Annotated in this window: 53 protein-coding genes and 2 riboswitches (2 of these 55 cut by a window edge); of the genes, 10 read left to right on the forward strand and 43 right to left on the reverse strand. The window is 38.5% G+C overall.

Annotation, left to right across the window (positions count from 1 at the left end; translation table 11 throughout):
- The 11 genes from ACQKMV_RS18070 to ACQKMV_RS18120 form a co-directional block, all read right to left on the reverse strand.
- Positions 1-312, reverse strand: the 5' end (the start) of a protein-coding gene (locus ACQKMV_RS18070; protein ID WP_427505681.1) for a MerR family transcriptional regulator. The gene continues 537 nt to the left of window position 1, outside the view; 312 of the gene's 849 nt are visible here — the first part of the coding sequence; its start codon is at positions 310-312; its stop codon lies beyond the left edge, outside the window.
- A gap of 601 nt (positions 313-913) precedes the next feature.
- Positions 914-1,228: a DUF3784 domain-containing protein gene (locus ACQKMV_RS18075; RefSeq protein ID WP_427505599.1), complete on the reverse strand. Its 315-nt coding sequence runs from the start codon at positions 1,226-1,228 to the stop codon at positions 914-916.
- A 5-nt stretch (positions 1,229-1,233) separates the two neighbouring features.
- Positions 1,234-2,532, reverse strand: a complete 1,299-nt coding sequence (locus ACQKMV_RS18080) for an alpha/beta hydrolase (RefSeq protein ID WP_427505601.1) — start codon at positions 2,530-2,532, stop codon at positions 1,234-1,236.
- A 13-nt stretch (positions 2,533-2,545) separates the two neighbouring features.
- Positions 2,546-3,625, reverse strand: coding sequence for a DUF1648 domain-containing protein (locus tag ACQKMV_RS18085; protein ID WP_427505603.1), 1,080 nt, complete (start codon positions 3,623-3,625; stop codon positions 2,546-2,548).
- Positions 3,626-3,632: 7 nt separating this feature from the next.
- The gene (locus ACQKMV_RS18090; RefSeq protein ID WP_427505604.1) at positions 3,633-4,010 is read right to left on the reverse strand and encodes a GntR family transcriptional regulator; all 378 of its coding nucleotides are present in this window, start codon (positions 4,008-4,010) and stop codon (positions 3,633-3,635) included.
- A gap of 490 nt (positions 4,011-4,500) precedes the next feature.
- Positions 4,501-4,878 carry a carboxymuconolactone decarboxylase family protein gene (locus tag ACQKMV_RS18095; RefSeq protein WP_400906307.1) on the reverse strand — a complete coding sequence of 126 codons (378 nt, stop codon included), beginning with the start codon at positions 4,876-4,878 and terminating at the stop codon, positions 4,501-4,503.
- 499 nt (positions 4,879-5,377) lie between these two features.
- Positions 5,378-6,751, reverse strand: a complete 1,374-nt coding sequence (gene argH / locus ACQKMV_RS18100; RefSeq protein WP_427505605.1) for an argininosuccinate lyase — start codon at positions 6,749-6,751, stop codon at positions 5,378-5,380.
- A gap of 86 nt (positions 6,752-6,837) precedes the next feature.
- On the reverse strand, positions 6,838-8,028 hold the full coding sequence (locus ACQKMV_RS18105; protein ID WP_427505606.1) for an argininosuccinate synthase: 1,191 nt from the start codon (positions 8,026-8,028) through the stop codon (positions 6,838-6,840).
- Positions 8,029-8,453: 425 nt separating this feature from the next.
- Positions 8,454-9,653 carry a hypothetical protein gene (locus tag ACQKMV_RS18110; protein ID WP_427505608.1) on the reverse strand — a complete coding sequence of 400 codons (1,200 nt, stop codon included), beginning with the start codon at positions 9,651-9,653 and terminating at the stop codon, positions 8,454-8,456.
- 188 nt (positions 9,654-9,841) lie between these two features.
- On the reverse strand, positions 9,842-10,597 hold the full coding sequence (locus ACQKMV_RS18115) for an SDR family NAD(P)-dependent oxidoreductase (RefSeq protein ID WP_427505610.1): 756 nt from the start codon (positions 10,595-10,597) through the stop codon (positions 9,842-9,844).
- 8 nt (positions 10,598-10,605) lie between these two features.
- Positions 10,606-11,553 (reverse strand): MBL fold metallo-hydrolase, encoded by a 948-nt coding sequence (locus ACQKMV_RS18120; protein WP_427505612.1) that lies wholly within the window; start codon positions 11,551-11,553, stop codon positions 10,606-10,608.
- A gap of 643 nt (positions 11,554-12,196) precedes the next feature.
- Here ACQKMV_RS18120 and proC point away from each other — a divergent pair.
- From proC to ACQKMV_RS18135, 3 genes are all read left to right on the forward strand, one after another.
- Positions 12,197-13,003 carry a pyrroline-5-carboxylate reductase gene (gene proC / locus ACQKMV_RS18125; protein ID WP_427505613.1) on the forward strand — a complete coding sequence of 269 codons (807 nt, stop codon included), beginning with the start codon at positions 12,197-12,199 and terminating at the stop codon, positions 13,001-13,003.
- Positions 13,004-13,198: 195 nt separating this feature from the next.
- Positions 13,199-14,209, forward strand: a complete 1,011-nt coding sequence (gene namA, locus ACQKMV_RS18130) for an NADPH dehydrogenase NamA (RefSeq protein ID WP_427505614.1) — start codon at positions 13,199-13,201, stop codon at positions 14,207-14,209.
- Positions 14,210-14,260: 51 nt separating this feature from the next.
- The gene (locus ACQKMV_RS18135) at positions 14,261-14,704 is read left to right on the forward strand and encodes a DUF2332 family protein (protein ID WP_427505615.1); all 444 of its coding nucleotides are present in this window, start codon (positions 14,261-14,263) and stop codon (positions 14,702-14,704) included.
- Between the two features lie 255 nt (positions 14,705-14,959).
- On the opposite strand, the gene gcvPB is transcribed toward ACQKMV_RS18135, so the two are convergent.
- Genes gcvPB through ACQKMV_RS18150 form a run of 3 tightly spaced genes read right to left on the reverse strand, consistent with a single transcriptional unit; the run spans position 14,960 to position 18,748 of the window.
- On the reverse strand, positions 14,960-16,534 hold the full coding sequence (gcvPB, locus tag ACQKMV_RS18140; protein WP_427505617.1) for an aminomethyl-transferring glycine dehydrogenase subunit GcvPB: 1,575 nt from the start codon (positions 16,532-16,534) through the stop codon (positions 14,960-14,962).
- A 21-nt stretch (positions 16,535-16,555) separates the two neighbouring features.
- Positions 16,556-17,947 (reverse strand): aminomethyl-transferring glycine dehydrogenase subunit GcvPA, encoded by a 1,392-nt coding sequence (gene gcvPA, locus ACQKMV_RS18145; protein ID WP_427505618.1) that lies wholly within the window; start codon positions 17,945-17,947, stop codon positions 16,556-16,558.
- Positions 17,948-17,971: 24 nt separating this feature from the next.
- Entirely contained in the window at positions 17,972-18,748 is a 777-nt protein-coding gene (locus tag ACQKMV_RS18150) for an SDR family NAD(P)-dependent oxidoreductase (RefSeq protein ID WP_427505619.1), read from the reverse strand.
- A gap of 183 nt (positions 18,749-18,931) precedes the next feature.
- Here ACQKMV_RS18150 and ACQKMV_RS18155 point away from each other — a divergent pair, with 183 nt between their 5' ends.
- Complete coding sequence (locus tag ACQKMV_RS18155) at positions 18,932-20,314, forward strand: sigma-54 interaction domain-containing protein (RefSeq protein ID WP_427505621.1); 1,383 nt, start codon at positions 18,932-18,934, stop codon at positions 20,312-20,314.
- Positions 20,315-21,021: 707 nt separating this feature from the next.
- Here the strand turns inward: ACQKMV_RS18155 and ACQKMV_RS18160 are convergent.
- The 4 genes from ACQKMV_RS18160 to cdaS form a co-directional block, all read right to left on the reverse strand.
- Positions 21,022-22,077: an LLM class flavin-dependent oxidoreductase gene (locus ACQKMV_RS18160; RefSeq protein WP_427505622.1), complete on the reverse strand. Its 1,056-nt coding sequence runs from the start codon at positions 22,075-22,077 to the stop codon at positions 21,022-21,024.
- A 15-nt stretch (positions 22,078-22,092) separates the two neighbouring features.
- Positions 22,093-23,034 (reverse strand): ring-cleaving dioxygenase, encoded by a 942-nt coding sequence (locus tag ACQKMV_RS18165; protein WP_427505624.1) that lies wholly within the window; start codon positions 23,032-23,034, stop codon positions 22,093-22,095.
- Positions 23,035-23,087: 53 nt separating this feature from the next.
- Complete coding sequence (locus ACQKMV_RS18170; RefSeq protein WP_427505625.1) at positions 23,088-23,531, reverse strand: MarR family winged helix-turn-helix transcriptional regulator; 444 nt, start codon at positions 23,529-23,531, stop codon at positions 23,088-23,090.
- Between the two features lie 99 nt (positions 23,532-23,630).
- Entirely contained in the window at positions 23,631-24,251 is a 621-nt protein-coding gene (cdaS, locus tag ACQKMV_RS18175) for a sporulation-specific diadenylate cyclase CdaS (RefSeq protein ID WP_427505627.1), read from the reverse strand.
- Positions 24,252-24,519: 268 nt separating this feature from the next.
- Here cdaS and ACQKMV_RS18180 point away from each other — a divergent pair, with 268 nt between their 5' ends.
- A complete protein-coding gene (locus tag ACQKMV_RS18180) occupies positions 24,520-24,954 on the forward strand; it encodes a hypothetical protein (protein ID WP_427505628.1) in 435 nt (144 codons plus the stop codon).
- A 31-nt stretch (positions 24,955-24,985) separates the two neighbouring features.
- Here the strand turns inward: ACQKMV_RS18180 and ACQKMV_RS18185 are convergent, their stop codons facing one another.
- The 20 genes from ACQKMV_RS18185 to ACQKMV_RS18280 all read right to left on the reverse strand — a co-directional run bounded on the left by ACQKMV_RS18185 (position 24,986) and on the right by ACQKMV_RS18280 (position 44,785).
- Complete coding sequence (locus ACQKMV_RS18185) at positions 24,986-25,216, reverse strand: acyl-phosphate glycerol 3-phosphate acyltransferase (protein ID WP_427422985.1); 231 nt, start codon at positions 25,214-25,216, stop codon at positions 24,986-24,988.
- A gap of 100 nt (positions 25,217-25,316) precedes the next feature.
- A complete protein-coding gene (locus tag ACQKMV_RS18190) occupies positions 25,317-27,311 on the reverse strand; it encodes a methyl-accepting chemotaxis protein (RefSeq protein WP_427505630.1) in 1,995 nt (664 codons plus the stop codon).
- Positions 27,312-27,665: 354 nt separating this feature from the next.
- The gene (gene rnz, locus ACQKMV_RS18195) at positions 27,666-28,598 is read right to left on the reverse strand and encodes a ribonuclease Z (protein WP_427505631.1); all 933 of its coding nucleotides are present in this window, start codon (positions 28,596-28,598) and stop codon (positions 27,666-27,668) included.
- A 99-nt stretch (positions 28,599-28,697) separates the two neighbouring features.
- On the reverse strand, positions 28,698-29,534 hold the full coding sequence (locus tag ACQKMV_RS18200) for a class I SAM-dependent methyltransferase (RefSeq protein WP_427505632.1): 837 nt from the start codon (positions 29,532-29,534) through the stop codon (positions 28,698-28,700).
- Positions 29,531-31,030, reverse strand: a complete 1,500-nt coding sequence (locus ACQKMV_RS18205; protein ID WP_427505634.1) for a cobyric acid synthase — start codon at positions 31,028-31,030, stop codon at positions 29,531-29,533. Before ACQKMV_RS18205 ends, ACQKMV_RS18200 begins: the two co-directional genes overlap by 4 nt.
- A 516-nt stretch (positions 31,031-31,546) precedes the next feature.
- Positions 31,547-32,083 carry a cob(I)yrinic acid a,c-diamide adenosyltransferase gene (locus tag ACQKMV_RS18210; RefSeq protein WP_368636722.1) on the reverse strand — a complete coding sequence of 179 codons (537 nt, stop codon included), beginning with the start codon at positions 32,081-32,083 and terminating at the stop codon, positions 31,547-31,549.
- A 14-nt stretch (positions 32,084-32,097) separates the two neighbouring features.
- Complete coding sequence (locus tag ACQKMV_RS18215) at positions 32,098-32,658, reverse strand: nitroreductase family protein (RefSeq protein WP_427505635.1); 561 nt, start codon at positions 32,656-32,658, stop codon at positions 32,098-32,100.
- Positions 32,659-32,690: 32 nt separating this feature from the next.
- Positions 32,691-33,464, reverse strand: a complete 774-nt coding sequence (gene cobA, locus ACQKMV_RS18220) for a uroporphyrinogen-III C-methyltransferase (RefSeq protein WP_427505637.1) — start codon at positions 33,462-33,464, stop codon at positions 32,691-32,693.
- Complete coding sequence (locus ACQKMV_RS18225; RefSeq protein WP_427505638.1) at positions 33,461-34,099, reverse strand: precorrin-2 dehydrogenase/sirohydrochlorin ferrochelatase family protein; 639 nt, start codon at positions 34,097-34,099, stop codon at positions 33,461-33,463. Before ACQKMV_RS18225 ends, cobA begins: the two co-directional genes overlap by 4 nt.
- Complete coding sequence (locus ACQKMV_RS18230; RefSeq protein ID WP_427505639.1) at positions 34,092-35,459, reverse strand: cobyrinate a,c-diamide synthase; 1,368 nt, start codon at positions 35,457-35,459, stop codon at positions 34,092-34,094. Before ACQKMV_RS18230 ends, ACQKMV_RS18225 begins: the two co-directional genes overlap by 8 nt.
- A gap of 11 nt (positions 35,460-35,470) precedes the next feature.
- The gene (locus ACQKMV_RS18235; protein WP_427505641.1) at positions 35,471-36,592 is read right to left on the reverse strand and encodes a cobalt-precorrin 5A hydrolase; all 1,122 of its coding nucleotides are present in this window, start codon (positions 36,590-36,592) and stop codon (positions 35,471-35,473) included.
- Positions 36,585-37,370, reverse strand: a complete 786-nt coding sequence (gene cobM / locus ACQKMV_RS18240; RefSeq protein ID WP_337989697.1) for a precorrin-4 C(11)-methyltransferase — start codon at positions 37,368-37,370, stop codon at positions 36,585-36,587. Before cobM ends, ACQKMV_RS18235 begins: the two co-directional genes overlap by 8 nt.
- Complete coding sequence (gene cobI / locus ACQKMV_RS18245) at positions 37,370-38,077, reverse strand: precorrin-2 C(20)-methyltransferase (protein ID WP_427505642.1); 708 nt, start codon at positions 38,075-38,077, stop codon at positions 37,370-37,372. Before cobI ends, cobM begins: the two co-directional genes overlap by 1 nt.
- Positions 38,070-39,290 (reverse strand): precorrin-6y C5,15-methyltransferase (decarboxylating) subunit CbiE, encoded by a 1,221-nt coding sequence (gene cbiE / locus ACQKMV_RS18250; RefSeq protein ID WP_427505644.1) that lies wholly within the window; start codon positions 39,288-39,290, stop codon positions 38,070-38,072. The genes cobI and cbiE overlap by 8 nt, the downstream gene beginning before the upstream one ends.
- Positions 39,247-40,380, reverse strand: a complete 1,134-nt coding sequence (locus ACQKMV_RS18255; RefSeq protein ID WP_427505645.1) for a cobalt-precorrin-5B (C(1))-methyltransferase — start codon at positions 40,378-40,380, stop codon at positions 39,247-39,249. Before ACQKMV_RS18255 ends, cbiE begins: the two co-directional genes overlap by 44 nt.
- The gene (locus tag ACQKMV_RS18260; protein ID WP_053483787.1) at positions 40,380-41,039 is read right to left on the reverse strand and encodes a precorrin-8X methylmutase; all 660 of its coding nucleotides are present in this window, start codon (positions 41,037-41,039) and stop codon (positions 40,380-40,382) included. The genes ACQKMV_RS18255 and ACQKMV_RS18260 overlap by 1 nt, the downstream gene beginning before the upstream one ends.
- A 12-nt stretch (positions 41,040-41,051) precedes the next feature.
- Positions 41,052-41,813, reverse strand: a complete 762-nt coding sequence (gene cobK / locus ACQKMV_RS18265; protein WP_427505647.1) for a precorrin-6A reductase — start codon at positions 41,811-41,813, stop codon at positions 41,052-41,054.
- Positions 41,810-42,724 (reverse strand): sirohydrochlorin chelatase, encoded by a 915-nt coding sequence (locus tag ACQKMV_RS18270; protein ID WP_427505648.1) that lies wholly within the window; start codon positions 42,722-42,724, stop codon positions 41,810-41,812. The genes cobK and ACQKMV_RS18270 overlap by 4 nt, the downstream gene beginning before the upstream one ends.
- Positions 42,725-42,738: 14 nt before the next feature.
- A complete protein-coding gene (gene cobJ, locus ACQKMV_RS18275) occupies positions 42,739-44,409 on the reverse strand; it encodes a precorrin-3B C(17)-methyltransferase (RefSeq protein WP_427505650.1) in 1,671 nt (556 codons plus the stop codon).
- Between the two features lie 4 nt (positions 44,410-44,413).
- Positions 44,414-44,785, reverse strand: a complete 372-nt coding sequence (locus ACQKMV_RS18280; protein WP_427505652.1) for a (2Fe-2S) ferredoxin domain-containing protein — start codon at positions 44,783-44,785, stop codon at positions 44,414-44,416.
- A gap of 138 nt (positions 44,786-44,923) precedes the next feature.
- Positions 44,924-45,110, reverse strand: a riboswitch (cobalamin riboswitch).
- Between the two features lie 355 nt (positions 45,111-45,465).
- Positions 45,466-45,650: riboswitch (cobalamin riboswitch) on the forward strand.
- Positions 45,651-45,969: 319 nt separating this feature from the next.
- Here ACQKMV_RS18280 and ACQKMV_RS18285 point away from each other — a divergent pair.
- The 5 genes from ACQKMV_RS18285 to ACQKMV_RS18305 all read left to right on the forward strand — a co-directional run bounded on the left by ACQKMV_RS18285 (position 45,970) and on the right by ACQKMV_RS18305 (position 52,356).
- Positions 45,970-46,716, forward strand: a complete 747-nt coding sequence (locus tag ACQKMV_RS18285) for an energy-coupling factor ABC transporter permease (RefSeq protein ID WP_427505653.1) — start codon at positions 45,970-45,972, stop codon at positions 46,714-46,716.
- A 1-nt stretch (position 46,717) separates the two neighbouring features.
- Positions 46,718-46,990 carry an energy-coupling factor ABC transporter substrate-binding protein gene (locus ACQKMV_RS18290; protein ID WP_427505655.1) on the forward strand — a complete coding sequence of 91 codons (273 nt, stop codon included), beginning with the start codon at positions 46,718-46,720 and terminating at the stop codon, positions 46,988-46,990.
- A gap of 5 nt (positions 46,991-46,995) precedes the next feature.
- Complete coding sequence (gene cbiQ, locus ACQKMV_RS18295) at positions 46,996-47,766, forward strand: cobalt ECF transporter T component CbiQ (RefSeq protein WP_427505656.1); 771 nt, start codon at positions 46,996-46,998, stop codon at positions 47,764-47,766.
- On the forward strand, positions 47,766-48,602 hold the full coding sequence (locus ACQKMV_RS18300; protein WP_427505658.1) for an energy-coupling factor ABC transporter ATP-binding protein: 837 nt from the start codon (positions 47,766-47,768) through the stop codon (positions 48,600-48,602). The genes cbiQ and ACQKMV_RS18300 overlap by 1 nt, the downstream gene beginning before the upstream one ends.
- Before the next feature lie 256 nt (positions 48,603-48,858).
- Positions 48,859-52,356, forward strand: a complete 3,498-nt coding sequence (locus ACQKMV_RS18305) for a S8 family peptidase (protein ID WP_427505659.1) — start codon at positions 48,859-48,861, stop codon at positions 52,354-52,356.
- A 388-nt stretch (positions 52,357-52,744) separates the two neighbouring features.
- On the opposite strand, the gene ACQKMV_RS18310 is transcribed toward ACQKMV_RS18305, so the two are convergent.
- The 5 genes from ACQKMV_RS18310 to ACQKMV_RS18330 form a co-directional block, all read right to left on the reverse strand.
- Positions 52,745-53,872, reverse strand: a complete 1,128-nt coding sequence (locus tag ACQKMV_RS18310; protein WP_427505660.1) for a DUF4261 domain-containing protein — start codon at positions 53,870-53,872, stop codon at positions 52,745-52,747.
- A gap of 200 nt (positions 53,873-54,072) precedes the next feature.
- Positions 54,073-54,519: a YfmQ family protein gene (locus ACQKMV_RS18315; protein ID WP_427505662.1), complete on the reverse strand. Its 447-nt coding sequence runs from the start codon at positions 54,517-54,519 to the stop codon at positions 54,073-54,075.
- A gap of 254 nt (positions 54,520-54,773) precedes the next feature.
- Positions 54,774-56,204 carry a PLP-dependent aminotransferase family protein gene (locus ACQKMV_RS18320; RefSeq protein WP_427505664.1) on the reverse strand — a complete coding sequence of 477 codons (1,431 nt, stop codon included), beginning with the start codon at positions 56,202-56,204 and terminating at the stop codon, positions 54,774-54,776.
- Between the two features lie 261 nt (positions 56,205-56,465).
- Positions 56,466-57,257, reverse strand: coding sequence for a putative hydro-lyase (locus ACQKMV_RS18325; protein ID WP_427505666.1), 792 nt, complete (start codon positions 57,255-57,257; stop codon positions 56,466-56,468).
- Positions 57,258-57,322: 65 nt separating this feature from the next.
- A protein-coding gene (locus ACQKMV_RS18330) for an NRAMP family divalent metal transporter (RefSeq protein WP_427505668.1) crosses the window boundary here: on the reverse strand, positions 57,323-57,671 show its end. 905 nt of this gene lie beyond the right edge of the window; only the last 349 of its 1,254 coding nucleotides appear in the window; its start codon lies beyond the right edge, outside the window — the gene reads right to left on this strand; it ends in the stop codon at positions 57,323-57,325.

A 57,671-nucleotide genomic window follows, 5' to 3' on the forward strand; every position in this document is an offset into this window, starting at 1 on the left:
GACAATATTTTGAATTTGTTCAGCGATTATTTCTTGTTGATGCTCTAATTCCAGAACTTTTTTATGTAATCTTAGCTCTAAATCTTGCCAATCATTTTTTCCTTTCATAATCTGTTCAATCTCTTTTAATGAAAAATGACAATTTTTTAGTACCTGAATCGTATTCAGTTCTTTCATTTTATCGTAATCAAAATAACGATAGCCGGTCACTTCATCTATAAAAGATGGTTCGAGTAACCCAATGTCACTATAATAACGAATGGTTTTTATAGGAACATTGCACAGACTCGAAAATTTTCCAATGCTATATATAAGAACACCTTCTTTTTAATTTAGTTGATTTCGATTTCATCGTGCTAAGTCCTTCATTTCGATGAATTAAAATCTTAGTTATTGTACGATAAAGTTGTAGTAATTGTTTCAATATAATGCGCTTCACCATAACGTGAGGTAGATTTAGGCGCCCGTTTAATCGCGTTGCTCTATGTCTCAACAATCTGATTTCGCTCTAATCAACGTATTGACAAATATCAGCGACAGCTTGCCCAAATACATAAAGTGAAAAGATACCTAAAAACCAAAAGAGTATGCTCATCATTTTTTGATTTGAGCATACTTCTTCTGGTTATATACTAATTTGTTTCGTATGTGCATTAACTTGTTCCCGTGGGTATTGCCCTCTTCACTCGAGATTTATCTTGCTTCCGCGGGTATTTACCTCGCTTCCGCGGGTATTCGCCCTGCTTCCGCGGGTATTTACCCTGCTTCCGCAGGTATTTACCCCGCTTCCGCGGGTATTCGCCCTCTTCGTGGGTATTTACCTTGCTTCCGCGAGTATTTACCTTGCTTTCGCGAGTATTTACCTTGCTTCCGCGGGTCTACCTATTTCGCTCGACTCACCTTATATAGAACCTTACTTTTTAAAGCGATTACGTGTATTAGCATAGACAACTACGAAAATTGTAAGGCCAATAAAGAGAACGAGCCCAATGATAAATAGCCATTCCGTTTTGAATAGGTCGTTCAGTCCCCATAATAGTAAACAAAAACAATAGCCGTACATCACTTTGCCCACAAATTTAGCGAGTGCTTTTTCGTTATATTTCTCTTTCTCACTGTCAGACATCGTATTGTAGCCCGCTATTAAAAATGCACCTTTGCCTTGTGATAAAACTATCGCAAAGATTAGGAAAGGAATCATAATGATAAACCATACAATGGCATCCATGATGCTTAGTCTCTATTTTCATTCTTAATAAACTGCTGTATGGCTGGTAGCAATTCTTTTTGAAGTGGTAATGATGGGTCTGAATAAGTTGCTAAATTCTTCGTACGATCTGCCGGAGCATTTTTTAATACATGATTCATCCCTTCCATATATACAAGCTTGGCATCTGGTTTACCTTTCTTTAACGCTTCCGCATCCGTTGCAACTACTTGTAAATCAGTTGTTCCTTGAAGAATTAAAACTCGGCTATTCAATTTTGCTAACTCACTTGCAGGGTTATATTTTAACCATGAAATCATATACGGTTGAACAGAAGAACGGAATAGTGATTGTAACTCTGGAGAAACGTTCTTCACTAGCTCGCCTTTTTTCAAGGATGCAAGAGCATCTGTTGATTCCTTTAAAAGCTCTGGCGATAATTGACCTTTTAATTGCTCTAACAAAATTTCATCTGCTGGTCTTCCAGCACCTGCTATGGAAACAAAGGACTCTACTTTTGTTTTTTGTGCTGCTAGCAAACCGATCAGTGAGCCTTCGCTATGTCCAATAATATGAATGCTTGAATAAGCTTTATCGGCTAAGAGGGTATTAATTACTTGTATTGCGTCGTTTACGTATTGGTCAATCGTAATATCCTCTTCCTTTGTTAGAAGGGACTTGTTATCGCCAAGCCCACGTTTATCATAGCGGACAGAAGCAATACCGTCTTTTGCTAATCCTTCCGCAATCATTTTTAAGCTGTCATTTTTACCAGCTATTGCTGAATTTCCATCCTTATCAGTTGGTCCAGAGCCTGCTATGATAAGTGCAACTGGAGATGGCTCCTTGCTAGCTTTTTGAAGAGCCACTGTTAACTCACCATCTTTAACGGGAATCTTTAATGTTTCATACGTAACTGGTTGTTCTGGTTGTTCTTTGAATGGTTTTAAGACAAGTGGAAGTTTGCCACCATTTTGTTGAAACGTTGCTTCAATTTGCCCATCTTTTAATGTTCCGTTAATTTCAATAGCCGAGCCATTTAAGTTGATCGAAACACTCACTTGATCACCATTGTATTTAATGCTTTTAAATGGATAATTGGATAATCCTTGTACAGGTACTGATAAATTCCCGCTATCTTTCTGCAAATCAACGATAATTGGAAGTGCTCCGTTTGGTGTCTCAATGTTCCCTTCCCATTTACCTACTAGCTGTTCATTCATTTTATTGTCCCCTTTCGTCTCTTTTCCCTTTGTGTTGTCTTCCTTTTGTGTGCATGCTGCTAATAATAAGAGTGCACAACATAAAAATAATAGTTTCTTCATAAAATCTCTCCCTCTATTTAAAGATGGTCAATAATATTGGTAATAATATGACGAATAAAATGATATAGCTCCATTTATTCGCCAGATTCACGGTCCAACCAACACCGAATTTTTTTTGTACTAATAATGAAGGGTCATTTTTATTGATGTATAAAATACCCCATTTCCAGTATCGATCATCGGTGGCAGCTGTTTCGTTTGTATGTAAATCGTCAAAGCGTTCATTACTCTTAGTTAACTTCCAAATTAAGAGGGTAAGCCCTCCTAAAGAGACTACAATAAAACCGATAAAAAGCGGGAAAAAGTAAGGAATTGTTTGATCTTTTAATATCACTGTCTTGTAATGTGAAACTACAAAAAGTATGGTTAAACTATAATTAATTGCAGCGAAGTACCAGCTACCATATTTCCGTTGTTGAAGCTCTCTATTGGCGGAAGCTTCTTTCTCTTGTGCACTCAATTGTAATTTTGCACTTTTCATACCTTTACTCATGATGAAAAAGCTAATTTGTAGACCTAGTAAAATAAGCGGCATTTCAATAACTGATAGCCATGTTTTTTCTGTCCAGCCGTCTACCTCACCTGTAGCATTCCAATGGGTTGCAAATACATCCGGAATGGCATTGTAATTCATATAGGTAAAGGTAATTAATGCTAAAGTGATAATAATTGGTAGTACAAAAAATGTAGGTGAGAGTACTTCATCTTTTTCTCGTATAGATAAATCCATCACATAGACAGTTTTTACATGTGCTTCCCAATTCTCTTGTGTTTTTAGTTTTTTTGTTTTTATATGATAAAACATATAAAGTCCAGCTGATATGAGAAGCAAGACATATAGCAAGATAAAGGATAATAAAACAAAACTCTCTTCCTGAATGGACGTAAATAGTAGTAAAACTTGGCCTAAAAGAAATGCAACTGCTATACTCCCTACCAACATGCTGTAGTGCTTTTTAAATATTTGTAATTGTTGATGTTGCACATAGGGCTCTGGAATTGAAACGCCAAACACTGTTGTTTTTCTCGTCAAATAGGGTGTTACTATTTCCAGTATCCCTACAAAGATAAAAATGCTTAATATAAAAAGCATATTTCCCCTACTTCCATTGTTTTAAAATTCGATGAAACAAACTTGTCATCTGATCTTTTTCGAGACCACGTGCAAAGGCCTCTGCCATAATTGGTTTTAATGCATTTTCTACTTTTTCAACGTCCGTCTCTTCCAGCTCTTTTTTTTGACCACCGATAATGATGGCCTTTGCTTTCGGTTTTAATTCGATTAACCCCTTTTCTTCAAGTTCATGATAGCTCTTACTTACCGTACTTACATTAATACCCAAATCCGAAGCCATTGAACGAACTGAAGGTAATGTGTCACCATTTTTTAGCTTTCCCTTAGCAATTAACTCAATTAACTGATTCGCTAACTGTTTATAGAGCTGTAATTCACTGCTTGGATCTAAATGAATATGCATCTTATCCCTCCTATCTGTATCGCTCATCACCAAACAGAAATCTGTCATACTTAGAGTAAAACAGTTTTCTAAAAATGTCAAATTCTATATAAAGAGGAAATTACCTTCCCACTGAGGTTTTTAGAGGAACTAATGCGAGATAAAAAAAGGACCCAGAAAAATTCTGGATCCCAAGAACACTTATTTCTATTTGATCTGATCTGTATCGGTTTTTGCTTCTTCTTAAGCTACAGCAAAACAGAAAATCCTCTGCCTCACCAATTCCTTAAGATTTTAGAAGCTCACCCTATACAACTGTGGCGGACTTTCCTGAGATTCCTGGTCTTTGGGTGTTTGACTACTCATTCTACATCCTCCTCATCACATTAGATTAATAAGTGATTCCTCTCTTAATATGAACCTTTTCACAAATGTTTATTCATGTGAAGAGCATTTTTAACAACAGTGGCTTCTTCAAGAATAAAACTTCACGAAAATGCAGAGTTTTATTTTAGGCGTCTTCTTTAAAAACCTGTTGCGCAATGGTTAAAGCATTTTGGACACGTGGAAAACCAATGTATGGTACTAATTGTAATAATGCTTCCACAATTTCTGTCTGTGTCAAACCTGCATGTAGACCTCGTTTAATATGTGTTTTTGTTTGTGGGGCAGCACCTTGAGTTACTACTGCTGTAATGACAACAAGTGCACGGCTTTTTGCATCTAGCCCTGGTCGTGAATAAACATCCCCATAAGCAAATTCAATAATCATTTTGCGTAAATCTGGTGCGATGTCAGCTAGTGCATCTGCCTCAAGCATTCTCGCCGCTTCTTCCTTTGTTACATACTGTTTAATTGTTTCGTACCCCTTTGAAAAACGCTCATTCATTGAAATCCCTCCCTTTGTTATTTCTTTACACAAAAACCCCAATTCCGCGTCTCCAGAATTGGGGATTGTCCTTCACCTATGTAAGGGGCTCTTTTTCGTTTCGCCCTCTAGCTCTAACGAAAAAGGAAAATGGTTTTCATAGTGCCTCACTGGACAGCTTTAATGAATATCTATGCAAAAGTCACAAGGACATGCACGCCAAATGATCAATTATGCCCCGGCATAATTGCGTCCGGATTCGGCTTTGTGCTTAGGCCTGCAGATGTTTTTTGCGCGAAAGCGTAGCGGCAGCAGCACCGACGCAGGTCAGTTAGCCGTTATCGCATGGATGCGATGATTTTAGGCTAACATCCCCTAAGAACTCCTTTCCGAATTCGTGACATCCGCCGGAGGCTTTAGGCCAACACGAAGTTGGTCACTCAGTCGTTGCCACAGGACGTGGTGCTCTTAGACTGAGTTCCTCTATTTCAGCGGATGTTTGGACACCCGCTGAAAGAAGTTAAGCAAGACAAGCTTTTGCCTTTTCGATTTGGATTTTTACTTGATCAAACCCTGTTCCACCTAAAGAATGACGACGACGAACAGCTGCTTCAGGTGCTAATACATCATAAATATCCGCTTCGATAAGCTCACTTTCTTGTTTCATATCTTCAAGCGGTAAATCTAATAAATAGATGCCCTTTTGAATACATGTGAATACAAGTTTTCCTGTCACTTCATGTGCTTCACGGAAAGGCATACCTTTTGTTGCTAGATAATCAGCAAGCTCCGTAGCATTGGAGAAGTCAGAGTGTACTGCCTGGTGCAAACGCTCTGTGTTGACTGTCATTGTGCGAATCATACCTTCAAAGATTTTTAGAGAACCAAGAATGGTATGGACTGTATCGAACATACCTTCTTTATCTTCCTGCATATCTTTGTTGTACGTTAATGGTGTTCCTTTAAGAACGGTTAATAAGCCCATTAAGTTACCGTAAACGCGTCCCGTTTTTCCACGGATTAACTCTGCCATATCAGGATTTTTCTTTTGTGGCATAATAGAAGAACCTGTTGAGAAGGCATCATCTAATTCGATAAATTTGAATTCATCTGTCGACCACAAAATAATTTCCTCTGCAAAACGAGATAAATGCGCCATTAGTAATGATGAATTGCTTAAAAATTCAACGATAAAATCACGGTCACTTACTGCATCCATCGAGTTTGCATAAACTTCGCTGAAGCCTAAAAGCTCCGCGGATTTTAAGCGGTCGATTGGGAAAGTTGTCCCCGCCATGGCACCTGCACCTAAAGGCAAAATATCGATACGTTTAAGCGACTCCGTAAAACGTTGTTTATCACGTTCTAACATCCAGAAATAGGCCATTAAGTGATGCGCAAATGAGATTGGTTGGGCACGTTGTAAATGTGTATAGCCTGGAGCAATTGTTTCTACATGCTCCTCAGCTTTTTCTAGCAAGGTCTTTTGGAATGTCTCAATTAAACCGATTGCTTCCTTCACACGTTTTTTCAAGAAAATATGCATATCCGTTGCTACTTGGTCATTTCGGCTACGGCCTGTGTGAAGCTTACCACCTACAGGACCAATTAAATCAATGAGCATTTTTTCCAGATTCAAGTGAATATCTTCATTGGCAACTGTAAATTCAAGCGCACCTGCGATTGCTTTTTCTTGTAATTGTGCAAGGCCACCGAGAATGGCCTCTACGTCAGCTGCTGGTAAAATTCCTGTTGCGCCAAGCATCGTTACATGCGCTACGCTACCTTCAAGGTCTTCTAGAACAAGCTGTTGGTCAAAGCCAATCGATGCGCCGAACTCGTCCACCCATGCTTCTGCCGATTTTTGGAAACGTCCGCCCCAAAGTTTTGTCATAACAGCTCACCTTTTCCTTAAAAATTCTTTTTAAAAGGTGCAGTACAGCGTTTAATGCTACACTACACCCTGCTGTCAAAAGATTATTATTTATTTACTGAAGAGTTAACTACTGTTGGCAGACCCCATAATTCGATGAAGCCTACTGCTGAAGCATGGTTGAATTGGTCTTCTTTAGAATATGTTGCTAGCTTTTCACTATAAAGTGAATTTGGAGATTTACGTCCTTCCACAATTGCATGACCTTTGTAAAGCTTCACGCGCACAGTTCCGTTCACAAACTTTTGTGATTCAGCAAGGAATGATTCAAGTGCAACTCGTAATGGAGAGAACCATAAACCATCATAAATTAATTCAGATAATTTTTTCTCGATGACTGGCTTGAAGTGCGCTAACTCTTTTACAAGCGTTAAGTCTTCAAGCTCTTTATGAGCCGTTAATAGCACTTTTGCTCCTGGAATTTCATATACTTCACGAGATTTAATACCAACTAATCGGTTTTCTACGTGATCGATACGACCAACACCGTGTGCGCCAGCTACTGCATTTAATTCTTGGATTAAATCGGCAAGCTTCATTTCTTTACCGTTTAACGATACTGGCTTACCAGCAACAAATTCAATTTCGACGTATTCCGCTTCATCGGGAGCGTTTTCCACAGAAACTGTTAAACCATAAGCTTCTTCTGGTGGTGATACCCATGGATCTTCCATTACGCCCGCTTCATTTGCACGGCCCCATAAGTTTTGGTCGATAGAGAATGGTGAATCTAACGTTGCAGGAATCGGAACATCATGTTTCATTGCATATTCGATTTCCTCATCACGGCTCCAGCCCCACTCACGTACAGGTGCTAATACCTCTAAATCTGGATTTAAAGCTTTGATTGAAACTTCGAAACGAACTTGGTCATTACCTTTACCTGTGCAACCATGAGCTACTGCGTTCGCACCTACTTGGTTTGCAATTTCCACTAATTTTTTAGAAATTAATGGACGAGAAAGTGCCGATACTAGAGGATATTTTTGCTCGTACCAAGTATGTGCTTGTAATGAGATTAATGCATATTCTTCAGCAAATTCATCCTTCGCATCTACCATATATGATTCAATTGCTCCTACTTGAAGAGCTTTATTTTTTACGAATTCAAGATCCTTACCTTCACCAACGTCAAGACAAACTGCGATAACGTCCCAACCTTGTTCTTTTAACCACGGAATTGCTACAGAAGTATCAAGACCTCCTGAATATGCTAATACTACTTTTTTATTTGCCATAAAAAATGCGCCTCCAATTAATCTATAAGATATGTATGTTTATACATCCACTTAAAAGTTTATACACGAATAGTATCATGTTATAAAAATAAAAACAAGTGTATTTTTATAAATTTATAGACTTTTATGTTTATTGTAAAAAGTGAGTTACTTCAATACTTTAAGCCCTCGTACAAACTATGAATATTTTTACTCGGAAAAACGAATTTTCACTCGCAATATGAATGTATATTATATAAATTTTAGGAAAGTAAATTGTTTTCGGCAAAACGAGGGGTTAATATACTTAATAATATTCAATAATTGAATTAACTTAGAAACAAGAAACCGCTAGAGAGTGTAATTCTTCTCTAGCGGTTTTATATTGTTCTGAAAGTTTAATCTTCAACTATACTGCATCGTTATTAGTTGAAGAAAAAATGATCCTAATTCACATATAAATGCAAAACATTTTCCTGTTTCTCATATCTTCCCTTGATTACTCCGATACCATCAATTTTAAGTGAATCGACATTTTCAATGGGATTATTCTTTAATATCAGATGTAATTTAATTATATTTTGAAGTCCATCCTTACAATAGGCAATAACAGGTTGTTGTACAAGATAGTCTTCATTGTTAATTCTTACTTTTACATAGTTCTTATGTAAAAGCCTATTTTCAAATGAGACGACATTCATCGGGTCAAAAGATTTAGCAGTTATGTCACCTTCAATAATTAGATGAATACCTTTTTGTTGTTCAAAGTTTTCAAATACATTTTTTCTATTTTGCATAGCAAAATTAATTACTTCCTCTGTTTCAGGACTTATTTCTACGTTACTTATGTTTATAAAGTCATCAGAAAGCTGTTTAAATATATCGTATAATGTGTCCTCTTTATCCCAAAAACTTTCCTTCCAACCTGGTGAATACTCATCTAGTAACAAACACATAAACAAACCTGAACTATAACAACTCTTTCGTATATCAGAAGTAGATTCATATTTGTCTTTAAGGTGTTGTCCATACTTTTCTAGAACTGATTTGTAAGCTATCGGGGTTTTTTCTGAGTAAGCCTTTAGTTCAACATACCACGCAGGTCCTTCAATTGTTTCAATTAAGTTTTCGTATAATAGATTATTATTAAACTTAGCAGCTCTTTTTTCTCTTAGGGCAATGAAAGTATTAAGATATAGTTTCTTTTTAAGAATATTATTTTCTAACACCGCACTAAAAAGGTTTGCTCTTTCCTGATTTCGTAATTCCACATTTTCTTTTGATAACGGATATGTGATTCCCAGAACTTCATTCGCAAACCGTGTTTCGCCTTTAACATATTGAAAACCGTGGAATAATTCGTGTACAAGAATAGAATATACACTTTCGTAATCCTCATACAATTCGATATTTACAATTGCTGTTGGATAATCATTATAAAGAATAAGTGTACACCCCATAAATTGTTCATCCCAATTTAAAATTTGATAATTATTTTGTTGATTTTTTTTCATTCTAGGATGGTTGAAAAGATAAACATAATTCTTATCATATAATGCGTAAGCAACCGATTCAAAACCTGACCAATAGTTATTCAAATTTGCATTTACTAAGTCTTGGGAAATTTGATTAAGATATTTATTCATTCTTTTCATCCTCCATATAAAAATTCTTTATATTTAAATTCTCTTTGCGATGAAAAATATCCTTTTTCAAAAGGGGCTTATGCAACTATCCTGGACTTATGTTTGAACAAATGCTATCTACAATTTTTGATGATGAACCATAAAAAAACTGTAAACACACTCAACTTGGTATGTTTACAGTTTAATCCCTATTTTTTATTGAAAAATGATTTACCTAAAAATTCTACGGTTGCAGGTGCCATTGCATACAGCTTGCTTGTTAACCCCATGACCCTTGGTAAATTAACCTCTCGTACAGGGCGCTCAATTGTTTTTACAGTAGCTTGTGCCACTTCTTCAGCTGTTAATAAAAATCTTCCTAAAGACTCGCGATAACCACTTTCATCACTCGCCTTATCTAAAAATGGTGTATCAATTGGACCTGGATGTATCGCAGTGACTTTAACATTATACGGAGCCAGTTCCATGCGAAGCCCATTTGTAAAGCCGACAATCGCATGCTTTGTAGCAGCATATACACTAGCCTTAGGTGTCGCTACCTTTCCTGCCTGTGAGCCGATGAAGATTAGCTGACCTTGCTGACGTTGTATCATAGGTGCTGTGAGACGTTTTGCTAAATACATCGGTACACTGACATTTAGCTCTACCATTTGTCTAATAGCTTCATCTGATAAGTCAGGTGCAATGCCAAATTTACCTACCCCGGCAGATAAAATAGCAACATCAAGAGGCGGTAGCTGTGCACATACTTCATCTATCGTAGCTAAATCAGTTAAATCTGCTTGGATAACGTTAGCGCCTAAGCGTTCTAATGCTTTCAATGCCACTGTATTGCGTCCTGTTGCATAAACCTTATGACCCTGTGCTACTAATAATTCTGTAATTTTCAGTCCAACGCCACTTGTAGCACCTGTCACGAAGATAGTCTTTTTATTCATGTCCATGTTTAAACCTACTTCCTTGAGAATAAATAGATACCTTCTTCCGTTTTCGTCGATGTAATATAATTGTTAGCTTCTAAGTAATCTATATGGCCAAGCGTTTTGGATAGTGTCAGACCAAATTGACGCTGAAAAATTGCTGGGTAAAAGCGCTTCGTTACTTGTACAGTGGTTAATGATTCGTCACCAAATATTTCACAAACCTTCAAAGATTGCTGATGCTGGCGTTCTAGTCGTTTATCAATTAAATCAGGAATATTTTCTAGTTCAGCGCCATGTCCTGTATACATCTTTTTTACGGGTAATCGACGCAAAGTTTCAAGTGATTCATTATATTGTAGTAACGATTTAGTACGTCCTAATGTACGGTCTAGTGGTGGCTCAATTAATGGGTTCGGCGTTATTTTTTCAAGCAATAAATCTCCACCTATTACTTGATGAGTTTTTTCATCCCAGTAGATTAAATGGCTTTGTGCGTGTCCTAATGTTTCAATAGCCTTTAATCCAGGATGTCCAGGCACTTCATCACCATCATAAAGTATTTGTGTTAATGGTCGTTCACCTACAAGCTCTATTTCACGACGTACATGTACACTTGGTTGGATATATTGTTGAGGAACACCGTGTTCAAACAAGCGCTCACTGTAAAATTGCTCGTGATAACGTAAAAAATCCTCGTCATGACGAAGCCATTTATCATTATAGGCATGCCCTAAAATTTCTGCATGTGGAAAGGCATCTACCCAGCCTGCATGATCTGGATGATGGTGGGTTAACACAACCTGTTCAATATCTCGCATGTCAAAGCCAGCTGCTCGAATACCCCATTTTAGCGCATCATAGGCTTCCATTGTTTTTGGACCAACATCAAAAATTGTCAATGCATCGCCTTTTACAACAAATGCATTTACATCTCCTACTTCATAGGGTGTTGGTATTTCTATTTTGTATATAGACAAAAGCTGTTTCCCCCTTTAATGCAACTAGTGAATATCGATTCATTCTATTTTACAAGTTTTTCTTCCTTTCGTCACCCTCCTGTTGACAGGTTGACGTATTATCAATATAATTTTGAATAATCAAATTATTTTTGTGCGTTGATGAAGCCAAGTACGTATTTGGTGAAGGTGTATTAGAGAGTGTTACATTTGCTGAAAGTAACATCACCCGCTCCCATTACCGAACCTACTTCTGAGCAGTTATGAAAACATAACCGTTTCCCTTGCGATAAAAGGGCTGTGAGTTGTGCCAATTGGCAAACAAAGGTGGTACCGCGGAAACAATAGCGTTTTCGTCCTTCTATATAAGGACGAAAACGCTTTTTTATCTTCATTCAGCAGATCTTTTGGTAGCGAAAGCGAAGCGAAAGCAACAGATGTTTTGGTAGCGAAAACGAAGCGACAGCGGCAGATCTTTTCTGTGCGAAAGCGAAGCGGCAGCTACAAATGTCTTTTGACCGAAAGCGCAGCGACAGCTGAATGAAGATAAAGCCTCCGGCGGATGTCACGAATTTTCAAAGGAATGAATTGTGCTAGCACAATTCAAAATCCGGACGCAATTACGCCAAGGCGAAATTGATTTTAAGAACTGGAGGTTTTAATCATGAAAAAAATACTATTTATTGGTGCAGGCTCTATGGCAGAGGCATTGATTCAGGGTTGGATTAAACAAAAGGTATTTACAGCACAAGAAATTTACGTCACCAATCGCTCAGACAAAGAACGTTTACACTTTTTACACGACACATATGGTGTGAATTGCAATTTTAGCCATGATATTTATCAGCAGGCTGATTTAATTATTTTAGCGATTAAGCCTAAGGATGCCATTGCAGCGATGCGTGAGTTAAAGCCTAAAATTACAGAGCAATCAGCTGTTCTTTCTATTTTAGCTGGTATTGCCATTACTACTATTACAGAACATTTAGGTGCTCGTCCAGTCGCACGCGTTATGCCTAACACTTCTGCCACTATTGGGATGTCTGCAAGTGGGATTGCCTTTAATGATAAAGTGACAGCCGAACAACGCTCCATTTTCTTACAGCTTTTAGAGGCCGTTGGTTCAGTTATCGAGGTAGATGAAGATCAATTACATGCTGTAACAGCTCTCTCAGGGAGTGGCCCAGCTTATATTTATTATTTAATGGAAGCATTTGAACGAGTTGGTACGAAGGTGGGTCTCTCGAAGGATACAGTACGACTATTAATGACGCAAACACTTGCTGGCACTGCGGAAATGCTGAAGCAATCCGTCGATGAACCTGATGTATTGCGTCATAAAGTAACAAGTCCAGGCGGTACAACAGAAGCTGGCATTAAGGCTCTAGAACAATATCAATTTAATGAAGCCATTGAAGCATGTATTAAAGAAGCTGAAGCTCGATCTCGTTCACTTGCAAATAGTAAATAATGTGTGCAAAATAAAGTAAAACTTTAATCAGTAGGGCTTTCTTCATCCCACTGATTTATTAGTTGAACGAATCAGGCTTTTACGGGCAATTTATCTCCTATCTAACTTCTTTGCTTTTGCTAAATTTTGAGGAGGACGTATTACTGCCCATTAAAGCGGGATAAAGTATATCACTAGGCATTAGGGGGCTTTCAGTTGACTAAATTATTTGAACCGTATCAATTACAAAATATCTCTTTAAAAAATCGCGTTGTTATGGCACCGATGTGTATGTACTCGGCACAGGATGATGGATTTGTTACTCCATTCCACCAAGTCCATTATGCAACGCGGGCTGCTGGGCAAGTTGGTTTAATCATTGTCGAAGCTACTGGTGTTGTACCAGAGGGTCGTATATCTAGTAACGATCTTGGAATTTGGGATGACGCTCATATCGAAGGTTTAAGTCAATTAGTTCAAGGAATGAAGGCATACGGAGCAAAAACAGGCATACAGCTTGCACACGCTGGACGAAAAGCAACTGTAGATGGAGAAATATTTGCTCCATCAGCCATTGCATTTAGCGATACTTATAAAACGCCAACTGAGATGACATTAGAAGACATTGAATATGTTGTTGAAGCATTTAAACAAGCAGCAGTCCGTGCAGCAAAAGCAGGCTTTGATGTTCTTGAAATCCACGGGGCACATGGCTATTTAATTAGTGAATTTTTATCACCAGCAACGAATAAACGCAATGACCATTTCGGTGGCTCTCAAGAAAATCGTTATCGATTATTACGTCAAGTCATCGATGCTATACGCAGTGTTTGGGAAGGTCCTTTGCTTGTGCGTGTTTCCGCTGAAGACTACGCAGAAGATGGTACAACAATGGATGACTTTATCATCTTTAGTCGTTGGATGAAATCACAGGGTATCGATTTAGTGGATGTTTCTACAGGTGGTGTCGTGCAAGCACATATTAATGTTTTTCCTGGCTACCAAGTGCCTCATGCTGAAGCGATTAAGCATGGTGCCGATATTCCAACTGGAGCAGTCGGCCTTATTACGACAGCCATTCAAGCAGAGGAAATTTTACAAAACAATCGTGCTGACTTAATTTTCCTAGCACGCGTTCTTCTGCGCGAGCCATATTGGCCACTATATGCTGCCAAGGAATTAGGAGAAGAGGTTAAACCACCAGTGCAATACGTACGCGGCTGGTAGAAATAAACGGTATACTGACAATTCATCAAAAAAAAAACAGCTTGTTGATTTATGCTAACAAGCTGTTTTCATTTTAATAAAGAGGAAGAGCTCCGATGGCTCGAAGCATTAATTTGGCCAGAGCATCCAGAACGAAGACTTTTGTTAAATCAAGCACTCCCTATTTTAAAAGAGCTCGATTTACAGCTGATAAAAGGCGATGCCATTAAACTAATAAAAGAAATTAGTAGTGAAATAAATGCAGATGCGATGTTAGTTGTTTATCATACACATGTGGCAAATCAAATCCCAATTGAATTACGACTTAAACTTATTGAACAATTAAAAGAGATCAGCATGGAACGACCTCTCTACCATTGTTATAACAATTTATTTGATATGCAACTGCATCAAGATTTTATTGATCAAGGAGAAATAACATCAATCCGTAGTATGGAACGTCCTGATGGTCATGCACAGTGGTTCAAATGGGCCAAGCAATCAAAAAGTATTTAAAAGTCACGCAATAACCTGACTAGAACTAGTATAGTTAGATACTTTCAATTTAAGTTCAAAAAAACCCAATATATTTCATCGGTATTTTTACTATTTTTCTAAAGAATAAAAGCTGATTTCCTCTAATACATTAGTGGAAACCAGCTTTTATATTTCGTCCATATCATTTCACTGCAAAACAATCTACTCCAATTAAGTTAATTTATTCATCAACTAACTCCTCTAAAGCTATAGATTTATAACTTAAAAGATAATTTATTGCAGGATATTGACTTCTTGGGTCTTTTTTTGATAGAGACGCCACGAAAGACACCATTTGTCTGGGTTATCCAAGTAATCTTGTTCATCTAGCTGATGGATGGTGCTATTATATGGGGCACTCTTAACAATTTCCGGTGTTTCATATGCTTCTCTAGAAATTTGCTCAAGTGCCGCAATATATTCATCCAAATCTGCCTTGGAGTAAGACTCTGTCGGCTCCAGTGTGAATGGCTGCGGGACGATATAAGGATGATGGCTTGTCCAATAATGTAAGCCAAAATCGATCATTCTTCGTTGGACGTCTTCGGTCGTTATACCTGTCTCTTGTGTCAACTGTTCCCAGCTATACCGTACTTGCTCTAAGCGTTGTCCTTTTACATAAGGTGCACTTGCTCCTCGAATTTTCTGAACACGGCTATATAGATAGTTATTATTTAACACAGCAGTCTGTGCCACAGCTTTTAAACCAGTTGGACCTAAAGACCTAATCCAAGCATACGATCGTAGAATAGTTTGTGCTACGCCATGAAATGCCCTTACCTTGCCAATAGAATGTGTCAAAGCATCATTTAAATAATAACCCTCTTTATTTTTCTCAACGATAGGACCAGGTAAGTATTCTTTTAACGCTCTCGTAACACCTAATGCTCCAGTTGCTGGTCCACCACACATATGTGGTGCTGCAAATGTTTTATGCAAATTGAAAAAGCACATATCAAATCCAGCTTCTTTCGCTCTTGTTATGCCTAACAAGCCATTTGCATTGGCCTGATCGTAATAACAAATACCACCTGCTTCATGGACAAGTTTTGTAAATTCTTTAATCTTAGGATTATAAATCCCTGTATCTTCTGGATTAGCAACGACAAAACCTGCAGTCCGTTCAGAAAGTACTTCCTTCAATTTATCAATATCCGGGAAGCCGTCTTTGTCAGGATATAAGGTAATGATTTTATATCCTTTTACTGCAGCTGTAGCAGCTTGCGATGGATGTGAAAAAATCGTTGTAATAATTTCATCACGTTGATCCCCTTCTCCTCGTGCTTCATGATATTTCCGTACGATAGATGCCATCGCAAATAAAGCTTGCGTTCCTCCACTTGGCTGAAATGAAAAAAAATCTAATCCTGATATTTCTCGCATAGCTAAATCTAAATTATGAATAATTTCAAGCATTCCTTGCACGGTACTGATATCCTGTAATGGATGTAACTCCATTATTTTATGATTTCGAATTAATAGCTCATTTATTTTAGGAATGTATTTCATCGTACATGTGCCTTGGCCAATTTCTACATTGAAATCTGAGCCTAGTGTTTCTTGTGATAATCTAACATAATGGCGTAACACACGAGCTTGCGCTATTTCGGGAAGATTCACCTTATCAGCACGTAACATGTTGTGAGGAAGTCTAGAGAGACCATCACCAACTGCCTCTACAACCTCTTCTGAAGCTAAAGGAATTTCTACCCCTCTTTCACCAGCTTGATGTAATTCAAATATAATGGGCTCGTTCCATTTCGCTTGATGAAAATCTACTTTCGTCTCAAATCTTTTTATTTTTTTCACAGTTATCTTCTCTCCTCTCACTTATTGTTGCTCTACAATTGCCTTAATTGCGGATATTAAATAATCTAAATCTTCTTTTGTATGAACTTCAGTTACGCAATATAATGCACTTTGTCCGTACTCTGGGAATTCCTCTGATAAATCCTTCCCACCGAAGATATTTCTTATTAATAATTCTTTATTAATTTGTGCTACTGTTAAGCCTGTATCATTAAAATCAACAACAAATTCTTTAAAGAATGTAGAAACAATACGCGATCCAATTACTCCCTCAATCTGATTTAACTGTTGCACTGCATATTGACTATTTTGCATAATTGTTTGTCCTACTTCATACATCCCGTCAGGTCCCAACAAAGAAAGATATACACCAGCAGTAATGCCCCATAATGCCGTCTGTGTACCAACTGATTCTTTTCCTTTTTCTCGTAAAGCAAAGGATGTCCGTTCATATGCTACATCACCAAATCCATACTCTCCTTCTTTTTTTGTAGGGACAATCCCAAATAATCTTGAAGGATATTCATTAATAAAGACTTCATCATCTTGTGTAGCAATGAACCCTGCTTGACCGCCACTATAATTCATATGCATGCCTAGGGGCTGTAAATCCCCACATACAATATCAGCACCATAGTGACTTGGCGGTACTAAAACACCTAACGAAATAGGATCTACCCCAACGACAATTAATACACCGTGTTCTTTAGCCAATTTAAAAATTTCTTGTCCTTGAGTTTCTATAAATCCTAAATAAGATGGATTTTCAAAATAAATGGCAGCCACTTCATCGGATAATTTACTTTTTAAATCTTCCAAATCTAATAATCCGGTAACAATATCAAACGCCACTCCACTAAACGACAATTGAGGAGTACCATAATTTGTTATAATTTTTCTTCTTTCTGGTGATACAGTATTCGCAAGTAACACTTTATTTCTTTTAGTAATTCGGCTAGCCATTAGAATGGACGTCGAAGCAGCTTGACCCCAATCAAAGGTTGGAACACTTACAACATCCATATCTACTAACTCTGCCATCAAACTTTGATATTCAAAAAGAGCTTGAAAGCGACCATGATCTTCATAGGGCTCGCCTGCATATGCTGTCAAAAACTCGGACCGTTGATTTACTTCATCACACACTGCCGGTACAAAATGTTGCGAACATCCAGCTCCCAAGAAATTTAAGTATTCAGTTGAACTTATATTCTTATTTAATAATCCTTCAATATGACGTCGTAACTCGTATTCTGTTAATGCCTTTGGAATATTCAGATCATCTTGATACCGAAGTTCTTTAGGAATACATTCAAATAGATTTTCTATTGAATTTACACCGATTTCTTTTAACATTTTTTGTTTTACTTCTGATACCATATTTGGGATATATGGATGGACTTTTTTAGTCATTCAATAACCTCCTAAAATTTTTATTTATGCTAATCCTCCACCATCTACGGTCAACGTTGTTCCTGTTACCCAACTAGACAATTCACTTGCAAGGAATAATACACCATTGGCAATATCAGTTGGTGTACCAAGTCGTGCAAGGGGACGATTAATGGCTGAATCCTTCAAAAACGTACGTTCTTCTATATTTAATTGCTCTGCTTCACCTCTTAAAAGAGGAGTATCGGTGTCTCCTGGGCAAATGCAATTCACACGAATATTTTGGTGTCCATGATCAATAGCCATTGCCTTCGTTAAATTCACTACTCCAGCTTTTGCTGCACAGTAGGAGGCCGCCTTATCTCCTCCTTTTAGTCCCCAACCTGAGCCAGTATTGATGATACTGCCACCACCACTTTCACTCATCAGTGGAATCACATATTTTGATAGTAAAAAAGCGCCTTTCAATGACACATTTATAACTGCATCCCATTCACTCTCCGTTAATTCCACAACCGTTTTACGCCGAATGATGCCTGCGTTGTTAAATAACACATTCACATTTTGAAACTGCTCTTTGATATAATTTGCTGCTGTCTCGCAATCTCTTGCATTTGTTACATCACATTTAACAAACCAAGCTTGATATCCTTCCATTTGCAATTTGGATGCGGCATCATTCCCTTTTTCTTCATCAATATCTAGTAACACTACCTTCGCACCGACTTCAGCTAAGCGTTTGGCTGATGCAAAGCCTATTCCAGATGCTCCACCCGTTATAACTGCAACCTTGTCATGTAATTTAAAATAGTGGTTAATCATTCCATTCTCCTTTCAGTTTGTTACTAACTATATAAGCAAAAACCATGCCAAATTCTTTCCTCAGCTATTTCTAGGCTTCCTTTATATCTGTATGTCCAACAATTGTCATTTACGTCAAAACATTGACATTTTTGAATATTCAGACTTAAAATGATTTTTAATACGTATATGGGGGGATTATTTTTGACATTCTATAACACTATTTCAAAAATAATTGATATTTTTTCTCAATTATTAATGGTTGACATTGCTTTTTTCAGTTCAGAAGGAGAGCTTCTCGTAGCTACAGCCGCTTATAAAGAAAAAAAAGGCATCAAGGTACACCTTCCATACTTTCAAAAATATAAAGCTGAATCATTTATTGATGTTAAAAAGCCTGGACATATGAGTATGTGTAAAGGTTGCCATTTTCAAAATAACTGTCCTTCGAAAGTTGAAATATTAAAAAATCTTATTCAAGATGAAAATCACTACGGTTATCTTAATTTTGTAAGTTTTACGTCTGATGGGGAAACACAATTACTTAGTCAACAAAGTACATATCAATACTGGTTAACTAAATTAGGAGATGTACTGATTGATTTACAAAAAAGCTTTGGGCATTACAAACCACTAAAAAAACAATCGCTTAAAGCTATCCCTTATATACTTGGAGATAATTTCTCTCACATTCACACGACATTAAAAAATATCAGAAATAGTGCTTCATCAGTTTTCATAACTGGTGAAACAGGAACAGGCAAAAGTCTTTTGGCAAGATACATTCACGAGCATAGCTTGGTGCAAAAAGGAGAATTTATTGAAATTAACTGCGCGAGTATTCCAGAGTCATTGTTTGAAAGTGAATTATTTGGCTATGAAGAAGGATCATTTACTGGTGCACGTAAAAATGGGAAACTAGGTTATTTCGAATTAGCCGATAAAGGGACATTATTTTTAGATGAAATTACCGAGTTGCCTATCCATCTCCAAGCTAAACTATTAATGACATTGCAAGATGGCATTATAAGACGAGTCGGTAGTACAAGCTTTAAAAAAGTAAATATTAGAATAATCGCAGCCACCAATCGTCCATTAGAGGACTTAGTGAAAAAGGGGGATTTTCGTGCGGATTTATATTATCGTTTAAATGTTATTCCTATTTCCCTACCACCATTAAGGAATCGAAAAGAAGATTTGCACGATTTAGTGAATACTTTAATGGACAAGCTTCAGAATCGTACTGGTAAATTTATTCGAAGTTATAGCTCTACCTACTTTGAACTGCTCCAAAGTTATCATTGGCCAGGGAATATAAGAGAGTTAGAAAATGTTATTGAATACAGCATGATTATGGAGAACTCGATGGAGCTTTCAATCGCTAGCTTACCACCTTATATTTTAGAAAGCGCTCAACATAAGCCTCAACAAAATCCTGTTAATTCACTGAAACAAGCAGAGAAGGAACTGATCCTTCAAAAGTTAAATGAATATGGCTCTGATCGTGCTGGCAAGCAAAAAGTAGCTGATGATTTAGGCATAAGTGTTCGTTCATTGTATAGAAAGATTCAAACCTACGCTATTTGAATTAACAGTCACCTAACTTTAGTTACGTCAATAAAAAACTAGTATTATACTTTGTCAGGCGTGATGATTAGGAAAAAATAGATTATCCACTTTTATCCACACTAGTTAATTTGAAGGCTCTGATTTCCGCTACGGGCTACTCGCTTTGTTACTGACGCTTCGCTTTCGCACAGAAAACATTTGTCGCTGACGCTTCGCTTTCGCGCAGAAAACATTTGTCGCTGACGCTTCGCTTTCGCGCAGAAAACATTTGTCGCTGACGCTTCGCTTTCGCGCAGAAAACATTTGTTGCTGACGCTTCGCTTTCGTGCAGAAAACATTTATCGCTGACGCTTCGCTTTCGCACAGAAAACATTTGTTGCTGACGCTTCGCTTTCGCACAGAAAACATTTGTTGCTGACGCTTCGCTTTCGCACAGAAAACATTTGTTGCTGACGCTTCGCTTTCGTGCAGAAAACATTTGTTGCTGACGCTTCGCTTTCGTGCAGAGCAAGGCTTCCTGCGGGCGAGCGTCGAGCCGCACACCTGATACTTTGTGTTATTAAACCACTAGAAATACCCCTCACCTACTAATCTACTATTAATGTAAGTGAGGGGTTCTGTGAATTTGACATCATACTCTGAATTCAACAGCGACACCAGGCACAAAACAGGTCCACATCTCTTATATTTATACATGTATTAGGGATTGCTACATAAACAAGCTTTTATTTCGCAGTATACTTTTTAATGGCAGGTAAAATATCGTTCCCTATAATTTCAATATTTTTCATTAATTTATCGAATGGTACACCGCCAAAATCAATTTGTGCCATAAATCGCTGCATGCCAAAGAGCTCATATTGATACAGTAATTTTTCAATAATTTGTTCCTTACTTCCGACCATTAAGGCGTCATGTGTATCCGTCGCCTCCGCAAATTGTTGCTTTGGATAACCCCCGCCACGAATTGCTTGGAAGCCTCCATTTAAATGTGGATACATCCCTTCTAGTGCCTCTTTCGTCGTATCTGCAACATAGAATAGGCTAGTTGTAGCAATCGGTAACTCTTTTGGATCAAAGCCACTTCGATCTGCTGCTTCTCTATAAGCATCTACTGATGGCTTAAAGTTAACGGCAGGACCACCTAATGTCGTTAACATCATTGGAATGCCTATATAGCCTGCCTTAATGGCACTGGCAGGTGGTCCGCCGACAGCACGCCAAATTGGCAACGATCCAGTTTTAGGTTGTGGCAAAATTTGCGCATTGTGAAGTGGTGTACGGAATTGTCCTTCCCAAGTGACAAGGTCGTTGTCGTTTATTTTTTTCAGCAGCTCTAATTTTTCTTCGAAAATTTCTTCATAATCCTTTAAATCAACGCCTAGTAATTGATATGCGCCAACTCGAGAGCCACGCCCAGCGACTATTTCTGCACGTCCATCTGAAATTAAATCGATCGTTGCAAAATCTTCATATACGCGTACTGGATCAGAAACACTTAGTACCGTCGCGGAGCTTGCTAATTTAATTTTTGATGTAGCTTGTGCAATCGCTCCTAAAACAACTGTGTGTGCCTGTGTAGTAAAGTACGATTGATGACTTTCGCCAACGCCAAATACATCAATACCTGCCTGTTCTGCTAGCTGACTTGCTTCAATTAGCTCTTGGATTCGTTGCTGAGCTGATATACGTTCACCAGTTAATGGATTTGGAATATGGTCCCCTAATGAATACAAGCCAAATTCGATGCCTTTCGATTGATCAATACGGTATTTTTCCATGATTACAATCTCTCCTTAATCTAGTGGCTCTAAAATAGCTTCGATCTCTGCACGTCTTTCTTCTAAAAATGGTGGAAGATCAAGTTCTTTGCCTAGATCCTCTATTGCCGAATCAACTGTAAAACCTGGGCCATCTGTCGCCATTTCAAATAAAATTCCATTACGGTCTCTAAAATAAAGACTTTGGAAGTAAAAACGATCCACAACGCCTGTACTATCTAAGCCTCGCTCCTTAATTTTGGCATCCCATTCCTGCAATTCCTGGGCGTTAGCAACTCGTAGCGCAAGATGATGTATACTACCGCGACCAGGTTTCTCACTTGGCCCTTCTAATTCTTTAACAACGATTTCTCCAAGTACTTCACCAGGAATGGATTGCAGTACTGCTTCTTTTTCACTTTCTTCAACAGCTGTGTAATTAAATAGCTCTTTCAATAAGCTTACTGTCCGTTGTAAGTAACGAACTGTAATTTCAACTGTACCCATTCCTAAAATACGATGTTCTGCAGGGATATCAGAGCCATCCCATGGTTGCCAATGAGCTGGTGTTTCGTGGCCATGATTGTTTAAAAGCACCATTCGTAACCCTTCATGATCCTCAAAAAACAAAGCATCTTTACCTGCATAAGTTGTAATTTCACTATGTTCAACCTCTAATTCATGAAAACGATTTTTCCAATATTGCAGACTGTCATAGCTTGGCACTAGCAGTCCTATACGTGTAATCGCATTTGTTCCTCGAACAGTACGTCCTGCTACGGGCATTTCAAAAAATGTTAATTCTGTACCTGCAGCACCTGTTAAGTCTCCATAAAATAAGTGATACATAGAAGGCGAATCTTGGTTAACTGTTTTCTTTACACGACGTAAGCCGAGAATTTTTGTATAAAAATCATTATTACGTTTACCGTTTTTAGTTAGCATTGATATATGATGATGTCCGCTTAAATTGTTCATGAATGTTTCCTCCTTATTTTCACTTGACTAAGCAAGTGATGTTGTAAAAAAAATCACGCAGGCGGTAATTTTTTTTCACGACTATGCTTTTCTAATTTTGACATTAATGTATTTAAAGTTCTCAGTTCTTCTTCTGTTAATACTTCTTCAAAAAATGAAGATTGAAAGTGAAGCTGACTTGGTGTTGCCGCATCAATCATCTGCTCGCCTTTAGCTGTCAGTGAGATTGTTTTGGTCTTCCAATCTTGCTTGCGTTCAATAAGTCCCTCTTTTTCAAGACGAGCAAGCATCCGAGACATACCACCTTGCGTCACTGTCACTTTCTCCGCTAGCTGTGTTTGCGTTAACGGTGCATATGTCTTTATTTGTATTAGGACATCAAATTGTGCAGTCGTTAAGTCAAAGCGCTTTAAAAATTCATTGGATAGCTGGTTACTTTGATTTGTAAAGCGCATCATCCGAATCCATGTCAATGATCCAAGCGTGTGTTTTCGCATCGCTTCCTCCTCCTCTCATTCATCACTTTACCACGCAAGTGATGAATGAGCAAGAAAAAATATCTTGGATTCGAGATATTTTTCAGTGTGAAGCTCACACTATATAACGCCATGCGTCGTAATTGGATATAAGTTTCCTTTAAAGGCAAAAGAAATTCTCCCTGTTTCTTCAGACACTACCATGACAAGCGCATCACATACTTCACTTAACCCTAATGCTGCTCGATGTCTTGTGCCTAATTTCTTTTCCCCCACATATCTCTCTGACAATGGCAGTACATTTGCAGCTGACTGAATTAGATTTTCGCTTATTAAAACTGCGCCATCATGAAGTGGATTTCCAGGAAAAAAAATAGACTCTAATAAGGAATGCGTCACTTCTGCTCCAATATGAATACCTGGCTGTATAAGGGATGCTAGAGAATCCTCCCGTTCAATCACAATTAGTCCACCATGTCTCCTTTTAGACATATTTTGTACACAATGCGAAAGCTCAGGATATTTTTTAGTAAACGGGGAAAGATAACAATTTAAATAAAATGTTGCAGCTTTCATTTCAATCGTTACAAATTTCTCTTTAATTTTTTCAAAATTCCCAAGAAGACAGTTTGCATCAGTATCCATTGCTTCTACGCTTTGTTGTAATGAATTAATGACCTGCAGAAGCTCTTCCTTTAATGTTTGTTTCATTGGTGAAAAATCGCAATTTGTTGGATCCACAAAAACACCCCTCTCTATCAATTTCGCCTTGGCGTAAACATCCTTTTATCATTCCTTTGAAACTCTGTGACATCCGCCGAATTGTGAAACCTCTTCTTCTCTGTAGTTTCCCTAGATGGAATTATTTTATTCGTTTTGTATTAGTTTATTAATCTAATACAGTTTTTTTCTTTAATGTACTTACTTTTCAAATGTTTTTTAAATCTATTTAATGTTTCCAATTTTTTCTTTTATAATAAAATAAAGTCTTTATCTATTGGAGGCGCTGATGAAAAGAATAACATTGCTAACGCCAATACTTATACTTATGTTTTCGTCCTCTGCTCAAGCACTATCTTGGGCTTATCCTTTTGTCGTTTGGAAAGGAAAAGTTTATGAAGTTGAAGAATTAATTGAAGATCATAAAATTGGTGAAATTATAGGGGAAGTAAAGACCAAGCCTAATGATATGACTGGAAAATATTACGGAGATACCTCAAATTATTACCCAAAAGGAACAAAATATTATGAAATAAAAGGGACAGCAACTTCCACAGCAATTGCAATAAAAGAAGATAATCACTGGGTGAAAGCTGTTTTTATTCATAAAGCACCTTTTCACATAATGAATGTAATCTCTAACATTTACTTCATAGTAATAGTTGCACTAATTGTAATTGGTGTTATATTCAGATCTAAAAAGTTCAAAAAGTGTACCCATTAGTTTATCTAATGAATACACTTTTTATTTTAGCTTACATTTGTCCAGCACGAATTTTCTTGACAATATTGAATGTCGTGTAGGCAGCAGCCGGTGCAAGCACTACAATAAAAATAAGCCAAACCGTTAAGTTGTCCGTAGCTTTTAATGTGTCATAATTTGAGAAAACGAAAACAATTAGTCCAACTAGTAATAAATAGCTTAGCACATTTGGAAAAATAACGATTAAACGTAATAATGCTGGTGGCATTTTTTGCTGATTCATATAAACCACTCCCCTTTATTCAATTATACGAAAATCTACTATTAATCGCATTATATTTCTTTAATATTCCAAATCCCCGTGTTATAACTATCTATTCTATTTAGACTTTATATTTGCCTGCTGATTGTTGTAAATTGTCTGCTGTTGCATTTAACATATCAATAATCGATGTCATCTCATTCATACTTACTGCTTGGTTTTTAGCCTTTTGCGCGACATCAGCAACACTTGTTGAAGTCTGTTTTGCCAATAATGTTACATCTTCCATCGTTGCCGTGACTTCCTCTGTGCTGGCTGCGATTTCCTCTGTGGTACTCGATACTAAATCTACTTGATCTGCTATTACTTGGACATCATTGTTAATGCCTTCAAAAGATTGCTGTGCTTCATGAACAATAGATCGACCAGTATTTAAAACATCAGCAGTAGAATAAATGACTGATACAATGTTAGCTGTCTCCCTTTGTACATTCATCACAACCTGAGAAATGCGCTCAGCCGCTAGTTTTGAATCCTCTGCCAATTTACGAACTTCCTCTGCCACTACGGCAAATCCTTTACCCGCTTCACCAGCACGTGCCGCTTCAATAGATGCATTTAGCGCTAATAGGTTTGTTTGTTCAGAAATTCCAGAAATTACATTAGTGAACTCACCAATCATGCCAGATAATTTTTCTAATTCCTGTGTACTTACTACTGAAAGATTTGTCTTTTCATGAACTTCTACTAATTGCATTTGTAACTTGTTCATAATTTGTAAGCCATTATTAGCATTTTCTTCTGTATTGCGAGAAATGGTAGAAATCTCAACAATGGATTCGGAAATATGATGGATACTGCGTGCCAATTCTTCCATTGAAAGTGCACTGTCTTCTGTATTTTGCTGTTGCGCAAAAGATGCTTGAGCAACCTGACTAGATTCTTCCTGAATGATTTCTGATGAACCAAGTGTTTGATGAGCATTTTCTTGAATTATGTATGTTGCCTCCTTAATTTGGCTAGCTTCCTGCTTCAATTCATGCATTATGAATTGAAAGTTTTCCATCATTCCGTTAAATGATACTACTAATTGACCAATCTCATCCTTAGAGTTTACGTTTATTCGCTTTGTTAAATCCGCTTCGCCTTTACTAATGTCCTCAAGTGAATCGCGTACACTTACAATTCGGGAGACCTGTTTAGAAATAGAAAATCCAGTAATGAAGAAAATGACACACACAACGATTAATGAAGCAATAATTGTTCCTATCAAAATATTTGAAAGTACTTCATTTGAAACAACGATAGCTAAATATGTACCATTTGATAACGGTTTTATGTATTGCGTAACACGTGTTCCATCATAACGTCCCGAAAACTCAGATGCTTCTTGCGTTGAAAATTTAGCTGGTAAAAAACCAATATCCGCTAGATTTCTTTCTGCTGTAGCTGCTATTGTTTCGCCTTTGTTATTCACAACAGCTGCATAAAGGACCGTTGAGGATAATGATTTGTTAAGCTGATCAATGTAATATTCACTACCGATACTAGCCTCTAAATCTAATAGCTGCTGTCCTTGTCGAGCAATCTGTACAATTTGAGGTGTTGCTGGATTCCAACTACTTACCCCAACGAACTTGAAAAATTTATCGTCTACATCACGTATTTGCGCCTTCTGTACAATTTCTTTTGCACGTCCATCTAATAGCTGCATATATTCTGCTGCTTGTCCATCTGGATTGGAACCGAAGTTAAAATCAACTGTCGGTGCTACAGAAGTAACGGTGGTATTTCCTTTATCATCCGTACTCCATATTTCATCAATGCCTCCGCGTTCAGCAATCGCCTTCAAATCTTCATATGTAGCGCCTTTATCGATAATATAAGAAGCCATTACTGATTCAGCAATCATTTCCTTTTCCATTATTTCTTCCGCTTTTTCTCTTGAATGAATAGCACCTTCCATCCCAATTACAATGGAATTAGCGAGCGCCTCCCCGTTATTCTTTACACTATTATATGTTGTTTGATAAATATAAATTGAAAATGCAGCGATAATAAATACGACAATGCACATGATTTCTAGAAGCATTTTCCATTTCATTGTTTTCCCCATCTCGACAATCCCCCCCTGAAATATACGGTTATTTCCATTTTATAATACAGTATCAATTTAAAATGTTTCATTACTTTTTTATTAAATTTAATATAATAATTAAAAAGTTGTCACAAATTTGTAATAATTATTTTGTTTTCAAAAAAGGAAAAAAGACCTAGACGAAAAAGACTATACATAAAGAATTTTTATAAAAGAGAAATAAAGACAATAGAGTAACAAAATAAGACGTTTTTAAACAAAATCTTAATAATTTTTGAATTAATTTCTCCAGTCTTATAGTGCTACTTATAATAAAAGAACCTTTTAAATGACGAATCATCTAAAAGGTTCTTTCTTATTGATAATATTATTCTAAAATAGTTTATTGTTATGCCATGTAAATACTAACTGATCGGATGTTAAGCAAGTCTGCGGAAAAATCTCCTGTGCTTCTGCTAAGAATTGTGGTAAATCATATGGTAAAAAACGGGCACTTAAATGGTTCAGAAGTAAATAGTTTGCTCCCGCTTGTTGTGCAACCTTTGCCGCTTCGACATTCGTAGAGTGTCCATAGTTCGCTGCTAATTCTGTCGTAGTACCGTCAAAGGTCGCTTCATGAATTACGATATCTGCTCCAGTAGCTAATGAAACAGCCTCTGGACAGTATTTTGTATCCCCTAAAATAGTAAGCGTAAAGCCTTTTTTTGGAGGAGCGACAACATCCTTCGCATAAACAATGGTGCCATCCGCAAGTTCAATATTTTTTCCAGCTTTTAATTGTCCTAGCAAAGGACCTTTTGGAACACCAATAGCCTGTGCTTTTTCCATTAACAGTTCGCCAGGCAAATCCTTTTGCTCAATACGGTAGCCAAAACATGGAACTACATGTCGCAATTCACTTGCACTTACTGTAAAATGTTCATCCTCATAAATAATACCTTCATGGACTTCAACAAATTGTAATGGATATGTTAAATGCGTCTTTGACAAGGCTAAAGTTTGCTCGATCCATTGCTGTAAACCTTGTGGGCCAAATATCGTTAATAGCTCATCCCCACCTTGAAATGAACGAGAGCTTAAAAAACCAGGTAAACCGAAAATATGGTCACCATGTAAATGTGTAATGAAAATTTTCGTTACTTTACGTGGCTTTAAAGATGTATGCAAAATTTGGTGTTGGGTCGCCTCTCCACAATCAAAAAGCCACATTTCCCCCACTTCATCTAACAGTTTTACCATTAGGGCACTTGTATTTCGGTCCTTTGAAGGCATTCCTGCGCCTGTTCCTAAAAAATGTAGTTGCACATATGCCACCTCACTTCTATATCTATATCGCTTTATTGTACCCTATCGCTCCCAATAAAAAAAACCTTTGGTCACTAGTTTTGTCCAAAGGTTTCATAATTATTTCGGCTCCCATGATACGAGTGCCGCATGGAAATCATGACGATAATAATAGCGCCCGTTCTTTTCCTCAATAAACGGCAAGAGCGACTCCTCGACATGTGCTCTATTAAAATCAGTATTTAATATTTTTTTACTTTGTGTTGTTATAAGCTGCTCATAGCTTTCATATTCATACACTCGTTCTAATGGGATGATTTTGCACTCTGCATAAATATCCATTTCATATAGCAAATTTAAAAATTCTATATAATCTCTTCGTGGAAATTTAATATCGTAGCCATACTTTTCGTATAAAATTTCATAATGGGGCTGTATCGGCCCTGTTGTCATGCCAATAATTGCACGCTTTTTAGCTAGACGATTCATATGGTAAAGTGCTGATTTGATTTCATACATACGATAAAAGCAATTGACACCAATGATTATATCGTGCGCTTCGACTTCATCTTCAGCAAGGCTTTCCCATTTTGCATGAATATAAGAAACATGTTGCTTATCCTCCATGCATGCTTCTAAATAGCTAAGAATACTTTCTGAGCTATCTACACAAGTTAGCTTTCGCACATGATCAGCTAGTGGAAACGTATAATTACCCCAACCTGGACCAATTTCCAATACCGAGTCCCCAGATTGAATACTTTTTTTAATTTCTTGAAAAATTCTTGCAGCGTAAGGATCCGTTTGTCCAGCTTTTTTACGTGCAATTGACTGCGCCCAAAACTGCTCCTCTAATTGATCATTGACCATTCTTTCAGGCATTTGGCCATGCCAGTCCTTCATACCTTCCTGCCATAACGCCTCATAATTAATAGCTAACGGTCCTTTTCTTGTCATACAGGTACCTCTATATTCATTATTTCATATACTTTTTTCATATCAAGATTAGCGCGCACATGCTTTGCCAGCATATTGTAAGCGTCCTCTCGACGTTCTGCGTCACTTTTTACATCACTTGGTAAAGCTGTGAGCCCCTTTTTCATGCGGATTTCATTAACAAGCTGTCGTGTAAAGGTACGATTATGGAATAAACCGTGGAAATATGTTCCGATTACTTGTTCATCGGCACTTACTGCACCATCCACGCGCCCATCTGTAAGCTGTAAAAACGGTGATACTTCATCACGTAAAATTTTTGTACGACCAAGATGAATTTCATAGCCAGTCAACGTTTCCTGTCCTCTTGTTCCGGTCATTTGAACTGTTTTTTTATCTCCTACAAAAACAGTTTCCATTGGCAATAACCCTAGACCTTGTGCTGAATCGCCATTTCCTTCTACTGCATCTGGGTCTAATAACGTTTCACCGAGCATTTGGAAACCACCGCAAATGCCAATAATTTTTGTCCCTCGTGCACGTAAATTTGCTATCGCTTGATCGAAGCCCTGTGCCTTTAACCATGCTAAATCATCCATTGTACTTTTTGTTCCAGGTAGTATAAGTAAGTCGGGCGTACCAAGCTCATTGACATTGCCAATTAAACGTACACCAACCTCTGGCTCATCAAAAAATGGATCAACATCCGTAAAGTTTGAAATGCGCGGCAAGCGAATCATTGCCACATCCACTGCAAACTCTCCAGTCTTTGGCTTTTTAAAGCGCAAGGAAGATAGTGCTAACGAATCCTCAGCTTCAATATTGACATCTACATACGGTACAACTCCAAGGACAGGAATCCCCGTTTCACGTTCTACCCATTCAATACCATCATCGAGTAATTCACGCATCCCTCTAAACTTATTAATAATCAGCCCTTTAACACGTGCACGTTCTGCATCGTCAAGTAATGCAAGAGTTCCAACAATCGATGCAAATACGCCACCTCGGTCGATATCAGCAACTAGAACAACAGCTGCATCTGCTAGATGAGCCATGCGCATATTTGCTATATCACGATCCTTTAAATTGATCTCTGCAGGGCTGCCCGCTCCTTCAAGTACAATAACATCATATGTATTTTGTAAAGTTCGTACTGACTTTTCAACGATCGGCATCGCTTCTTGTACGAATTGATTACGATAGCTTTTAGCGTCCATATTTAAAAAATGCTTGCCATGAACAATCACTTCCGATACCATATCTTGCTTTGGTTTTAACAATATAGGATTCATATCCGTAGTTGCGACAACACGTGCCGCCTCTGCTTGCACACCCTGTGCACGGCCAATTTCTCCGCCATCTTGAGTTACGAACGAATTAAGGGCCATATTTTGAGATTTAAACGGCACTACCTTTAGCCCATCATCAGATAAAATACGGCACAGCGCAGTACAAATCATACTTTTACCTACATCAGAAGCCGTTCCTTGAATCATGATAGATTTTGCTGGCATAGTCTTTTCCCTCCCTTATTAATTGTAGAAGCACGGGAGCTACTCTGAGTCCACGGGTGTTCTTCTTGCTTCCGGGGTATTTCCCTTCAAAGCGCGGGTATTCTTCTTGCTTCCGCGGGTATTTCACTCCAAAGCGCGGGTATTCTCCTTGCTTTCGCGGGTATTTCCCCCAAGCTCAGGTATTCTGCCACGTTCCGCGAGTATTTCACTCCAAAGCGCGGGTATTCTGCCACGTTCCGCGGGTATTTCACTCCAAAGCGCGGGTATTCTGCCACGTTCCGCGGGTATCTCACTCCAAAACGCGGGTATTGTCCTCGCTTTCGCTGGTATTTCCTTCCAAAGCGCGGGTATTGTCCTCGCTTCTGCGGGTATTTCCTTCCAAAGCGCGGGTATTGTCCTCGCTTCCGCGATATTTCCCTCCAAAGCGTGGGTATTCCACTCCGATGCGCGGGGTTCAACTTGCTTCCACGGGTTTACCCTATAAAAGCGTATGGTATTTACCTTAAATTTAAAAACTTAAAATTCAAGTCCTTTAACAGCTGGAATTCCTTCGTCATAATAATGCTTTGTCGCATCAATGTTCGATACTAAATCTGCCATCGCAATAAGCGCTGGATTTGCGCTACGTCCTGTTACAACTAAATGCATTGTAGAAGGACGCTGTTGAATGGCTTCAATGACTTCGGCTAGTGGTAGCACATCATCGATTGGAAATTTTGTAATAGCAAGCGCATTGTTGAGCTCGTCTAATACGAGTAAATCAATACTGTCGTCTTGCAGGGCTGCCTTTGTTTTTTTCCATGCCTTTGCTAACGCAGCACGATGCTCTTCTGGTGTTTTTGTCCAAGTGAAGCCGATTCCCATTTGCTCCATTTCTACACCTAGCTTACGAAGAGCAATTTGCTCTCCGTATGTACGCTCTGGTGATTTAATAAATTGCATATAGCGTACATTTAGGCCTCGACCAACTGCACGCAGCGTGACGCCTAGAGAAGCTGTTGTTTTGCCCTTCCCTTCGCCTGTATAAACTAAAAACAAGCCTTTTCTAGCCATTGTTCAAGCCTCCCTTAAAGCCATGTTGTTTTTTCTTCAAATGGGGTACGTTTCTTGTCTTTAAGCTCCTGCTCTTCTGGATAGCCAATAAAAATAGTACCTACTACTTTTTGTGATTCATTCGCTCCGATAAATGCATGCATTCTTGCATCATGAACAAGCCCTACTCCACGTGTACGCCATACAAAGCCAAGTCCTAGCTCCTCCGCAGCAAGCCACATGGACATGATCGCACTACATACAGCAAAAACATTATCCTCTGTCGCATCAGTATCGTCTTCCACAATATCTGCCGTAACAACAATGGCAACAGGCGTTGTTTGCACAACTTTTAATGAACTTTCTACTAAATTTGGCTTCGTTGGGAATCGCTCCTGTAAATAAGCACTTGCCATTTCCTCATAGCGTTTCATCGCATCGCCTTGAATAACATAAAAATGCCAAGGCTCACGCATACGGTCGTTTGGAGCATAAGTGGCTGCTTGTAAAATTTGCTCTATTTTCTCTTTTTCAACAGGCTGTGTCGTGTAATTGCGAATCGCTCGACGATTTTTTAAAGCTTCAATTACTGTCATGTTGTTTCCTCCCTATGCTCACATAAGTCTTGTTATCTTTCTGAAAAGGCAAGTCCTTGCTCTTCAAACCATTGAATTTTCTCACGTACATTGACGACATCACCAACGACAATCATAGAAGGATTATGATAGCCTTCTCGTTCAATAATGCTAGCAATTTCAGCAAGCTGACCTGTAATGGTACGCTGTTGCTCTGTTGTTCCCCACTCAATAACTGCTACTGGAGTAGTTGCCTTACGACCATTTTCGATGAGCTTTTTGGAAATATAAGCAATATTGCCAACACTCATATAAAAAGCGACTGTATCGATACCTGTTGCAAGTGCAGGCCAATTTAAAAAGTCCTGTCCTTTTTCCTCACGACCATGTCCTGTTACAAGGGCAAAGCTTGTCGCAAAGTCTCGGTGTGTTACAGGAATACCTGCATATGCTGGCGCAGCAATTCCTGCAGTAATACCAGGGACGATTTCATAAGCAATACCATGATTTTTTAAGATTTCGGCTTCCTCTGCACCGCGACCAAAAACGAATGGATCGCCACCCTTTAAACGTGTGACAATCTTTCCTTCCTGCGCCTTTTCGACAAGTAATGTATGAATCTCATCTTGAATTAAGTGATGCTTACCAGGTAATTTACCGCAGTACACAAGTTCAGCATCTTTTTTCGCATACTCTAACAATTTAGGATTCACAAGACGGTCATACGCAATAACATCAGCCTTTTGAATACATTCTAGCCCATACACTGTAATGAGCTTTGGATCTCCTGGTCCAGCTCCAACCAAATATACTATTCCGTCTTTCATCGCGCTTCTCCCATCAGTAATTGTTGTAAATAAGCCTCACGTCTATCAATCTCTCCACTACGTGTCCATTCTAGTAAGCTTGGTTCAAGTAATGCTTGTAAAGCTGCACGTCTTTGCTGACCTTTCTCAAACTTAGCAGCAATCATTAAACGTGCCTGCTGTAGGAAGCATACATAGTCATCATAAACCTCATCAAATTGCTCTTCGAGATCAGCTTTGATTTTACGAGCTAATGCCGGACTGGCACCTGACGTTGAAACAGTCAACACTAAAGGACCACGGCGCACTGTTGCTGGCGTTATAAAATCGCTCTCAGCCTGTGCATCAGCGCGGTTAATGAGCTGCCAATGCTGGGCTGCTTCTTGTACAGCCTCATTTACAGACGTATCATTTGTTGCCGCTATAATGAGTGATGCATCATCTAAATCACGGGCTTCAAATTCTTTTTCACGCCACGTAATTTGTCCTGATCTAGCAAGGGGCATTAATGAGTCATCTAGAGTTGGACTAACAACGACAATATTTGCTTTAGCTGGAAGCAGTGATGCTACCTTCTGTGTTGCTACGTGCCCCCCACCAACAATCACTACGGTTTTATACTCAATGTTAATGTGAATAGGAAAATAATTAGTCATGATTTTTCACCTTCTTACAAGCTGTTAACCAATTGTCAACAAGCTTTGGGTTAGATACAAAATGAAAATGCGTATAGCCAGCCACTAGATTTCCTGCTTGGTAGCCCTCTTGTTTGTTACCAAATCGCCCTTTCGTTTGGTAAGCCGGTGTGTTATGTGTGCCGCTATACTTTGAATAATGGAATTCATGTCCCTTTGCTTCTTCATCCGTACCAATTAAAAAATTATTTTGTGTGCCAAAAATTTCACGGTAACCGAGAGCCGCTAGCTTTGCTTGCATCGCTACTTCTCCCGGAATAACACCAACCATGTCATAACGGTCACCATTGCTATTCGTAATAGCCTCCGTCAAATACATAAAGCCACCACACTCAGCTAATGTTGGTAGACCTTTGGCAATAGCATCGCGAATAGACTTTTTGACATCTGAATTTTTTGCCAAAACATCTGCAAATTCCTCTGGGAAGCCCCCGCCGATATACAATCCGTCTGCATCAGCCGGAACAGGCTCATTCGCAAGTGGTGAGAAAAATTGAAGCTCTGCTCCCTTTGCACGTAACAGTGCCAAATTTTCTTCATAATAGAAGTTAAACGCGGCATCCTTTGCTACAGCAATGCAAATATCCTTAGAGGGTTCTTCCACAAATAGTTGCCCTGATTCTTGTAAAACAGGAGCTTTTGTTAATTCAAGCAATTGATCTAAATCAATCGTCTCTGCCATTAAAGAGCCTAGTTTATCAAAAAATGTATTGAGTTCTCCTCGTTCGATTGCAGGGACTAATCCTAAATGGCGACTAGGAATATCAATCCCTTCCTCACGCTTTAAATATCCGATAACAGGAATACCACACTCCTGCTCTATAGCAGCCTTCGCAATTTCATAATGGCCGACACTTCCGACTTGGTTAGCAATGACGCCAACGATATTCGGTTTATCTGACAACAATTGGAAACCTTTTACAACTGCCGCTACACTTCGTGCCATACTCGCACAATTGACAATTAAAATAACAGGGCTCTCTGTTACAACACTAATGTCTGCTGCAGAGCCAGCATCCGATAACGGACTTTTTCCATCATAAAAGCCCATAACTCCTTCAATAATGGAAACATCAGCATCTTTGCTTGCGCGCGCGACAATATCACGCACTGCTTCATGTGAAAACATCCAGCTATCGATATTGCGTGATACACGTCCTGTAACAGCAGTATGATAAGTAGGGTCAATATAATCGGGACCACATTTAAAGCCCTGCACAATTTTGCCCTTTTCTTGTAATGCTTTCATGAGTCCAATGGTAAAGGTTGTTTTACCAACACCACTGCCAGTACCAGCTAGTACAAAGCGATTCGTTTGCATAGGCTTCCTCCTTAAAATGTTAATCTAGCAACAGAGATTGTAGCATTGCCCGATTTTTTCTTTTCTAGCACAAGCGATTCCACCTGCGCATAACGCATTGCTGCAGGCTCACTCACCCCGTATGCTCCCGTATATTTAAATACGGTTTCCGAAGGTGATGGGAAATCAATTTCATTTAATTCCGCTGGAGAATATGTAACAAATTCCCAATCGTATTTCTTTGTTATTTCTAGGAAGCATTCCTCATCTTTCTTTAAATCAATCGTGCATAGCGCTTTGACACTTTTTTTCGAAAGCTTCAGCTCTGCAAGAGTTTCATCAATGATTTGCTCAATTTCTTCCACAGATGTCCCACGATTACAGCCCATGCCAAGCACGACCGACTTTGGTCGATAAATTACACCATTTTCAAGAAGAACTTCTTCTTCTGGATCAATGATACGGTCAGTAATGAGCAATGTCGCATGTGGTTTCGCTTCAATCGCAGCATATGTTGACGGATAAATTTTAATTTGTTCTGGCATCGCTGTGTCACGCATCCACCAGTCACGCTCTCCCGTTTCCTGGACGATTGCAACATGTTCCTCGTTAACAACAGAGGCACTTACAGGTGTCAGTTTATCGGCACTATCCCATACCCAGCCAAAACGTGCACCAAATAAATCAACCGGAATGGTCTTTTGCACATCTGAAGCTGTCGTAATAATTGGATTTGCTCCAAGTGCTGCAGCTACTTCATGTGTCAGCTCATTGGCACCACCTAAATGACCTGATAAGACGCTAATCACATTTTCACCACGGTCGTCAATGACTACAACGCCAGGATCTGTCTTCTTATCCTTTAATATCGGTGCAATCATGCGTACAACTGCACCGAGTGAAATGATTAAAATCAAACCTTTATATTGCTTAAACAGAGTTGGCAGCAACAAACGCACAGTACCTGTAAACATTTGAATATGCTTTTCCGCTTCATCGCCCTGCTCAAATTTACTCATGTAATATAAGTCACTCGCAGCAAAAGTATGCTGCAAGCGACGTCCAATTTGAACACCGTGCTTTGTGATGGCTACAACTGCATAAGGATTTCGTTGATCAACCTCTGGCAATACGCCCTCTTGTAACTCAATCACTTGTCTTCACACCTTTTCTAAAGCCATGTGTGAAGGTAGCATCATATAATTTCGAACGATATTGATCCTTATCATGAATATTTGGATCTAATGCCCAGCCAGCTAAAATCATCGCATGCTTACGAATACCGTTGACACGCATTGCTTCATCCAATTCAATTAATGTTGTACGTACGATTTTTTGATCTGGCCAAGAAGCTCGTTGAATAACAGCTACTGGTGTATCATCAGCCCAGCCAGCATTTTGCAATTCTTTTACTATTTTCTTTGTTAACGTTGCGCTCAGGAATAATGCAATTGTACAATGGTGACTCGCTAAATCGCGTAGCTTTTCAAATTCTGGTACAGGTGTACGTCCTTCAGCACGTGTTAAAATAAGTGTTTGTGTTAAATCAGGAATTGTTAATTCTGCTCCGATTGCCGCTGCAGATGCGAAGACAGAGCTAACACCAGGAATAACCTCGTAGCCAATGCCTTCTTTTTTTAATAGTGCCACCTGCTCCATAATCGCTCCATACATTGCAGGGTCTCCTGTATGCATACGAGCTACTACTTTCCCCGCATTGACACGATCTACCATGACCGCTACCATTTCCTCTAAATGCATACCTGCCGTACGAATAACCTCTGCATCTGGTCGTGCCTTTGCAATAAGGTCCTCACTTACTAAAGAATCTGTATACATAACAACGTCCGCTGTTTGTAGCATATGTAAGCCTTTAACTGTAATTAAATCTGGATCACCAGGACCAGCGCCAACAATATATATTTTCTTCATTATTTACGCACCACCATTAACGTTAAATATTCTAAATCTACACCATCTAGCTCTCGTACATCCCAAATAACTTCCTCGTCAGACGTTACCTTTGTTACGACTGATGCCTTATCAAGTAAATCTAAGTCACGTAATACCTCAAGCATTAAATCAATTACCTTTGCTACTTTTATAAATACTACTGCATCGTGACTTTCAATCGCTTCACGCATTGCATCATAGTCATCATGGGCAGGGACAATCGCAACACGGTCATCGCCATCTGCCAGCGCGATTCCAAGTCGTGATGCTGAACCATTGAATGAAGAAATTCCAGGAACTGTTTGAATTTCAACATCAGGATGCATGTCCTGCATAAGCTTCATCATATGGATAAACGTACTATATAATAATGGGTCACCTTCTGTTACGAATGCGACGTCCTTACCTTCTTTTAATTTTTCATAAACAAGTTCAACTGATTTCGTCCATTCGCGTTCTAATACAGCCTCATCCTTCGTCATTGGAAATACTAAGCCAAGCATATCCTTTTCCTCTGGGTTGATGTAGACATCTACGATACGATGTGCATAGCTTTTACTACCTTTTAGTTTTTTCGGATACGCAATAACGGGCGATTCCTGAATAACACGGAATGCCTTAACTGTAATTAACTCTGGATCGCCAGGACCTACGCCCAAGCCATATAAAATACCAAGATTACTCATGATTTTCTTCCTTTCGATATGCAGAAATAATGTAAATAGGATTTAATGGGACAAAACGCGTCATATCTAATATTGGTTTACTGCGCGCAAGCTGTGCCTGCAATATGTCTACAGCAAAGCCACAAGACTTGAACGCTTCAACTGCCTTATATAAATTTTCAATGGTTGCAGCATTCAATACAATACGGCCATTTGGCTTTAAGCGTGTACAGCACAATTGTAATAGCTCCACCATTTCTCCTCCTGTGCCGCCGATAAAAATCGCATCCGGATCAGGGAAGTTTTCAAGTCCTGCTGGTGCTTTACTATGAATAGCTGTAATATCTACACGGAATTTTTGCTGATTTTGTAGGCAATTTTCTAAATCGGGAGCGTTTTTCTCCACTGCAAATATTTGACCTTCTGGCGCAAGCTTGCCTGCCTCAATCGCCATCGAACCCGTACATGTACCAACGTCCCAAATCGTGCTATCCTTTTGTAGCTGCATCGCTTGTAAGCTTAAGACGCGAATTTCTTTTTTCGTAATCAGACCTTTATCAGGCTTACGCTGTGAGAATTCTTCATCATCGATACCGAGTGCATAGCGTTTCGGTACTGAAGTTTGCTGTAAAATGACAACATTTAATGGAGAAAAATTAGCCATTTCTAATTCATCAAGCGAATACCAGCCGAATTTTTCATTTGTGCCTTGTAAATTTTCTGCAACAAATGCATTGTATTCTGTCATGCCAAAATGCTTTAAATAACGTGCTAGCTCATTCGGATTATTATCTGCATCTGTTAGCAGTGCCACTTTCTTTTTACCATCAATACGTTGGGCTAAACCTTTCATGGAACGCCCATGAATACTTGTGACATAAGCGTCCTGCCAGCTTTCCCCCATCTTTGAAAAAGCAAGCTGCACTGAGCTAATATACGGATAAACTTCAATGTCTAGCTTCTTCGCTAAATAACCACCGATTCCGTAAAATAATGGATCGCCAGACGCTAAGATCACTGTATTTCTTGATTCTGCAGATAATCTTTCAACAAGCGCTGAAAGACCACCTTTAATCAAAATTTTTTCACCAGTAAAGTTCGGGAAAAATTCTAGAACACGCTCCCCACCAACAAGTACCTCACAGTCTTCAATCCACTGCACATATTGCGGTAGCAAGCTTTCTTGTCCGTTATCCCCGATCCCAATCAATTTCATCGATCGATGCAATGTCATCAGCCCTTCCTAATAATTGTCCCTGCATCGAATAGATCGATGTAGAAAGCGTTAAACCGCCCTTAATGTGATGTAATGATGAATAACAGCAAGCTTCACATAAGTGGTTGAAGAATGCATCATAGCCCTTTTCTGCCATAATTTCTCCGACCTGTGAAGCGGTGTTTGCCTCTCGTACGTTTGTAACGGTTTCTTCATCCGCACCTATATCCACCGCTAATTGGGCTAAAAAGTTAAAATCAATTGGAGCACTTTTGGAGTGCACCATCATGACACCTTGTGCCACCTTTGAGAATTTCCCCATCATACCGACAAGTGATACTTGCTTCATACCAAGTCGCTTACAATGTTTTAATGTAAAGCCTACAAAATCGCCCATTTCTATAAACGCTTCCTCTGGCAAATGAGGGTACTGTGCCATCGCATACTTTTCACTTCGGCCACCAGTCGTAACAACTAAATGCTCACAACCAGCCTCTTTTGCAACACTAATTGCTTGGACAATACTAGCCATATAAGCGGAACTCGAAAAAGGCACGACGGTTCCCCTTGTGCCTAAAATGGAGATGCCTCCAATAATACCAAGTCTCCCATTTAACGTTTTTTTAGCAATTTCCTCACCTTTAGGGACGGAAATAACTATGTTAACGCCTCGTTTAATTTGAAATTCATCAAGTACGCCTTGTACAGTACTATGAATCATCTTCCGTGGTACTGGATTGATAGCTGCTTCTCCAACAGGCACTGGTAAGCCGGGCTTTGTTACACGCCCGACACCAATTCCACCGTCCAAATGAATGCCTGGTATATCCGACCAGCTTACTGTACCGATAATGAGTGCTTTATGTGTTGCGTCCGGGTCATCACCAGCATCTTTAATCGTTTCACAGCTTACAGTATCATGCTGAAATGTACACTTTTCTATCGTAAAGGTCGCATCTCGCCCAATCGGCAAATGAATGGTACTTGTTTCTTGCTCTTCATTTGTAATTAAGGCAAGTAATGCGGCCTTCGTTACTGCAGTCGCACAGGATCCCGTTGTATAACCGTGACGCATGTCCTTGGGATCCTTTTTAGGCTTCCGCTCCATTATTTTTTCGCCTGTTCATCCGCTAAAAGTGAGACAGCATTCAATGCGGCAACCGTCACTGTACTACCGCCTTTACGACCAACATTTGTAATATACGGAATACCTTCTAGTTTTAACAGCTCTTCCTTCGACTCAGCAGCGGAAACGAAGCCAACTGGCATACCGATAATTAAATCTGGTTTCGCTAAGCCTTCTTTAATTAAACGAATTAATTCCAGCAATGCTGTCGGTGCATTACCGATTGCATAAATGCCGCCTTCATGTAATTTAGCTGCCTTTTGCATAGAAATAATCGCACGCGTAGTGTTTTGTTTTTTCGCTTCAATCGACACATCTTCATCTGCAATATAGCAGTGTAAATCGCCACCATGTTTTTGGAAGCGTTTTTTCCCTGAACCACTTTCAATCATTTGCACATCTGCAATGACATGGCGACCAGCAAGAATTGATTTAATCCCTGCTTCAAGCGCACCTGGTGTAATAATTACGCTACGTCCTAGTTCAAAGTCAGCAGAAGCATGAATGATGCGACGTACTACTTTCCACTCATCCTCTGAGAAATTATGCTCGCCCATCTCCTCTGCAATAATAGAGAAACTGTAATCGTAAATTTTATCTGGGTCTACTGTTAATGGTTTGAAATCTGTTTTAAAGTCCATTTGTATTGCCTCCTAAAGTGTGTTTTGTACAGCTTGTAATACATCTTCAAATGTAGAATATTGCTGTCCGTATTTTATATTTGGTCTTGCAATTAAAATTGTTTCAATGCCACATGCAAGGGCAGCCTCAAGCTTTTCATCCACCGAGCCAACCTTGCCGCTTTCTTTTGTAATCATCAATGTCACATCATATTGACGAAAGAGGGCTTCATTTAATTCCTTTGAAAAAGGTCCCTGTATGGCAACAATATCTCTTTGTGCCACACCAAGTGCTTCGCATTTTTCCATATTATCGAGTCGAGGAAGCATACGCGCAATTACTCGTGTATTTTCTAAACCATGTAACACCTTTGTAAAAGTCGCCAGCGTTTTACTGCCCGTCGTTAGCATAATGACACCACGTTTTTCCGCTGCTAAATGGGCTGCCTCCTGGTAATCTTTCACAACCGTAATTAGTGAATGGGCATAATGCTCATGTGCACGTTCATAGCGAATATACGGAACATTCGCTTGCTCAGCTGCCGCCATCGCATTTTTTGAAGCTTCTTCAGCAAATGGATGAGAGGCATCTACAACTAAACGGTACCCTCGCTCTGTGATAATCGTCGCCATTTCCTCCGCCGTTAATCGACCGACTAAATGAGGAAGGCCTACTTCTGCAAGGCTTGAAGCGGCTGATTCAGTAACGACCGTAGCCGTCACAGCATAACCTGCTGACTGTATTTCAAGTGCTAGATTCCTAGCATCGCTCGTCCCTGCTAACATGAAAATCATTTCACTGGCTCCTCTTCATGGTGGTGATGATGGTCATGGTCGTGATCATGCTCGTGGTGATGGTGGTCATGGTCATGATCGTGATGGTGATGATGATGCGCATGTCCATGCACTGCCGCATAAGCACGATAATTTTCTAAATCTTGCTTACCTGTTGATGTACCATTTACAGCTTGCTCAATACGCTCTAATAGCACATTTTGCAAACGCTCATGATAGCCAAAATAGTTGGCAATTTGAATATCACAGTCAGCATATTTTTCGTTAAATTGCTTACACATACCATTCATACGTTCCATTAGGATACCTGTGAATAAAAAGTACGGTAGCATAATGATTTTTTTAGCACCAAGTTTCACACAGCGCTCAATTCCTTCTTCAACACGTGGATCTGTAACACCCATAAAAGCGCTTTCTACATACTGAACCGGGAGTTTTTCCCATAATAGGCGTGTAATTTTATAAAAATCACCATTTGCAGCTGGGTCACTGCCGCCTCTTGCAATTAATAAAATGGCAGTATCCTGATGTTCTTCTTCAGCATTAAAGCCGATTTCTGCTAAACGGTCTTCTAAAATAGCGAATATTTCGTCATGGATTCCGATTGTTTGACCGTATGTGAACGTTATATTTGGATAATGCTCACGTGCATGTTCGATTTCTGCTGGAATATGTAGTTTTGAATGTCCAGCATGAAGAAGAATAATCGGAATTACATGTACCTCTGTAGCACCCTTTTTCACACAGTTCGTAATACCTTCTTCAATATTTGGCGAAGCGAACTCTAAAAAACATGTTTCTACTAAAAAGTTATCATCAATGCGAGGTGTCATTTGCTCGATAAACGTGCGTACCTCATCATTTCCTGCAGCTAAACGGCTCCCGTGGCCGACAAATAAAATTGCTTTCATCTCATTACTCCTCACTAGTCGCCGCATGGAGCTGGCTCTACTTTTATTTTTGAAGACATATCCTGATACGTAAAATGTAGGATCTTTTTCACACGCTTGAAGTATTTAAACAAACGTTCATTTGGATGCGCATTTGCTTTATATTCTTCGATAATGTCGGTGATAAGTGGTATGAGCTGTTCAGGCTCTAGCCCCTCCACAACTGGCTGGGCCGCATGTGCTGTACGACCAACCGGCTTGGCACCTATAAAAACATCAAATTTACTTTTACGATAAACAATTCCAATATCATCGAATACCGCTCGATAACACGCCATACCGCAGCCGTTAAAGCCAATATTTAATGTTTTCGGTAACGACATACCACCAAGCTTTGCTTGAATCTCTTCAGCATACGGAATCGAATCGTACTTTTCTCCATAACAGAAGTCACAAGCCTTTAACGATAACACGTCACCAAGTGGTGCTAGTAAAAAGCCCACTTCACGAAGCTTTGCTGTAATCTCTTCAGGTTCAGACGTTGGAATTTTTAAATGAATTTGATGGTCAGGTGTATACTCCATCGTTCCTTCCTCACCAACTACCTCAGCTAACGTCATCATTTGTTGAGGAGTAAAAAACTTATTGGCTACTCCTGGACTAACAGCTAATTCAAAAACAGATTCGATTTTTTGTTGAACGAGCTTAGGTGTTACTTTCACAGCGCTCGTTCCCTTCACCATTGCAAGAGCAGCTGTCGCCAATTCAAGTGACGATTTTTTAGACTTTGGTTGTGGTGTTATATCTAAACTGGGCTTAATACGATTGGCATTAGGATCTGTCGCAAAATCATTACGCGCTGCTCCTGTTTCTTGATTCATCGCCCATGGTTCATTTTCTTCCTTAAGTCGTTGATGTGGTCGTAACGGTTGTTTTTCTTCACCAAGTGTATATTTGCGCTGATAACCACGTGGCGTAATCATTTTATTGTCGTAGAAGAATGTTGTTGAATTCCCGATAATAACTGTAGTTAACATGCCGATATCATGTTCAAGCATTTCTGCTAAAGTCGTCATCGTAATTTCCTGACGGTCACGATATGCGCTTTTCACAAGTCCAACCGGCGTATCTGGTGAACGATATTCTAATAAAATTCGTTGTGCCTCAACGATTTGTCTCGTACGACGTCCACTTTTTGGGTTATAAAGTGCAATAACAAAATCCGCCATTGCTGCTGCTTCTACTCGCTTTGCAATTAAATTCCAAGGCGTTAAGTGGTCACTTAAACTAATGGTACAGGCGTCATGCATAATCGGAGCACCTAGTAAACTTGCACACGAATTAATAGCAGAAATACCTGGAACAATTTCTACCTCGACACCAGTTGCTTCCGTCCAGCCTAGCTCGATTAAAACCTCATACACTAATCCTGCCATTCCATAAACACCAGCATCACCGCTGGAAATAACAGATACAATACTTCCAGCCTCCGCTTGGCGCACAGCTTCCTGTGCTCGCGAAACTTCCTCTGTCATACCAGTACTAATAATCGACTTTGCGCTAACTAAATCCTGAATAAGTTCAACATAAGTTTTATAGCCTATGATCATATCACTTTGTTGTAGTGCCTCCACAGCACGATTCGTAATATGTTTAAAATCTCCAGGGCCAAAGCCAACTACGAAAATCTTACCTTTTTGCGCCATTTTGTTACCCCTCTTTCACCTTTTCAATACCTTTAATGGCTGTTGTCTGTGCTGTACGTTGTAACGAACCTTCACGCAATGTAAAGACATGCTCATTATGTAACGCTTCATGATTTAGATCTTGCACAAGTGCCTTCGCATGCTCCGTTGTCGGCACGCGATACCAATTCCCTTGAGGATAAGCAATGACAACACAAGCATCCTTACACCTGCCATTACATCGGGTCCTCGTTGTATGTATTTCCTTATCAAGTGCTAGCAATTGTATTTCATCACGGATTGCCTGTGTAATGTCCTCTGCATCTTTTTTCATACAGCTACTACCGTTGCAAATAAAGAGATGCGTTTTCATCCCCTCTAAATTCCATGTTGTCATAATCGTTCTCCCCTCATTTGCTTTTAGGAAAAAGAAAAACCTTTACTCTAGACGAAGAGTAAAGGTTTAGTAGAAGCCAAATAAAAACGAATATATAAGAGTACTCGCTTTCGCTTCAACTTCTCCCTCCGAAAAGTTTGCATGCAGCATCACATAAGCAGGTTTCCTGACTTAAGCTTCCTTTTACTTTCGCACCTTCCCATTTTTTATAAATGGTGGCCTTTGCGATTTCATCAGCTATTACAGTAGCGGGGGCTGTATCGGATTTTCACCGAATTCCCTATTATCTTGAAAATATTCAAGCACTTATGGACGTTTTATATGAATTTAGTTTTAACTTCTTTCAGCAAGTATCCAAACATCCGCTGAAAGAAGTTAAAGCCTCCGGCGGATGTCACAAAATCGGAAAGGAGTTCTTTATGCAAGCACAAAGCCGATTCCGGACGCAATTATGCCGTGGCATAATTGATTTTGATAAAACTGTTTCTATCATAGCTTATTTTTTTAAAATTTCAATATTTCTTTCTTAATTTGTGACATTTTTATTAATTATTTTTAGAAAAATGTGACATTCCTTTTCTATTTATCCGAATTTTCGACATAGAGACTAAATTAAAAATTTTTTCACAAAAAGTATAGCATATTTATGGAACATCATGTTACACTTTGTCGTGAAATCTCACAACTTCATCTTTTTCGGTGCGAATTGTTCAGCATTTCGCTTAAAAGGGAAGCCGGTTTAAATCCGGCGCGGTCCCGCCACTGTACTAGGGAGTTTTATAGATTATGTCACTGTCCAAAGGATGGGAAGGCCTATAAAACGTTGAACTAAAGCCAGGAGACCTGCCGAAAAATATGTGATCGTTTCAACCTACGAGGATGGGTGTGCGGCTTAGCAGATTAGAACTTATTTGCTTTTTTAGCTATGCACTTTTCCACAAACGGAGAAGTGCTTTTTTTTCATTTAGAAGAGACTCCATCTCAAGGTAGTAGATGAGTACAGATATGGTTCCAGCCGGACCAAAACACCTAATGAATGAAAAAAAGCCTCCGGCGGATGTCACGGATTTTGAAAGGAATGAATTGTGCTTGCACAATTCAAAATCCGGACGCAATTACGCCAAGGCGAAATTGTATCGATCGCATACTAATTCGAAAAATTTTAATGTGAGGAGGAGAGATTTTTGAAATTCTCAGGTTGGAAGCTTAGTTATTTCTTATTGGCATTTTTATTCGTGCCAGATCGTGCATTTGCGATGCATATTATGGAGGGCTTTTTGCCAATCGAATGGGCAATTTTTTGGTGGGTCGTATCAATTCCATTTATTATTTTAGGATTACGTTCTATTCGAAAAACCATTGATGAAAATCCTGAAACAAAAATGATATTAGGTCTTTCGGGTGCCTTTGCCTTTGTGCTATCAGCTTTAAAAATCCCTTCTGTAACAGGAAGTTGCTCACACCCAACAGGAGTTGGGCTTGGGACAGTTCTTTTTGGACCATTAGCGATGAGTGTTATCGGGACAATCGTATTATTATTCCAAGCTTTACTTTTAGCTCATGGTGGACTTACAACTTTAGGTGCTAATGCCTTTTCTATGGCAATTGCTGGTCCTATTATTGCTTATTATGTTTTTAAGGGCTCTCAAAAAATGGGGTTATCATTTTCAGTAGCCGTATTCTTAGCAGCAATGCTTGGTGATTTAGGTACATATGTTGTCACTTCTGTACAATTAGCACTTGCCTTCCCTTCTGAGGTCGGTGGCTTTATGGCTTCATTCACAAAGTTTGCTGGAATTTTCGCGTTAACACAAATTCCTCTTGCTGTTAGTGAAGGAATATTAACCGTTATCGTTATGAACTTCTTGAAGAAATACAATGTAAGTGAATTAAAAGCTTTACGTGTTTTCTCAGCAAAGGAGGTACACTAACATGAAAAAAAACTTACTGCTCATAGCAATTGTTGTGTTATTAGCAATCGTTCCCCTATTTATTCAAAAAGGTGCAGAATTCGGAGGGGCTGATGGCGAAGCGGAAGCAGCGATTAGTGAAATAGATGCAAGCTACGAGCCATGGTTTGAAAGCTTTTGGGAGCCACCAAGTGGTGAAATTGAAAGCTTATTATTCGCACTACAAGCTGCTATTGGCGCTGGATTTATCGGCTATTTCATCGGCTTAATGCGCGGCAAACATAAAGAGGGTTAAACGCTATGTTACTCATTGATAAGTATGCTTATATGAACAAACTAGCGTCTGTTCATCCGCTAGAAAAAATGACGTTATCCCTTGGACTACTTTTATTGTCGCTTATCATGAGAGATGAACGAATTTCACTCATTACATTTATTGTGATGAGTGCTTCTATCATTTTAGGCGCAAAAATCCCTACAAAATATTATGCAAAATTACTATTGCTACCAGGATTCTTTTTACTATCAAGTTTAGTATCAATTTTAATTTCTATAGCGCGATCAACTAGCACGCTACCAACGCACATTTGGTCATTTTCACTTAATAGTTGGACGATTTTTATCGGCAGTGCGAGCCTCGTGACAGCTCAACAGCTTTTTTTCATCGTCCTTGGCAGCATCAGCTGTTTGTATTTTTTAATTCTCACAACATCAGTCCAATCTATTTGTTACGTCCTACGACAATGGCGACTTCCTACTCTATTTGTAGAGTTAGTAGAGCTAACGTATCGGTTTATTTTTATCTTTTTAGACAGTATGCAAAAAATTCATCTTGCCCAGCAGGCTCGTCTAGGATACAGCTCCCCTATGCAGTGGCTTCGCTCAGTATCAATGCTGATTGCAGCTTTACTTGCTGAGATGTTCCAACGAAGTCGTGAGTTAAACAATGCGATGGAAGCACGTGGTGGCGAAACTGTCTATTGGCAGGAGAATGTTACCTATAGCATGAAAAACTGGCTAGGTATTTCTGCTATTTTTATACTCCTCATCATTTATGGAGGTTTTTTCTGATGACAGACTTATATTTTGAATTAACACATTTATCCTACGCTTACGCAGATGGAACTCATGCCTTAACAGATATTACACTTCAGATTCCAAAGGGAAAAAAAATTGCTTTGCTTGGTCATAATGGGGCTGGAAAATCAACATTATTTCAGCATCTGAATGGAATTTTGAAACCTACCGCTGGAAGTATATCTTTTTGTGGCAAAGAACTTAATTATAGTAGAAAAGCATTAAAAGAATTACGTCAACAGGTTGGTATTGTATTTCAGGATGCTGACAACCAGCTTTTTTCTGGTACAGTGAAGCAGGATATTGCATTCGGACCATTGAATCTTGGCTGGACAACTGAAAAAATTGAAGAAAAAATTACATGGGCTGTCGCTCAAACCGAAGTTGAAGCATTGTTAGATAAACCCATACATTTTTTAAGTGTTGGACAGAAAAAACGTGTCGCTATGGCAGGAGTACTTGCAATGGAACCATCTATTTTATTATTAGATGAACCGACAGCTGGACTAGATAATTATTATAGTGCACAAGTTTTACAGTATTTAGCTACGTTAGAGAACGGTGAACGAACAATTTTACTGGCAACCCATGATATCCCATTAGCCTATGAATGGGCAGATCAAATAATCGTGATGGAAGCTGGGAGAATTATTTATAATGGGGATCCTGTTAAAATGTTCTATCAAGCGGATCTGCTTGAGAAAGCCCATCTTGAACGCCCATGGGTCTTTGAAATGGCCATTGCCTTACAAAATAAAAATCTATTTGAGAAAAACATCAAAATGCCTCGTTCGAAGGAAGATTTACACAGACTTATTGAGCAGCTGTAAGATAATTTTTGGCCCTAGTTGATACTTTTCAATTGCGACTGAACCATCTCCTACGCTAATTTAACAAAGCTGTAGGAATGGTAGAGGTTGCCTGTATTATCTCCCTTCTACATATTTTTATCATCTGTAAAATATAATGGAAATATATAGAATGGTACCTTTGGGAATATATATACAATTTACGAAACTTTTCTATTACTCATTCGTATTAGTATAGATGACCCAATTATTTAAGACATCCAAGGAGGGAAAACAGTTGAAGAACTGGAAGAAGAATTCAATCGCTATAGTAGCGTCTGCAGCACTAATGGTTCCTACTACTTCTGCCTTTGCTGAAGCACCACAAAAAGCAGCAAAGAACCAAGAGTTAGTGAAAGTTGCTAGCAATAAGGATCAATTATCTAAAAATCAAAAAGAATGGATTAGTAAGGATACTATTATCGTCAAGCATTCCAATCTTGATAAGAATGTGCACAAAAAAATTGGCGCAAAAGTGATCCGCTCTATTCCTTCATTAGGATACGATGTTATCCAACTAAACAAAGGAACAAATTTAGAAAAAGCAGTTTCATTTTACGCGAAACAGAAAGGGGTTAAAAATGTATCCCCAAGCTATGTGTATTATTCCTTCGGTACAGAGGTAGATCCAAAGAAACAGGATATGTATCATTTGAACCTTCTTCAAATTGATAAAGCACTAGAATTAGCTGGCAACAATGATGTAAAAGTAGCCGTTATCGATGGTGGTGTGGATTTTAAGCATCCAGATTTAAAATCGCAAGTGTTACCGCCATTTAATGCAGCAGCCCCTGCCAATAATCCTTATCCTAACGACCACGGAACACATGTGGCTGGAATTGTTGGTGCAGCAAAAGATAATGGGATTGGAGGCCATGGGATTAATCCAAATGCTAAGATTCTTCCAATTGATGTATTTAACGGAAAAGAAGGTACTACTGATTACTTCATAGCACAAGGAATCCTTTACGCGATTGAGCAAGAAGCAGATGTTATCAATATGAGCCTTGGCGGCTATGGAGAATCTCCATTAGTGAAGGAAGCTGTTCAGAAAGCGATTGATAAAGGCATTACCGTTGTAGCAGCTGCTGGTAATGAATCGACAGATGAATACTTCTTCCCTGCTTCATACGAAGGCGTTATTAGTGTAGGCTCTACGAATGAAAGAAACAAACTATCAAGCTATTCAAACTATGGTCCATCAGTTGACCTAGTAGCTCCAGGTGAAGATATATACAGTACAGTACATGATGAGAAAAAAGGCTCATCATTTGCAAAAATTAGTGGAACGTCGATGGCATCTCCCGTTGTTGCAGGTGTGGCATCCCTACTAAAATCAAAATATCCAGATTTAAAGCCTTATGAAATAGAAGCTATTCTCGAAATGACCGCAAAGGATTTAGGTGACAAGGGCTATGATCTTACATATGGACATGGTCTGATAGATCCTGTGAAAGCATTACAGTTTAATATTAAGAATCTACCAAAACAGTATTCTGAAACAAAAGAAGAGCGCTTGAAAAACGCAAAAGTCCTTAAAAAAGATACCTTAAATACCGAAAAAGGCGAATTCAAGTTACCGGATGAAAAGAAATGGTACAAGGTTGATCTAGACGCAAAGGAATATGCTCAACTGACATTAAAAGGTGCAAACAAATATGATTATGCATTTGATTTGTACTTCTATCCTGAAGGTCATAACGAAGAAGTAGAACCAATTAACGTCAATGATGTTCGCGTAGGCAAACAAGAAGGTTACCTATATGAAGCAGATCAAAAAGGAACCCTTCTGATTGGGGTTAAAGATCGAAATGGCAGCTATAGCTCAAAGGGTGACTCTAACTACGTCTTCACGGCTCAAACGACTAAAAAATTACCAATTGATGCATTAGATATGGAACATATGGAGAAGATTGAAAAATTCCCATTCAGTACAGCCGGGAAGAACTATACCCTACTTTCTGAAGATCATATAGGTGACAAAGATTATTTTACATTTTCAGTGAATGAACCAACGACACTGAAATTTGATTTAACTGGGATTCCAGGTGTTACTGCATCCATGGAGCTTTATCGAAAAGAAGACTTAGTTAATGTTCCGACAGAGAAAGACGATGCTGAAGGATTAAATGAGGCCTATCCAATCCGAGCATCTTACGGCACGGATAAAGGCGATGGAGTAAACTTAGTTGTTGATGCTATGCCAGATGAAGAGTATGTAATAAGCGTATCTAATAAAAACAGTAACAAGTTTTCACTTGATATGTTCTTTAGCGGTGGTATTAAAACTGAAGAAACTATTAGTGAATCAATCATTCCTTACACATTAAAAGGTGAAGTCGTAACCCTTCCTAAAGATGAAGACGGCCTTTCATTAAATGGAGGAATGCCAGAAAACAACGTACAAAAGGATATTTTACCTTTAACTGAATATAATACAAAAAAACTTAATCAACTAAATGATTTTATGGATATGTTCATGAATCCAGGTGGTATGGAACAACCAGAAAACGTTGACCAAATTATGGAACAAGCGATTCGTTTTGAAGTAGGTCAAGACCAAAAAGCATACTTCCAAACTGAAGATGATGAAGATTACTTCACATTTACTGCTAAAGAAGATGCCGTATATGGTTTCCAAATTCAAAAAGGTATGAACCAATCACCGGCTGGTACTATATTTGAATATGATGAGAAAACAAATGAATTAAATCCAGTTACTTCATTAACGAATGATATGGGACTACTCGGGCTAATTCTAGGACAAACAAGTGATCCAAACAATGCTAAGACAATTGCATTGAAAAAGGACAAAACCTATGTTGTAAAAGTAATGAATCTTGGTGACCGTTCCGCTGAACCATATACACTTAAAACAAGTAAAATGGCAGCTATTCCAGAAGACGATAATAGAAATAATAATTCGCCAATAGCTGCTAAAACGATTCGACCAGGTGTCACTAACAAAGATCATCTCATTTATCAAGATGATACAGATTTCTACTACTACAAACAAAAAGGCAACGATGAAGTCATGAGTCTTCTTATTTCTTCTGTACCATTTACAAAAGAACAGCTAGATCAATTACCTAAAGAACTTCAAAATGACTTAAAGTTTTCAGGCGTCATTATTGAAGATACAAATGGTAACATGGAAATTGATCCAGAAGAAATGGCAACACAAATTCCATTTGGACAAGGTGAAGACCTCCTTCAAATGCTACTCGGTCTTGGAGGAACAACAGATGTAAATACATCTTTTAAAGCCAAAAAGGATCACGGTTATTTTATTGTTCTTAACGGAAGCAATGTTGGACAAGTATCAATCCAACCATATACGTTAACTTTGTTTGATCATAAAAATGTAGATGAAGATGCTGATTCTAAGTTAGTTAACGGTATACCTACAAAACCAACTGTACTTACGAAAAAAGACGCTAAATGGGTAGCTACTCAATATCTAAATGCCGGTGTTCCATTTGGCGATAAAGACTATTTTGAATTTAAAAACGACAGCAAACGCGATGTGTACTTCTCTCTTCAAACAGAGAAAGCACTAGATGGCGTCATCCGTATTATTGATGCAAATGGAAAAACAGTAGAAACATTAGATCTTTACGGAGCTGGAGATGCTGAAATAGGTACAGTCGAACTGGATAAAGGAACTTACTATATTGAAGTAAGTGAATATTACGGCAAAGCTAGTACTCAACCATATACACTTGAAATCAAATAAGATTTAAATCCCCTTGGACTGAAAAAATGAACTTAGTAATAGAATCGAATTTTCGGTTGAAGATAGAGTTAAAAAATTATCCCCTAGATGATGAAAATCTAGGGGATTTTTTAATTTCTCTAAAATGATCCTTGAGATGAAAAAATGGATGTTGGGGCATAGAAAATTGTATCCTCATTATTTTAAATGGACTAGAAGATTAGGATGCTGTAAAAGGTATTTTAATTGGCAATAGTATTTCAAAATACTATGAAGCTGACAAATTAAAGGCTGAAAAAGAAGGTATTACTACCCTCACTTCCAGTTAGAAATTCGCTATTAGTTAAGCAAAGTATTTTTGATTATGCGCTTAAAAAAGACACCTGCTACGGTGCCTTTTGGAATGAGATTAGTATTTGATTTTTAGAGTATCCCCTTCGACATAAACTCCCTCAGAACGGGAAATCGGCAGCTTTTGTTCTGCTGAGAAGCCGATCGTTTCTCCATCCCTTAAAGTGACATTCTCTTCTACAATATATCCGGAAATCGCAATCAAAAAATCACGCAGCTCGGCAGGAGATGCTTGACTGTCCAGAATTTCAATTTCATCCTTGCCAAAGGCTTTTAACCCATAAGTATATCCATCTACCCCGTTCTCCGTTCCGACCAGGCCGAAATAAACAAGATTCAGTAAAGGAAACATGTCTTCATTCTTCATGATTTCAGCCATATCCTGAAAAAGTTCAGGCTGGAATACGGTGCCACCTGTATAGATCCCTATTGCGTTAGGAAGCTTTAAACAACTGGCCGCCAGCTTAGTGTATAGCCTGCCACTGTCCAACGGGGAGCCGGAGCGGGTAAATGCAGCCAGGATGATTTGAGCTACATGCGTTTGTGTAACCTCCACGGCTTCCTTCCACAGGTAGTTTCCCTGTGCATAATGCTCAGCCTCACCATCTGGTATGGGAGCATCGACAAAACTAACCGCTAACATGCAGTCGTCCACTTCAAAGACCATGGTTCCTTCATTTGTTTCCTCGGCGTTTTCCTCTTCCGCTGCCGACGAGCAGGAGATGCCCCAATCATTCAAAAGGTTAGCTATTATCTGATCAATATCACATTCTGCAGAGTTAAGCAGAACGAATCCGTTAAAGATACCAGATCCATTGTCTTGCGTTTCCGACTCGTCCTCCATGGATTGGGTAGCTTCATATGCTGCAGCCTGCTGCATCCAGTATTCTCGGATTAATTCTACCATCTTTACAGCTTCTTGCTCTGCAGTCGCAGGGTCATAAGGTTGCATCTCGCTGAATATATGGCCACAATGTTCGGTGTCAGACGGGTCCTCATAGCCTCCGCATACGCCAAGGAGCCATTTTCCGAGCATTGCTTTTTTGTACCTAAATATGTAGTAATGCATATCATGTAAATCAAATTCTCCTGCAATTTCTATTTTCCTGGGTTGTTGCCCAAGTTCGCGTTCATCTGCAAGCCAGTCAATCATGGATTGCATTGCTGCTTGTTGTTGCTCTGTCATGAAATCTCTCCTTTATAAATAATTGATACAACAATTATACTACCAACTTTAAGGGAATGAATAGTAAATCAAGAATTTTTACCAAAAATAGGAATATGGTTTCAGTACTATATTCACTTAATTTTCAGAGTAATAAAAAAGGGATTCTACGTCAGTGACCGAAGCCCCAACAGAATCCCTAATTTTTCGATAACCTTTTTTCAATGGTTTGCATTTGTAGTTGAAATAGTAAATTTTTGTAGATATTCAGAACTAAGACTATATGAAATAATTTTCTCCTTGCACTTCTTGACTACATCAACGTGATTGTCGTAACTAAAAACAAAGAAATTAACATCCTTTTTGCCTCTTTTTACGGTCATGACAAATGGAGTAACATTAGTCTCTGGCTGTAAAAATAATTTTTCATTGCCTGGAAATATATAATGTTTTTTCAAAAATGAAGCTTTGTTAAAATAGTCTGTAAATCTATTTTTTTCTTCCTCTTCTAAATTCTTTCCATTAAATGTTACCGTAACATCTTTTGAATCAAGTTTTTTATGAAGTTCAAATTTACTTACCCCCCATGCCACAGCTATACTGGGAGGGCTCATTAACAATTTAATAATAGATCCAATCACTATCGTAACAATCAAACCTGTTGTCATACCATACCAACTCTTTCAAAAATTTTATCATTTTAGTATCATTTACTATATTACTATATTATTACCTACATTGCACATTATTTCATAAAAAATAATTGGTCATTAGGCTATATCGATGTTTAACCATCCACCTCTCAATGATAAGGGATTTATATTTTTTATAACCATCCAATTCGATGCTATTTTGACCATCCATTCACCTTAAATTTTAAATTAAACCATCAAATCTAACACTTTTTTAGTCATCCAAATGGCTATAAACTATTAAGAGCTTCTGCAAACCTTTTGATTCCTTCATCTATTGAATCTGCATCTTCCTTTGCGAAAGTAAAACGAACAAAACCATCTTTGGATCCCAGTGTAGAACCAGGAGCAAAAATGACGCCTCTTTTAATGGATTCTTCAAGCAATTGGATTTCATTATAATTTTTAAGTATTTTACACCATATATGAATACCACCTTGAGGAATAGAATATTCCACCTGATCTTTTAAATAAGTATCAAGGCTTTTTACAATTTTATCTCTCCTTTTTTCTAACTCCTTAATTAAACTTTTTATATGAATATGAAAATTTTCTGATTCTAAAAAATCATTCGCTATCCATTGTGTAAAGCTAGAATGACCGAAGTCGATTTGTTGTTTCGCATCGGATAATCTTTCAATGACCGATGTTGGGCCTATAATCCACCCTATTCTTAATCCTGATGCAACAATTTTGGACAAAGAACTAATGTATAATACGTTCCCATTCCTATCCATTGATTTAAGGGTAGAAATTTTATCTCCTGAAAAAGCTGTTAAACTATAAGGATCATCTTCTACTACTGGAATTCCAAGCTTTGAGGATATGTCTAAAATCGTTTCTTTTTTCTTTTTATTCAATAAGGAGCCCGTTGGATTTTGAAAATATGGATTTAAAAAAATCATTTTAATTCGGTGTTTTTTATATAATGACTTCAAATCTTCTGGGTTAATTCCATCCTTATCGACAGGTAAATAATGTACTTGTATACCTACCGATTTGAAAATTGGAAGATTATAATTGTAAGAAGGATCTTCTATTGCTATTGCATCACCAGGCTTTAACAAACATTGTACAATTAAATGTAGTGCTTGTTGCGCTCCTGATGTTATCAGAATTGAAGAAGGATTTGTTTCGATTCCTCGACATTTTTCCACGTGTTTTGTAATGGTATTTCTAAGGATTTCATTCCCCTGTGGATGATCGTATCCTAGGCTTCCAATAAAAGAACGTGTTGACGTTATCTCACTTAAAAAGCTTTTCGGGAAAAGTTCTTCTGACAATTCACCGGAAGCTAAATTTATTAATTTATGTTCAACTGCTTCCTTTCTTATTTTTTGCGTTACAGGTTGACTAGGTAAAAAAGAACCCGCCTCAATATACCTATTCCAGCTAGGAATCCGTTTTTTTGTTAACCCCCATATATCTTTACTAATAGTAGTACCACTTCCCCTATTTCTTTCAATTAACCCCATCGATTCTAATTCGTCATATGCATTAACGACAGTACTTCTGTTTAAATTTAAAGCACTAGCTAAATATCTCTCTGAGGGCAATGGCTTATCAGGTGGAAATGTACCATCAGCAATTCCCTTTTCAATATATTCTGCGAGTTGTTTATAGATAGCTTTTTTCGCTTTTCTATCAGGTTTCCAATCCATATATACGCACCTCATTATGTCCTTCAAATTTGCACTTTCTTCTTATAGTAGTGTAACTCCTGATAAAAAATTATATATTAATATTATTTCAATTGTAATTAACCATTCACTTTATTGTTATTTTAGCCATCCACTAAAAAAATCAAAGCTGGTGAAATTTTACTCGTCGTAAAATTTCACCAGCTTTTTAGATTTCAGAAATTGGTTTTGCCCCAACCTCTTGACTCTTACTTATGAAGAAAATAAATAGATGTCTTCGAACTAAAGTATGCTCAAGCTTGTTTCCTCTATATCAGTGATTAGCATATGACCCGGTGCATGGGTAATTATAATAGAAGGTTTACTTTCCATTGCTACTGCTTGAGGGGTTACGCCACAAGCCCAAAATACTGGTATTTCCCCTGGCTTAATGGACACAGCATCACCGAAATCTGGTTTTGAAATATCCGTAATACCTATTTGTTCTGGACTACCAATATGAATTGGTGCACCATGTACATTTGGAAAACGCGAAGTAATTTGGATAGCACGAATCGCATCCTCTGGTGTCATAGGGCGCATGCTGACAACAGTTGGTCCTTCAAACATACCAGCTTTTTCACACGCGATATTTGTTTTATACATTGGCACATTACAGTTTTCTTGAATATGTCTTATTGGAATACCTGCTTCAAGTAGAGGTGTTTCAAATGTAAAGCTACACCCTATTAAAAAACCTACCATATCCTCTTCCCAATAATCTGTAATATCTAATACTTCTTCAGTTAAAATACCATCCCGATAAATACGATATTTCGGAATGTCCTTGCGAATATCTGCATTTTTAGCAATTTTTGAAGGTATAAATGATCCAGGTTCTGTCACGTCTAATAACGGGCATGGCTTTGGATTTCGCTGACAAAATAGTAGAAAGTCAAAGGCATGCTCCTTCTTCAAAATCACTAAATTTGCTTGTGTAAACCCAATCGACATGCCAGAAGTTGGTCCAGAAATTTCTTGATTGCGAATAAGTTTACGGATTTCATTCGGCTCTAAAGCACTATATGTTGTCATCATCAATTCACTCCTAATAAATTAACCATCCATGAAAAGATGCTCATGGATGGTTGGATGTTAGATTAACTAAAAATTTTTGGAATTTCTTCAATAAATGTATTAATGCTGAGATATCCCATAATAACAACTACAATTGCTCCAGTTACAGTTAACCAACGTGGATGCTTATATGTACCAACAATTTCCTTCTTGTGTGCAGCGACTAACATAATGCCAAGTGATAATGGTAAAATCAGTGCATTTAATGCACCTACCAAAATTAACACATTAACAGGCTTTCCAACCAAGGCAAAAGTTAATGTTGAAATGACGATAAATGCTATAATTACCCAATTGTGATATTTCTCAATGTTAGGGTGGAATGAACGAATAAATGAAACGGATGTATAAGCTGCCCCTACAACAGAAGTA

The sequence above is a fragment of the Lysinibacillus sp. NPDC094403 genome (assembly GCF_050278745.1).
Classification (GTDB): domain Bacteria; phylum Bacillota; class Bacilli; order Bacillales_A; family Planococcaceae; genus Lysinibacillus.

Bases quoted from the DNA above. Each gene is read 5' to 3' on its own strand.
- ACQKMV_RS18075 (WP_427505599.1), bottom strand. From the start codon at position 1,228: ATGGATGCCATTGTATGGTTTATCATTATGATTCCTTTCCTAATCTTT.
- ACQKMV_RS18080 (WP_427505601.1), bottom strand. From the start codon at position 2,532: ATGAAGAAACTATTATTTTTATGTTGTGCACTCTTATTATTAGCAGCA.
- ACQKMV_RS18085 (WP_427505603.1), bottom strand. From the start codon at position 3,625: ATGCTTTTTATATTAAGCATTTTTATCTTTGTAGGGATACTGGAAATA.
- ACQKMV_RS18090 (WP_427505604.1), bottom strand. From the start codon at position 4,010: ATGCATATTCATTTAGATCCAAGCAGTGAATTACAGCTCTATAAACAG.
- ACQKMV_RS18095 (WP_400906307.1), bottom strand. From the start codon at position 4,878: ATGAATGAGCGTTTTTCAAAGGGGTACGAAACAATTAAACAGTATGTA.
- argH (WP_427505605.1), bottom strand. From the start codon at position 6,751: ATGACAAAACTTTGGGGCGGACGTTTCCAAAAATCGGCAGAAGCATGG.
- ACQKMV_RS18105 (WP_427505606.1), bottom strand. From the start codon at position 8,028: ATGGCAAATAAAAAAGTAGTATTAGCATATTCAGGAGGTCTTGATACT.
- ACQKMV_RS18110 (WP_427505608.1), bottom strand. From the start codon at position 9,653: ATGAATAAATATCTTAATCAAATTTCCCAAGACTTAGTAAATGCAAAT.
- ACQKMV_RS18115 (WP_427505610.1), bottom strand. From the start codon at position 10,597: ATGGACATGAATAAAAAGACTATCTTCGTGACAGGTGCTACAAGTGGC.
- proC (WP_427505613.1), top strand. From the start codon at position 12,197: ATGAAAAAAATACTATTTATTGGTGCAGGCTCTATGGCAGAGGCATTG.
- ACQKMV_RS18135 (WP_427505615.1), top strand. From the start codon at position 14,261: ATGCTAACAAGCTGTTTTCATTTTAATAAAGAGGAAGAGCTCCGATGG.
- gcvPA (WP_427505618.1), bottom strand. From the start codon at position 17,947: ATGACTAAAAAAGTCCATCCATATATCCCAAATATGGTATCAGAAGTA.
- ACQKMV_RS18150 (WP_427505619.1), bottom strand. From the start codon at position 18,748: ATGATTAACCACTATTTTAAATTACATGACAAGGTTGCAGTTATAACG.
- ACQKMV_RS18160 (WP_427505622.1), bottom strand. From the start codon at position 22,077: ATGGAAAAATACCGTATTGATCAATCGAAAGGCATCGAATTTGGCTTG.
- ACQKMV_RS18165 (WP_427505624.1), bottom strand. From the start codon at position 23,034: ATGAACAATTTAAGCGGACATCATCATATATCAATGCTAACTAAAAAC.
- ACQKMV_RS18170 (WP_427505625.1), bottom strand. From the start codon at position 23,531: ATGCGAAAACACACGCTTGGATCATTGACATGGATTCGGATGATGCGC.
- ACQKMV_RS18180 (WP_427505628.1), top strand. From the start codon at position 24,520: ATGAAAAGAATAACATTGCTAACGCCAATACTTATACTTATGTTTTCG.
- ACQKMV_RS18185 (WP_427422985.1), bottom strand. From the start codon at position 25,216: ATGAATCAGCAAAAAATGCCACCAGCATTATTACGTTTAATCGTTATT.
- ACQKMV_RS18190 (WP_427505630.1), bottom strand. From the start codon at position 27,311: ATGGGGAAAACAATGAAATGGAAAATGCTTCTAGAAATCATGTGCATT.
- ACQKMV_RS18200 (WP_427505632.1), bottom strand. From the start codon at position 29,534: ATGACAAGAAAAGGACCGTTAGCTATTAATTATGAGGCGTTATGGCAG.
- ACQKMV_RS18205 (WP_427505634.1), bottom strand. From the start codon at position 31,030: ATGCCAGCAAAATCTATCATGATTCAAGGAACGGCTTCTGATGTAGGT.
- ACQKMV_RS18210 (WP_368636722.1), bottom strand. From the start codon at position 32,083: ATGGCTAGAAAAGGCTTGTTTTTAGTTTATACAGGCGAAGGGAAGGGC.
- ACQKMV_RS18215 (WP_427505635.1), bottom strand. From the start codon at position 32,658: ATGACAGTAATTGAAGCTTTAAAAAATCGTCGAGCGATTCGCAATTAC.
- cobA (WP_427505637.1), bottom strand. From the start codon at position 33,464: ATGAAAGACGGAATAGTATATTTGGTTGGAGCTGGACCAGGAGATCCA.
- ACQKMV_RS18225 (WP_427505638.1), bottom strand. From the start codon at position 34,099: ATGACTAATTATTTTCCTATTCACATTAACATTGAGTATAAAACCGTA.
- ACQKMV_RS18230 (WP_427505639.1), bottom strand. From the start codon at position 35,459: ATGCAAACGAATCGCTTTGTACTAGCTGGTACTGGCAGTGGTGTTGGT.
- cobM (WP_337989697.1), bottom strand. From the start codon at position 37,370: ATGAAGAAAATATATATTGTTGGCGCTGGTCCTGGTGATCCAGATTTA.
- cobI (WP_427505642.1), bottom strand. From the start codon at position 38,077: ATGAGTAATCTTGGTATTTTATATGGCTTGGGCGTAGGTCCTGGCGAT.
- cbiE (WP_427505644.1), bottom strand. From the start codon at position 39,290: ATGACATTGCATCGATCGATGAAATTGATTGGGATCGGGGATAACGGA.
- ACQKMV_RS18255 (WP_427505645.1), bottom strand. From the start codon at position 40,380: ATGGAGCGGAAGCCTAAAAAGGATCCCAAGGACATGCGTCACGGTTAT.
- ACQKMV_RS18260 (WP_053483787.1), bottom strand. From the start codon at position 41,039: ATGGACTTTAAAACAGATTTCAAACCATTAACAGTAGACCCAGATAAA.
- cobK (WP_427505647.1), bottom strand. From the start codon at position 41,813: ATGATTTTCATGTTAGCAGGGACGAGCGATGCTAGGAATCTAGCACTT.
- ACQKMV_RS18270 (WP_427505648.1), bottom strand. From the start codon at position 42,724: ATGAAAGCAATTTTATTTGTCGGCCACGGGAGCCGTTTAGCTGCAGGA.
- cobJ (WP_427505650.1), bottom strand. From the start codon at position 44,409: ATGGCGCAAAAAGGTAAGATTTTCGTAGTTGGCTTTGGCCCTGGAGAT.
- ACQKMV_RS18280 (WP_427505652.1), bottom strand. From the start codon at position 44,785: ATGACAACATGGAATTTAGAGGGGATGAAAACGCATCTCTTTATTTGC.
- ACQKMV_RS18290 (WP_427505655.1), top strand. From the start codon at position 46,718: ATGAAAAAAAACTTACTGCTCATAGCAATTGTTGTGTTATTAGCAATC.
- cbiQ (WP_427505656.1), top strand. From the start codon at position 46,996: ATGTTACTCATTGATAAGTATGCTTATATGAACAAACTAGCGTCTGTT.
- ACQKMV_RS18300 (WP_427505658.1), top strand. From the start codon at position 47,766: ATGACAGACTTATATTTTGAATTAACACATTTATCCTACGCTTACGCA.
- ACQKMV_RS18310 (WP_427505660.1), bottom strand. From the start codon at position 53,872: ATGACAGAGCAACAACAAGCAGCAATGCAATCCATGATTGACTGGCTT.
- ACQKMV_RS18315 (WP_427505662.1), bottom strand. From the start codon at position 54,519: ATGACAACAGGTTTGATTGTTACGATAGTGATTGGATCTATTATTAAA.
- ACQKMV_RS18320 (WP_427505664.1), bottom strand. From the start codon at position 56,204: ATGGATTGGAAACCTGATAGAAAAGCGAAAAAAGCTATCTATAAACAA.
- ACQKMV_RS18325 (WP_427505666.1), bottom strand. From the start codon at position 57,257: ATGACAACATATAGTGCTTTAGAGCCGAATGAAATCCGTAAACTTATT.